A 42,387-nucleotide genomic window follows, 5' to 3' on the forward strand; every position below is an offset into this window, starting at 1 on the left:
TTTTCTAAATTCTATTATTTTATGTTGTTTTCATTCGCTAAAATCAAAAAAGATTCCAGAGTGTTAGGAACCCTAAAGGGTTTCCAAACACTCTGGAAAAAAGGATGGCTCATGCCATCCTTTTTTTATTGTTCTTTTTCTGCTTTTTTCTTCTCACGTTTCTTACATTCTGGACATTTGGATTTGCGAAATGGTTTGGCGAAAAATAGTAGAATGAAAAATAAACCAAATATAATACTAGCTGAGTTTTTTATGATCACAATGCTGCTATTTTTCATGTGAATGTTTGGTTGAATCTCTTTTTCTTCCATAAGGAACCTCCATATATTGGCTTTGTATTTTAATTATAGCAGAGGTAATTGTTGTAATGATGTAAAAAGAGGAAGCAATTGCTACTATTTGTAGATAGCAATTGCTTTTTTATCACTATAAATTCATTTATCTCTATATCGGTGTTTTAAAATTTATAAGTTGTTTAATAAATGATAAAAGATTGTAAAAAAGCGGAATCAGTAAGCCATTTCCTATTTGCAAGTGCTAAAATTATAAATGCAGCTGCTAATATAAATGATAAAAAGGAGATAATAGAGTATGGAAAATAAAGTAGAACGTTATGTTGAAAATTATGTTGTAAATAAAAATACGATGGCCTTACTTCCTGTTATCCTTAGTGAAAAGAAAATTGTTACGCGAGTTGTTGAAATAGAAGATTCTTTTTTCGTATTTCAAAAGCCTCTAGATATTATAGAAAGAAGTTGCCGCAAACATGGCTCTAGTTTCTTAGGCAGAAAAGAAGGAACGAAAGAGTTAACTCATATTACACATAAAGCACCGATCGCGATTAGTCCGACAGATCAACTTTATTTTTTCCCTACCTATTCTTATTCTAGAAAAGAGTGCGCGTGGTTGTCTCATTTTTATATTGAAAGTAATAAAGAATTAAAAGATGGAAATCTTATTATTAGATTTATAAATGGCTTTGCTGTGAAGTTAGAAATATCAAGAACTAGTTTTGAAAATCAACAAAATCGTACAGCGAAATTGCGTACAGAGTATGAAGATCGTAGGAAAAAACAAGGGAATCCTTGTTTTAAAGAGGTCGATCAAAGAGATGGATTAACATTAAAACCAGCTTATGAGAAAGTGTATGTTGTTAGAGAAGAGGATGTATGAGAGGAAAAGGGTGGGGAGACTCATCCTTTTTGATTTCATTATATATACCGTTTACGCTGTAAGATTCATAAATAAAACGAGAGAAATGTACAAACTTTTTGTTCTCGAAGGGCTCAAGATAATATAGAATTACAATATAATGGGAATTATTCTATATACTTACTATAGTGTGAACATACATTATATTTTTTTCATCCTGTATAAAAAGGAGATGGTATGTTGAAAAGGACCCTGTTATTTTGGGCGCAATATATTCTTGTTTTGCCTATATTTTTTCTTACATTTATGTTTACTAGTTTCACTGGTAGTCAGTTGATGATAGATGCTGATAAACGATATTTTGTTTTCACACCTCAAAATGCAACAGATTATAGTCAAATTAGTGAAATTGATAAATTGCTATTTGCTTTTTCAATTCAACCGTTTGTTACTATAGTATGTTTTCTGTCAATCGTGTATGTACTGGCACTTATTGTCTTTCAAATTATTGAATGTAAGAAGCAAAGAAAGATATTACATAGCCTGCAATATATGATTCTTATACCAATTTTTCTTTACTTGTGGTTAGGAACGATGGGATTTTCCGCAGTTAATTTAACTTGGATAGATAATTGGAAAGATTACCTTATCTTTACTCCTGCAACTATAACGAATGAAGAAGATATATATATGATTGATAAATTTCTATACAAATTTCGAATGTTACCTATTTCGAGTACAGTATTAATACTATCTTTCTTACATATATTAATACTTATCGTGATTGACAGTGTACGCTTGCTAAAAAAATTGCTTGTAAGAACTAGCCAATAGAAAAGGCTACTCATTTCCATATAGATAGAAATACCCTTACATGTAGTAAGGGTATTCTTATGAAAAAGACTAATTATTACTTTCTGTATTTTCTTCTTTCTCATAAAAATATAACCATTAAGCTATAATCCCGGCACGTTATCTAAATTAACTTCACGTTCTGTCGAATATTGATAGATTATCATAGCATAATAATGAAGGAATTCTAATGAAAGGTATGGAAAGTTTAATAAATACATCTCCATATGTCGTATCTACCAATTCCTCTTTCATTTAAGCAGTGATACAGTAGAGGTAGTAATAGAGTAAAGGGGTAAAGTGTAGAATGGATTTTCAGTCAATCAAAGAGTATTTTTCACCAGAAAATATGGATCATATTGTGGAAAGTTATAAAGCGTTCGGACCACTTCTTGGTATTGGTTTACCGATGATAGAAGCACTCATTCCAGCATTACCACTTATTGTGTTTGTGTTAGCGAATGCTGTTGCATTTGGATTTTGGTACGGTTTTCTATATTCATGGATTGGCTCGGTAATAGGTGCCATGCTTGTTTTTTTCATTATCCGTCATTTTGGACGCAGTCGTTTCTTTTCTTTTGTAAATAAGCATGAGAGAGTGCGAAAGGCAATGGGATGGATTGAAAGAAAAGGATTCGCACCGATTTTCGTCATATTTTGTTTTCCGTTTACACCGTCTGCGCTTATAAACGTTGTCGCTGGTTTATCTCGCATTAGCGTAAAGCAGTTTGGACTTGCATTAGTATTTGGAAAGCTTGTGATGATTTTTATTTTAACGTATATCGGTCATGATTTAATGTCATTTATTCATAACCCGGTGAAATCAGTAATTGTAGCAATTTGTATTTTTATTTTATGGTATGTCGGTAAAAAAATTGAAGTAAAGTTAGAACTACATTAAGAATAGTCTTCTTTGTAAAGGCAAGCTTCATTATTAAAGGGTAAGGGGAGAAGCGGATGAAGAAAACTTTGAAAAAAGAAGGCATAGAGTGGATACGAACAATTTTAATTGGTGTATTATTAGCTGTATTTTTTCGAACGTTTTTCTTTTCAACGTACGTTGTAGAGGGGAAGTCAATGATGCCGACATTGCAAGATGGCAATATGCTCGTTGTCAATAAGGTGAGTTATCAAGTAGGGGACTTGAACAGGTTCGATGTTGTTGTGTTTCATGCGAATCAAAAAGAGGACTATGTAAAACGAATTATCGGTTTACCTGGGGATCATATCGAATATAAGCATGATAAACTCTATATAAATGGACAATTCGTTGATGAGCCTTATTTAGAAACATTTAAGAAAGAGATAAGTGGACGGCAACTAACGGGCGATTTTAAACTAGAAGAGTTAACGAAAGAAAAGTCTGTACCTCCCGGTTATATTTTTGTAATTGGTGATAATCGACTCGGTAGTTGGGATAGTAGGCACTTCGGATTTGTGAAAGCTGATACAGTTGTCGGTAAAGTTGATTTACGATATTGGCCAATTAAAGAGGTACAAACGAATTTTTCAAAAGGTTGATATAATGAAGTAGAAGTATAGAAAAGACAAACAACTCCGTTTGTCTTTTTTCGTGTACTATAATACAATTATAGTAGCAAACTAACGTTCGTTATGTAAGTGAAAGGTGGGGTTACATGTCACTTCGATTTGTGATTGGTAGAGCGGGAAGTGGAAAAAGTACACTTTGTTTACACGAAGTACAGGAAGAGTTAAAACAGCGCCCGAGAGGGAAAACAATATTATATCTTGTGCCAGAACAGATGACATTCCAAACGCAGCAGGCGTTAATTGGAAGTGAGGATGTAAGAGGTTCTATTCGGGCACAAGTTTTTAGTTTTTCACGATTAGCGTGGAAAGTGCTGCAAGAAGTTGGCGGAGCGAGCCGTCTTCATATTGATGAAGCGGGCGTACATATGTTACTTCGTAAAATTGTAGAGTCTCGTAAAGATGGATTATCGGTGTTCCAAAAAGCAGCGGAGCAAAACGGTTTCTTTGAACATCTTGGCAGTATGATTGCAGAGTTTAAACGGTATAATGTGACGCCATCTAACGTATATGAAATGTGGCAACAATTAGATGCGCATAGTAGCAGTGCAGAACAAAAGCTATTAGCGAATAAAGTATATGATTTACAACTATTATACGATGATTTTGAACGTGCTTTAATTGGAAAGTATTTAGATTCAGAAGACTACTTGCAATTACTAGTGGAAAAGCTTCCGCAGTCTGAATATGTAAATGGAGCTGAAATTTATATAGATGGATTTCATTCATTCTCCCCGCAAGAGCTAGAAATTTTAAGAAAGCTCATGATGTGCGGAGCGAGAGTCACAATTACGTTAACGATAGATGAAAAAACGTTAGCGCAGCCAGTAAATGAACTGGACCTATTTTATGAGACGACGTTAACATATGAAAAAATAAAACAAGTAGCACGTGAAGAGAAAATAGAAATTGAAAAAACAATTCCACTCATGGAACAGCCTCGTTTTCATTCTCCGGCATTAGCTCATTTAGAAGCGCATTATGAAGCTCGTCCAAATGAAAAGTTTCATGGGGAAGCAAGTGTCACAATTAGTACAGCAGCGAATTTACGAGCGGAAGTAGAAGGGGTTGCTCGTGAAATTCGTAAACTTGTCGCGGATGAACAGTATCGTTACCGAGATATTGCAGTCCTTCTTCGTAACGGAGAAAGTTATTACGATGTGATGCGAACGTTATTTACGGATTATAATATTCCGCATTTCATCGATGAAAAACGCCCGATGTCACATCATCCATTAGTAGAATGCATTCGTTCTGCACTCGAGATTATTAGCGGGAATTGGCGCTATGATGCAGTGTTCCGTTGCGTGAAAACGGAGCTTTTATATCCGCTAGACGTAAGAAAAGAAGCGATGCGCGAAGAGATGGATGAGTTTGAAAATTACTGCCTAGCGTACGGTGTACAAGGAAAGAGATGGACTTCTGAGGATCCGTGGATGTATCGCCGCTATCGTTCTCTTGACGATACGAACGGGATGATTACAGACAGTGAGCGTGAAATGGAAGAGAAAATAAACAGGCTGCGTGACGTTGTAAGAACGCCTGTTATTCGCATGCAAAAAAGACTGAAGCGTGCGGGAACTGTTATGCAAATGTGCGAAGCCGTTTACTTATTTTTAGAAGAACTGGACGTTCCGAAGAAGCTAGAGGAATTACGTATACGTGCAGAAGAGAGCGGAGATTTCTTATTTGCGACAGACCATGAGCAAGTGTGGGAAGAAGTAATGAGCCTTCTTGATACGTTTGTAGAGATGCTTGGTGAAGAGAAAATGTCACTTTCTATGTTTACAGACGTTATGTCGACAGGTCTTGAGGCGCTTCAATTCGCCAACATTCCGCCGTCATTAGATCAAGTATTAGTTGCGAATATTGATCACTCTCGCTTATCAAATGTGAAAGCAACCTTCATTATCGGCGTAAATGAAGGTGTCATACCAGCAGCACCGATGGATGAAGGAATGCTTTCTGATGAGGAAAGAGAAGTTCTTGGCGCGGCAGGAATTGAATTAGCGCCAACGACGAGACAAACTTTATTAGAAGAACAGTTCGTTATGTACCAAATGGTAACGAGAGCGACTGAGAAATTATACATTTCATGCCCGCTTGCAGATGAAGAAGGAAAGACGTTACTAGCGTCTAGTTTCATTAAGAAAATAAAAAGAATGTTCCCAGATGTAAAAGACTCGTTTATTACGAATGACGTAAACGACTTATCGCGTTCTGAACAAATTTCATACGTAGCAACGCCAGAAGTGACGTTATCTTACGTTATGCAGCAATTACAAACGTGGAAGCGATACGGATTTGAAGGGAATTTAGACTTTTGGTGGGACGTATATAACTTCTACGTAACTTCCGATGAATGGAAACAAAAAAGTAGCCGCGTGCTATCAAGTTTATTTTACCGAAATCGTGCGCAAAAACTAAGTACAGCTGTAAGTAGGGATTTATACGGAGATACAATTAAGGGAAGCGTCTCTCGTATGGAATTATTTAACCGTTGTGCGTACGCTCATTTTGCGCAACACGGTTTATCGCTAAGAGAGCGTGATATTTTCAAGCTTGATGCACCAGATATTGGCGAGTTATTCCACGCAGCACTAAAGAAAATTGCGGACAAGTTGTTGCGTGAAAACCGCACTTGGGCGGATTTATCAATAAAAGAGTGTGAGCATCTTTCTGTTTTAGTAATAGAAGAAATCGCGCCGTTATTACAAAGGCAAATTTTATTAAGTTCAAACCGTCATTTCTATTTAAAACAAAAACTACAACAAATTATTTTCCGTACGTCAATCATTCTACGAGAACATGCGAAGTCAAGCGGATTTGTACCAGTTGATTTAGAAGTGCCGTTCGGTATGGGCGGTGCAGGATCGCTTCCGCCGATGGAATTCGCATTGCCAAATGGTGTGAAGATGGAAGTGGTCGGCCGTATTGACCGTGTCGATAAGGCGGAAGATGAGAGCGGTACGTTCCTTCGTATTATTGACTATAAATCAAGTGCAAAAGCGTTAGACTTAACGGAAGTGTATTACGGATTGGCGCTTCAAATGTTAACGTATTTAGATGTTGTTACTTCAAACGCACAGACGTGGATGAAAAAAGGCGACACAGCATCACCAGCTGGTGTACTGTACTTCCATATTCATAACCCGATTGTTGAAATGAAAGGTGACGCAACGGAAGCAGAAATTGAAAAAGAAATTTTGAAGAAATTTAAAATGAAAGGGCTCGTACTAGGAGATGCTGACGTTGTTCGTTTAATGGATAACAAGCTTTCAACAGGAAGTTCAGATATTATTTCTGCTGGTCTGAAAAAAGACGGTAGCTTTAGTGCGCGTTCAAGTATTGCAAGTGAGCAAGATTTTAACGTACTGCAAAAATACGTACACCATACGTTTGAAAATATCGGAAAAGACATTACAGAAGGTGTTATCGATATTGCACCTTATAAAATGGGGAATAAAGCGGCATGTACGTTCTGTAACTTCAAATCTGTTTGTCAGTTTGATGAGTCACTTGAAGATAATCAGTTCCGTGCATTAAAAGATATGAAAGATAGCGAAGCGATGGAGAAAATAAGAGAGGAGGTTGGCGGAGAATGATAGAAAATTGGCCTAAAAAACCAGAAGGTAGTCAATGGACAGATGACCAGTGGAAAGCCGTTGTAGCGAATGGACGTGATATTTTAGTCGCAGCGGCAGCTGGATCAGGAAAAACAGCAGTATTAGTCGAACGTATTATTAAAAAGATTATAAACGAAGAAAATCCAGTCGATGTCGACCGCCTGCTCGTTGTAACATTTACGAACGCAGCGGCGCAAGAGATGAAAAACCGAATTGGGGAAGCGTTAGAAAAAGTATTAATTGATGAGCCGAGTTCGCAGCACGTAAGAAAGCAGCTGAGCCTATTAAATAAAGCTTCTATCTCAACGATTCACTCATTTTGTTTACAAGTAATTAGAGGATACTACTACATGCTTGATGTGGATCCTCGTTTCCGCATTGCAAATCAAACAGAAAATGAATTATTAAAAGAAGAAGTATTAGATGACATATTAGAAGAAGAGTATGGAATTGAAGATAATACGATATTCTTTGAACTCGTTGATCGTTATACGAGTGATCGTAGTGATGATGATTTACAACGTATGATTTTAGCGCTTCATACAGAATCAAGAGCGCATCCAAATCCGGAGAAATGGCTTGATAAATTAGTAGAAGCATACGACGTAGAAGGAAAGACAATTGAAGATTTAGTGTACGCTTCTTACTTATTAGAAGATGTGAAATTCCAGCTTGAAACGGCGGAACAGCATATTCGAAAAGCGACGGAACTCGCGATGCTTCCAGATGGCCCAGCGCCTCGCGTTGAAACCCTGCAAGCAGATGTAGCTTTACTTGGAACGTTATCATCAGCAGCCCGCGAATCGTGGACAAGTTTGTATGAAGCGATGCAAAATGTATCGTGGCAAACGTTAAAGCGTATTAAGAAAAGTGATTACAACGAAGATGTTGTAAAACAAGTAGACTCTCTTCGCAACAAAGCGAAAGATGAAGTGAAGAAATTACAAGAAGAGCTATTTAGCCGCAGACCAGAAAGTTTCTTACGAGATTTTCAAGATATGCATCCTGTATTAGAGAAACTCGTTCAGCTCGTAAAAGTATTTACAGAGCGTTTCCAAGCGATGAAGCGCGATAAAGGAATGGTCGATTTCACAGATTTAGAGCATTTCTGTTTACAAATTTTAAGTGAGCAAAGTGAAGACGGTGAAATGAAACCGTCCGCAGTAGCACTTCAATATCGTAATAAATTTGCTGAAGTATTAGTCGATGAATATCAAGACACGAACTTCGTACAGGAATCGATTATTAAATTCGTAACGAAAGATTCTGAGAGTGAAGGAAACTTGTTCATGGTTGGCGACGTAAAGCAGTCGATTTATCGTTTCCGACTAGCAGAACCAGGCCTATTCTTAGGAAAGTATAAACGCTTCACACAAGAAGGATCGGGCGGCGGAATGAAGATTGACTTAGCAAAAAATTTCCGTAGTCGTCATGAAGTGCTAGCAGGTACGAACTTTATCTTCAAACAAATTATGGGCGAAGAAGTTGGGGAAATCGATTACGATGCTGACGCTGAATTAAAGCTAGGTGCTAGCTATCCAGAAGGTGAAGATGTAGCGGCTGAACTACTATGCATTCAGCAAACGGAAGAAGAAGTAATGGACGGAGAAGAAGGTGCAGAAGTAGAAAAAGCACAACTAGAAGCCCGTCTTATGGCGCAGCGCATTAAAGCGATGGTTGATTCAGGTTATGAAGTGTATGACCGTAAAAATGATAGTATGCGCCCGGTACAATACCGTGATTTCGTTATTTTACTTCGCTCGATGCCGTGGGCGCCGCAAATTATGGAAGAATTAAAATTGCAAGGAATACCGGTATATGCAGACCTGGCGACTGGTTACTTCGAGGCAACAGAAGTAAATATTATGATGAACGTATTCCGCGTTATCGATAATCCGATGCAAGATATCCCGCTCGCAGCAGTGCTTCGTTCACCGATTGTAGGATTAAATGATGAAGAACTTGCAATGCTTCGTGCTCACGGAAAGAAAGGGTCATTTTATGAAGTAATGAGCTCGTTCTTAAAAGGAGCGCCGCTTGAAGAAGAGCAAGAACTACATGATAAATTAGAGTGGTTTTATAATTTACTGCAAGGATGGCGTGAATTCGCGCGTCAACAATCTCTTTCTGATTTAATTTGGAAAGTATATGGTGAGACAGGGTATTACGACTTCGTTGGCGGTTTACCAGCTGGAAAGCAAAGGCAAGCGAACTTGCGTGTATTATACGACCGTGCAAGGCAATACGAAGCAACATCATTTAGAGGATTATTCCGTTTCTTACGCTTTATTGAACGTATTTTAGAACGCGGTGATGATATGGGTACGGCAAGAGCTTTAGGGGAACAAGAAGATGTCGTTCGCATTATGACGATTCATAAAAGTAAAGGACTTGAGTTCCCGGTCGTATTCGTAGCTGGACTAGGTCGCCGCTTTAATACACAAGACTTAATGAAACGTTTCTTACTGCATAAAGATTTCGGTTTCGGTTCGCAATTTATCGATCCTCGTAAACGTATTAAATATACGACATTATCACAACTTGCGATTAAGCGTAAAATGAAAATGGAATTAATTGCGGAAGAAATGCGCGTATTATACGTAGCGTTAACGCGTGCGAAAGAGAAGTTAATTTTAATCGGGACAGTTAAGGATGCAAATAAGGAAATGGAAAAATGGCTTGATGCGAGGGAGCATAGTGAATGGTTATTACCAGATCACATTCGTGCCGGAGCGTCTTGTTATTTAGACTGGATTGCCCCTTCACTATATAGACATCGTGATAGTGAAATGCTACTTGAATTAGGACAAGGAAATATTCCAGGTGAAATTTATGGGTATGACACTAGTTGGAAAGTAGAAGTTGTTGATGGTAACACGTTACTTGCACCAGAACCAGTTCAGGAAGAGAAACAAGAATTGTTAGAAGCGTTGCGTGAGAAAAAGGCTGTTCCGTTAGAAAGTGAACGGAAAGAAGAAGTGTACGATAGATTAATGTGGAAGTACGGATATGAGGAAGCAACATCTCACCGCGCGAAGCAATCTGTTACAGAAATAAAGAGAAACTATCAATCAGAAGATGGTAGTGATAACGCCTTTATTAAAAAACTACGTGCGCCAATTAAAACGCGTCCTCGTTTCATGGAGAAAAAAGGATTAACGTACGCAGAGCGCGGAACAGCAGTCCATGCTGTTATGCAGCATGTTGATTTGAAGAAACCGATTACGACCGAAACGCTACAAGAACAAATCGCAGCAATGGTAAATAAAGAATTATTAACATTCGAGCAGGCGGAAGAAATAGCGATTGAAAAAGTAATTTCATTCTTTGACAGTGATTTAGGTAAAAGAGTATTAGCGGCAAAAAGTGTAGAGCGTGAAGTACCATTTACGATGATGCTGGCAGCAGAAGAAGCATATCAAGATTGGCAAGGGAAGAGCGAAGAAGCAATTCTTGTCCAAGGGGTTATCGACTGCATGATTGAAGAGGAAGACGGCATTACGTTAATCGACTTTAAAACGGATACGATTGAAGGAAAGTTCCCAGGCGGATTCGATCAAGCGAAACCAATTTTAGAAGATCGATATAAAGTGCAGCTTTCGTTATATGCAAAAGCACTCGAAAAAAGCTTACAACATCCTGTGAAAGAGAAGTGTTTATACTTCTTTGATGGGAATCATGTTGTGCATATTGAGGAATAGAGAGCAGAAAGGGGCTATAAAAAATGGCAACGTTAAGAACTTGTGAACAGGGACACGAGTACTATAAAAGTAGCGATTGTCCAACTTGCCCAACCTGTGAGAAAGAGAGAAAGCCAAAAGAAGGTTTTCTCTCTCTTCTTTCAGCGCCAGCAAGAAGGGCACTAGAACATCATGGAATTCACACTGTAGAAGAACTCTCAATTTATAGCGAGAAAGAAATTTTAAAACTGCATGGAATGGGACCTGCGTCTATGCCGAAGCTTAGAAAAGCTTTGGAGGAGAGCGGGTTATCATTTAAATAAAAAGAGTATTATATAACTTCCTTAGTCCTTATAAAAAGCGTCCCGCTGCATTCTTTTTAAAACGGGAAGCAAAAGAGAAGAGTAGTGCAAAGACTACTCTTCTCTTTTCTCTTCTTTTGCAATTTCGGTTACAGATTTTGCTGGTTTTTTTATCATTTCATCTAATTCTCCAGAACATGTAAAATCATCTTCAAAATTTTCTGTAGTACTAATATAAGCTATAAAATCTAATTTTTCATCATTGTTTATATAACCTTTTAATCTAGGAACACCCATTGGACTTACACTGTGCTCCTTAAATGTAATCGTTTTTACATCCTTAATATTATAATGTATATACTTTTCGACTCTTGCTTCTTGCACTTTCCAAAATTTTTCTTCCTGTTCTTTTTGTTTTAAGTATTCCATAGTAAAATACCCTCCTGCTATAATACAAATAATAAATGTAAAAATTACCAATTTGTTTTTCATAGGATATCCCCTTGAAGTTGAATATAGTTAAAATATACCATGAAATGAGTTGAAACATATGAATGAATTTAAAAAGAATCCTATTGCGACAGATGAAGATTATTTTAAACTCTCGGATCATGTTTATGATGACGAAGTCTTAAAAAAGGGAGCAAAAATAACAGGATTTAATGGTCAAGAATGGAAAGTTATAGAAACAATAGATGCAGATAAAGAGAAAATAAAAAACGGATTGCAAGCAATCGCTGTAGTACCTGCAGAAGAATATAAACCAAATAAAAAACATTATGAAAATATCATCTATTCATTCCGTGGAACAGAGTTTGGGAAATTTGATGGAGACTTATCTACAGACACATTTCAGATTTCAGGTGGGATGAAAAAAAACTTAGGTATGGTAGATGGAAAGGTACAAAATCTACCTACATCATTTGATAGTGCGCTAGAGTTTGTAGATAAAGTGAATAAAAAATATGAACCAACTTCTGTTCACACTACTGGACACAGTAAAGGGGCCGCAGAAGCTCAATATGTAGCAGCAGAGAGAAATTTTTATACAACAACATTTGCTGCACCGAATATTTATCGCTTGCTTAGTGATAAAGCAAAAAAACGGGTAGATGAAGGTGTCATGGAAAATAAAGCTGTAGATTATACACATAAAAAAGATGCTGTAGGAAATTTTGAACAGTTCGGGGCACCTACGATTGGTAAACAATTTACAACAAAAAGTAATGGGGTAGATAGAGTCCTTGCGGTGTTATTTATGGGAGAACATCCTATGAAGACCTTTAAAGACATGTTCGGTAAAAATGGTAGTGTCCGATTAGAGTTAGAGCCTGATGAAATTATTAAACATGCAAGAGAATTTCAGCGGTTAAGCGATGTAGTATCTACTGTAATTAGAAATATAGAGGAGTTTCAACAAAAAGAAGCAGAGAGAATATCAGAATTAAAAAGAAAATTAAAATATGAAACACAACCAGGTGGAAAATATCATCTTTTAGCAGAATATGAAATAGACGATGCTATTCGAGAAGTCGCAAAAACAACTCAAAATGGTCAAGAATATTTTTATAATGTACAACTTGCAGAAGAATTAATACATAATTTAAAAAAGAAACAAAGAGAATTTCAACAGTTTGGGGAAGAAATTGTCTATGCAGCTAATTCATTAAGAGACAAAGATGGTCAATTAAATAAAAATTTCAAAGGGTTAGTAAAGTGAGGGGTGTAAAATGAATTTCATTGAAGAAATAAGAAAAATAGAAAATCAAATTGCTAATACAACAGGGGACTTAGCCAATCAAGTTATTGATGAATTACAAGCTGCTAAAAAACAAATCGAAAGACAAATGGAACGTGTAATGCTAAAAACAGAGGTAGACCTGAAAGCATTAGATATTATAAAGGAGGACAACCATACTTTACAAAAAAATATTAGGGAGTTTCACGTTCTGCAAACGAGTATCCGTAATATAGCATCAAAATTAGAGGGTAGTTTTGAAAGTAAAACAGGTACTGCAATACAAGAAGTATTAAAAAAACATGAAAAAGAAACCTCCCATAACCTTTTAGATAAATATATTCACCTATCAAATAGTTGTGGGAAAAGATGAAATATTTTTCGCAAGCATCTTGGTTCAGTGCTTAGCAGCTTCTTTTAAGATATTAGTAAGACTGGGAAGAAGCGTGGCGGTACCGAAAATTAGAGATCAACGGAGCAACTTCTAATGGCTCCATAAAATATGAATCAAGGGAATTTCTATTTGAGTATGCCAAAAATACAGCGGTTTATTCAAAGGTTGTAAAAAATGTCTCCGATACCTTGGGCATCGGAGACATTTTTTACTGTCTACCCGTACGAAGGGCACCTCTTTTTCTACGCTGTTCCAATCTGATCTTGATCCGCCACATCAGAATCAAACGTATTTGTTGCACTAACGCCGCTAAACGTATTCACGACAAATCCAACATTGGAAGCGCCAGATCCGTTATAAGCTTTCGTATTTTCTTTCGGAGATACGTTATAAAAATCTCCTAAATTAAAAGAGCCATTACTGTTTTGAACGACAAGATTTCCAACAACAGAGGGCATACCATTCACCTACTTTTCTAAGCTTTTTAATTACTATATGATTTATTTATTAGAAGGTTCATTTGTAATATATTGACGAATCTGTAGTGTACGAGAATTAGAGAAAACATAATCAACATTGCCGATTTGAAAGCAACCGGAATTTAAAAGTGTTCGTAATTCAACATCATTGACTTCAATAAAAGGGCATTCATTGACAATATTCATTTTTACATCAGTTGTGCGTTTTGGAATTGTAATGTGTTCATCTGTAAAAATTTCAAACGCATTAAAACGACCTTCGCCTTTTATATAACAAGGTATTTCTCGGTGAACAATAAGCGCTCTATTTTTTAAGTCCATTTGATTTGCATCCCCAACTTGGAAGACGGCCGCAACCCCCATAGAAATGATAGAAACATTTTGTACAACTGAAGTATGGCGGAGCATAATTTTTCCTCACCTCAACTTGGAGTCGGAGGGACATCTGTTACAAGCGGTACAAATGGTCCCTCTGTAACGGATTCGAATGGTGTATCAAGAATGGAAGACATAATGAGAAAATTTGCATCTCCAATTAAAAAAAGTGCGGATGAAGATACACCATTCATTTTTATGTTTCCAACTTTTATTTCTCGGTTTATAACATTTAAATTCATGCATATTTACTCCTTTCTATAATTGCCCGGTATGTGCTGAATAAAGGAGAGGAAGGCTTTGTCAATATCTTGTTTCATTGCTTGAATAATGAGGTCTCGTAAATAATCAGGATCTGTTGAAATCCCTTCATACGATTGAGCTTGTGATAAGTAATAAGGAAGTCTATGTTCCATCTGTTTTTTTATGTCATCCACCATCATTTGTCGATACATCTCATCAAGTGGCGTTCTCTCTTCTTGTTCAAAATGGAGAATTCGACTATATGCTTCTTCATCTAAGTATCGATGCATTTCCTGGAGGATACCTTGGTAAAAGTCTGGGTTTGTGTCAGTTTCAGGATTTACCTTCAATGTTTCTGTATCCACTTCAAAATTCTCAATTTGTTGTCCTTTTGCTGAAAATGGATTTAAACCAATATTTAAAGTGCCATTTAAGTTTTCTACTTTTAATTGATCGAATTTGTATTCCACTTTTCCTATAGAAGAGGAGGGACGACTTTTTAATTCAGTAAGCTCTTCTTGTAATAGGCGGACTTGTTCTTCTAGGTTAAGGATGGTTGCCTGTTGTATTTGGAGAGCTTGTTGAAGTTGGTGTAAGTAAGTATATATATCTTGATTCATTTTGTGAAACCTCCTTTTCAATAGGGAGGGTAAATATATTCCTGCTATATATTTATGACAAGGATGCCTTAAGAAGAACTAGTTGATGGTTTGATGGAAATAATTTGTCCTTTCGCCTGTAATGGGCGAAGAGGCTCTGTAAATCCACCAGTATTTGAAAATTTAGATAGAGCTTTAATACTTCCGGCAGTACCAATTTGGAATACAGAAGAGGTTGTAATGCTATCAATCTTAATACTGTTGATGATAATACTTTGGTTTACGTAAAGATTCAATGTAATCGCCTCCTTTAAGTTGCACCAATAATTGCTTGATCGATTACATCTGAATCGTTGACAGTCGTTGAACTTTGATAATTGTAGACAGAAACATTATCTCCAACATTAAAAGAGCCGGCCCCAGCGAAAGCGCGTGAATAACTAATGGGCCTAATCGCAAATACATCTCCAATATGAAAAATCCCACTTGATCCGATATTAACGATACGAATATGTCCAACCATAGCTGGCATACAAAACACCCTTCGTTTTTTAAATTTTCTTTTCTACTATTGTATGGGCGTTTTTAATAAAATGTGTACTTTTTTGAAATAAAAGAAACACATCCGATATTACGAATGTGTTTCGAACATTTGAGTGTGTGTGTAATCTGTGTGTATGTGCCAAATGACATTTAAGAGCCTGTCCAATTCTTGGCTACAATTTACTGTTTTTTGAGAAGTCATTCCGTAGCGTTCAGCAAAATAGATCATTTTTTCGCGTTTTTTTTCGATAGCTTGCTCAAACATTGAAATCGGCTCCATCTCTCAATAAATTTTATGTATATATGTAGTACATATTATACAAAAATCCCATAAAAAAGAAACACTTTCGCTAAAAAAAGTATAATTTCTACATTTTATGTCAAATAGTGCTGAGTAACGAATAGAGTACGAGAAGAATATTGTAAAAATTAGCGTGCATGAGAAGGTTTTTTTCTTACGGATGCGAATACAATTAAATGGTATGAGTTTTAGGATGGAGAGTGGAAATATTGCGTTTTGTAACGGCGAAGAAAGAAGAAAAGGTATTTGTAGGTATTGTGGATGAAGAAGAAGAAAAGGTATTGCATTTAAGGGAAGCGCAAAGGCAAAAAGGGGAAAAGGTTACAATTCCTATTACAATGTTAGAGTGTATTGAAAGAGGGACTGAATGCTTTGAGAAGGTATGTGAAATTGTAAATTGGGCAAAAGAGAACGGGGAAGCGGCGTATTATCCGTTAACAGAGGTGAAAATATTAGCACCGATTCCAAGGCCGAGAAAGAATATTCTGTGCGTTGGAAAAAACTATCGTGAGCATGCAGTAGAAATGGGCGGAGTAGAGTCTATTCCAGAAAATATCATGATCTTTACGAAAGCGCCAACAACAGTTATTGGCATAAATGAGCAAATTAATGGTCACCCTCATGCAACGGATGAACTAGACTATGAAGGAGAACTAGCTATCATTATTGGCAAGCGAGGGAAACAAATAAAAAAAGAAAAAGCGCTTGAGCATGTTTTTGGTTATACGGTTATAAATGATGTAACTGCTCGAGACATTCAAAGGAAGCATAAGCAGTTTTTCCTTGGGAAAAGCTTCGATACGTTTTGTCCGATGGGACCGTATTTAATTCATAAATCGATGGTTAGAACGCCAAACGCATTACACATTGAAACAGTAGTGAATGGAGAAGTAAGGCAATCTTCAAATACAAATAAAATGATTTTTTCAATAGAAGAAATTATTTCAACGATAAGTAAAGGGATGACGTTAGAACCGGGAGATATTATTGCAACTGGAACGCCAGCTGGTGTAGGAAAAGGTTTTACACCACCGAAATTTTTGCATGCAGGTGATGAAGTGGTTATTACAGTAGAAGGAATTGGTACTTTGCGAAATATAGTGAAATGAAGAAAGGAGCTATCTTATAAAAAGATAGCTCTTTTTTATGGCCTTGGATTATTGAAAAAATCTAAAATAGCGAAAATATAAAATCCGATAAGTGCTAACGTACAAATCCCGATTAGCATAACGGCAAGAGAACTTCTTTCACGATCAAATCCGATAACTGTAAGGAAAACGGAAGCCCAAAATGAGGCTTTAAGTAATGTAAATGTATGAGAAGTGGAATAGTGACTGAGTAACGTTGTGGATAATAGGAATCCGATGAATGTAATAGAAATAAGAATAGTAGCTAAATAGTTAATATGTTTCCCATATTTTAATAGCACGCAGTTCCTCCTCCTTTAAAAAACTGAATATTCAATCTTATTTTAAGGTAAATGATTAGAGAAAGGAAGAGGTTGTCCTGCGCATTAGGACAACCTCTCTATCATTACGATAATACAGCTTTAATTTTTTGGAATGCCCACTCTAAATCTTCTTCAGAGATTACTAGAGGTGGTGCGATACGAATTACATTTTCATGCGTTTCTTTACATAATAGACCAGCTGCTTTTAATTGTTCACAGTAAGGACGAGCTGGCTCGTTTAATTCGATACCGATGAATAAACCTTTACCGCGAACTTCAGTGATCATTGGGTTATCAATTTCTTTTAATTGCCCAACTAATTTTTCTCCTAATTGAAGAGAACGCTCTGTTAATTTTTCTTCTTCTAATACTTCAAGAGCTGCGATAGAAACAGCACATGCAAGTGGGTTACCACCGAATGTAGAACCGTGAGAACCTGGCTCAAATACGCCTAAAATGTCGCGGTTTGCTGCAACGCAAGAGATTGGGAATACGCCGCCACCAAGTGCTTTACCAAGTATGTACATGTCAGGAGTTACATTGTCCCAATCACAAGCAAATACTTTACCAGTACGGCCTAAGCCTGTTTGGATTTCATCTGCTACGAATAAAACGTTTTCTTTTTTACATACTTCAAGAGCTTCTTTTAAGTAACCAGCTGGTGGGATGTTAATTCCTGCTTCACCTTGAATTGGCTCTAAAATGAATGCTGCTGTGTTTGGCGTAATTGCAGCTTTTAATGCTTCTAAATCACCGTAAGGAATTACAACGATGCCTGGAAGCATTGGACCGAATCCACGCTTGTACTCTTCGTTTGAAGACATAGAAACAGAACCCATTGTACGTCCGTGGAAGTTATCTTCACAAACGATGATTTCAGCGCGGTTTGCTTCTACTTTCTTCACATCATAAGCCCAGCGGCGAACTGTTTTAATTGCAGTTTCAACAGCTTCAGCACCTGTGTTCATAGGAAGTACCATTTCTTTATTAGTTAGTTTCGCAACTTTTTCGTACCAAGGACCTAGTTGATCACTATGGAAAGCACGAGAAGTTAACGTAACACGATTAGCTTGTTCGATTAAAGCGTTAATAATTTTTGGATGGCGGTGACCTTGGTTTACTGCAGAATATGCACTTAGTAAGTCCATATAGCGGTTTCCTTCAGGGTCTTCTACCCAAACACCTTCTGCTTTAGAAATAACGATTGGAAGTGGATGGTAGTTATTTGCTCCGTATGTGTCTGTAAGTTCGATAATATCCTTAGTTTGAATCATGATTGTTCCCCCTTTTGTTATTACAAGAAGTTTGTAAATACTCTAAATATTATATCATTTAAATGTAAAAAAGCGAAACATTTCCTGAAAATAAATGAACATGTTATCATATAAAGTGAAAAAGTGTGAAAAGAGGAGGTAAGGGATACGATGGTACATATGCATATTACAGCATGGGCGTTAGGTTTAATTTTATTCTTTGTGGCGTATTCACTTTATTTGGCAGGAAGAAAAGGGAAAGGTGTACATATGGGGCTTCGCCTAATGTATATCTTCATTATTGTGACAGGCTTCATGTTGTACATGAGTATTGTAAAGACAGCAACAGGTAGCATGCACATGTGGTACGGCATGAAAATGTTAGCTGGTATTTTAGTCATTGGCGGCATGGAAATGGTTCTTGTAAAAATGAGCAAAAACAAACCAACAGGGGCGGTTTGGGGCTTATTTATTGTCGCACTAGTAGCGGTAATTTATCTTGGACTAAAATTACCGATTGGCTGGTACGTATTCAAATAAAAATAAAACCACCTTATGACCTCCAGGATTTGGGAGATAAGGTGGTTTTTATTTTATCCGGCTATTTGTGGGCAACAAAACTCCTATCTTAAAATTTGGCTGGAACAAAGGAATTAGGTGGAAGTCAGGCTGATAATGAGTGGTGATGAACAAAACCCCCCTCATTAAAGTTTCACTTTATGTCGCATCAATATGTAACTCTTCTCCATTTACTTTAGTAAAACGGAACATGTTTTTATTTGAAGTAGCGTGACGAACGAAATGGTGCTGCAATGTACAGATCATCTCTTCGTTATCGAATAAAAGAATGTTTACTCCTTCGCATGCTTCCTCTTTCGGTAAGAAGGATAAATAATTATGACAATACATGCAATCATATAAAGAGTAGTGAAGGGATTGCAATGACTCGGTTAATAATGTAAAGACAGAATCAGGTAATTCCTCAAGCCATTCATGATAGCTAAGAAGTAATTTTTTTCGAATACGTATCATTTCACCGTTTTGCAAATGGTGCTGCTCGTTGGCGATTTGTAATACATCTTGTTCGTAGAAACGGGCAGGAAGCCAATTGTTGTTATACAAAATTTCAAACCCGTCTTCGGCAATATCTTCTAATAAAAATGCTTCCTCATTTTCATCATCAAAGAACACCCATTCATTGTTTATATATTCTACATTACCGACTGTATGAGCGCGGGGTTGGTTATATAAAATATGTTTACGTTGTATCATACATGATTTCTCCTTTATTGAAAGTAGTTATTCTTGTTATAGACAGTTCGTGCGTTCTTTATAACTAGACACATCTAGACATAGGTGGGCATACAATAAAACACGTTTTACTGAGTGAAAATGCTATTCCATATGTGGATAGTAGGTTATCGTCAAGTTTGTCATTTTTTTGATCCGCACCTCTAGGGTGGGGATTACTGCTTGTTTAGGAAAAGAAATAAGATGGAAGGATGATTCATATGTGCGGGATTACAGGATGGGTGGATTATAAACGCTCATTAGAAGGAGAAAGAGACGTCGTTACGAAGATGGCTGAGACATTATCGAAGCGTGGTCCAGATGATAATAAAGTTTGGATTAAAGGAAATGTTGCATTTGGGCATAAGCGGTTAATTGTTGTGGACCCTGAGGGTGGTAAACAGCCAATGACCTGTTTAAAGGATGAAACGAATTATGCCATTTGCTACAACGGTGAACTATATAATACAGAAGATATTCGAAAAGAATTGTTAAGAAGAGGATATACGTTCAAAGGCCACTCAGATACGGAAGTGTTATTAGCTTCTTATATTGAATGGAAAGAAGAATGTGTCGATCATTTAAACGGTATATATGCGTTTGCAGTATGGGATGAACAGAAAGAGCAAGTGTTTATTGCCAGAGATCGATTAGGTGTAAAACCGCTTTTTTATAAATATGATAGCGGACGATTATTATTTGGATCCGAGTTAAAAGCAATATTGGCACATCCAGATGTGAAGGCGGAAGTAACGTTAGAAGGTTTATCAGAAGTATTCGGTCTCGGACCATCTAGAACGCCTGGCCATGGTATTTATGCTGGTATGAAAGAATTGCGTCCGGGCCATGCGATGACATTTTCAAAGAATGGTTTATGTATATGGAGATATTGGAATGTTGAAAGTAAAAAACATGAAGATTCTTTTGAAGAAACAGTAGAGAAGACGCGCTTTTTATTACAAGATGCCATTACAAGGCAGCTCGTTTCTGACGTACCGTTATGCACTTTTTTATCGGGCGGCGTAGATTCGAGTGCGATTACAGCAATTGCTGCGAAAGAGTATGAAAGGGCAGGGAAAGGGCGACTACACACGTATTCAATTGATTACGAAGATAATGAAAAATACTTTAAAGCAAATGCATTCCAGCCAAATTCAGATGCGCCGTTTATTAATTTAATGACGGAGACATTTGAAACAATTCATCATCGATGCGTCATTTCGAATGAACAGCTGGCAGAGTATTTAACAGAAGCAGTACTCGTTCGTGATTTGCCTGGTATGGCAGACATTGATTCGTCATTATTATGGTTTTGCCGTGAAATTAAACAAGATTTTGTTGTCGGTTTATCTGGAGAATGTGCAGATGAAATATTCGGTGGGTATCCGTGGTTTTATAGAGAAGACGATTTGCAATCAAGTGCATTTCCGTGGATGCGTTCTACAGAGGCGCGGGAGCAACTGCTAAAAAAAGAATGGAGAAGTAAACTAAATTTACAACAATATGTACAAAGGCGCTATGAAGAATCCATTCAAGAGGTTCCGATTTTAGAGGGGGAAAGCCCACTAGAAGCGAAAAGAAGACAATTATTTTATTTAAACATGGTATGGTTTATGACAACATTATTAGACAGAAAAGACCGTATGAGTATGGGAGCAAGCTTAGAAGTACGTGTTCCATTTGCTGACCACCGACTTGTCGAATATGCGTGGAATATTCCTTGGGAAATGAAAATGTATAAAAACCGCGAAAAAGGTCTATTGCGTAAAGCGCTAGAAGGATTACTTCCAAATGATATATTGTATAGAAAGAAAAGTCCGTATCCGAAAACGCATAATCCGCACTATACAAAAGCGGTAACAGTATGGCTTCAAGATTTATTAACTGATAAAGGCTCCATTTTGCATGAATTGTTTGATAAAAAGCAGCTGAGTGGATTAATCGAGTCTGGCGGAAGTGCATTCCAAACACCATGGTTCGGTCAATTAATGACTGGGCCTCAACTTTTAGCTCATTTAGCGCAAATTCATGTTTGGTTTAAAGAGTACGGGGTAAATATTAAAGAATAGAGAAAGAGCGGCTTGCATTTGTGTAAGTCGCTTTTTTGTTAAAAAAATTGTCAAATAAAATTCAAAATCATATTAGAAATAATACTTATTTATAATAATTATTTTGACGTACTTATTATTGTTTGTTACAATTGGAAACGAATGTTCTTGAAAAAGATTCTCATTTACAAAATTGAAGTGTTATATAGATGACCAAGAAAAAATAGGTTTACTCGTAATGGCATATGGAACACCGGAAACATTAGATCATTAGATAACGTAGAAGCGCTCCAAGATTTAATCGGACGCTATAAAGTGATTGGCGGCATTTCACCACTTGCGAAAATTACGAAAGAGTAAGCGCATAAATTAACAGATCCAATGAATAACATATTTAAAGGGTATGAAGGAAATAGTTGACAAAGATCTAGTTTTGAATGATAATTAATTTATAATAATTTTAAACAAATAATAATTACTACGAAAGAAAGAGGAGGATCCCCCTACATGAATCCAAATAATCGCTTAACAACAAACCAAGGTGCTCCAGTTGGAGACAACCAAAATTCTCGTACAGCTGGTCGCCGTGGACCGGTATTGTTAGAAGACTATCATTTAGTAGAAAAACTTGCACACTTTGATCGTGAACGTATTCCGGAGCGCGTTGTGCATGCACGTGGTGCAGGTGCTCACGGTGTATTCGTAACGAAAAACAGCATGAAACAATATACGAAAGCAGCATTTTTACAAAATGAAGGAACTGAAACGCCTGTATTTGTTCGTTTTTCAACGGTTATTCATGGTCAAGGTTCTCCAGAAACAGCGCGTGATCCACGTGGGTTCGCTGTTAAATTTTATACAGAAGAAGGAAATTATGATATCGTAGGTAACCATTTACCAGTTTTCTTCATTCGTGATGCAATTAAATTCCCGGACATGGTGCATTCTTTAAAACCAGCACCTGATACAAATGTTCAAACACCAGATCGTTACTGGGATTTCATGACGCTAACTCCAGAATCAACACATATGATGACATGGGTATTTTCTGATTATGGTACACCAGCAAATTATCGCGAAATGGAAGGTTTCGGCGTCCATTCATTCAAATGGATTAATGCAGAAGGTAAAATTGTTTACATTAAATATCACTGGAAACCACAGCAAGGCGTACGTAACTTAAATGCGAAAGAAGTGCAAGAGGTACAAGGAAAAGACTTCAATCATGCAACTCGTGACTTATTTGATGCAATCGAAAAAGGAAACTATCCGAAATGGGATTTACACGTACAAGTCATGCAGTTAGATGAAACGGATTCTTTAGACTTTGATCCGCTAGATCCAACGAAAGTATGGCCAGAAGATCGCTTCCCATTAATTGAAGTAGGGACAATGACGTTAAATCGTAACCCGAAAAACTTCTTCGCAGAAGTAGAGCAAGCGGCGTTTACGCCAAGTGCAACTGTAAATGGTATTGAACCATCTGAAGATAAATTATTACAAGGTCGTTTATTCTCTTACCCAGATACACAACGTTACCGCCTTGGTGCAAACTACTTACAAATTCCTGTAAACTGCCCGTATGCAACTGTTCGTAACCAACAACGTGATGGTGCAATGCAAGTTAATCAAAATCCATCTACAATAAACTACGAACCGAGTCGTCATACAGAAAATCCGGTTGAAGACAAAGCGTACCGTGATTCAACTATGAAAGTAGAAGGCTACGTATCTCGTGAAAAAATTGAGAAACCAAATGATTTCAAACAAGCAGGTGAGCGTTACCGTTCATTCTCTAAAGAAGAGCAAGATAACTTAATTGCGAACTTAAAAAATGACCTAAAAGACGTAAATGAACGTACGAAGTTATTAGCTGTTTGTAACTTCTTCCGTGCAGACCAAGAGTACGGTATGCGTTTAGCGCAGGCATTAAATGTTGATATTACGCAATATGTAGGAAATGCTCCGAAATAAATAGGGAAAGACGACCGGTCTTCGGTCGTCTTTTTTGTGTGAAATTTAACGGGGTATGTTACGTTTAAATCATGTCGAAATTTGTTAGTAAATCGATATGTTGTGTCGAAACGTCGATATATTGAAAGAATCGCTGATATATTTAAAAAATCGTCGATATATCCGAAGAATCGCTGATATATTTATGTCGATACTAGATGGGGTATATCACCAACAAGTACAATAAAAAGAGATGCAATCTACTACTAGTAGATTGCATCTCTTTTTTAATTCACTCGCTCAGTATATTCATAAGCTTTCTCTCCATGCATCGAAATATCAAGCCCCATTTGTTCTTCGTGCTCATCGACCCGAACAGGGAGGAAGAAGTTAATCGCTTTAATAATGGCGTACGTCATGATGATGGTAAATGCATATGTTGCGCCGATTGCTACAAGTTGTTTAAACAGTAAAGTGGCATTCCCGTAAAATAATCCGTTCGCACCATCCCCGTTTACGGTAGTAGTTGCGAATAGTCCGGTCGCAATCCCGCCCCAAGTTCCTCCAATGCCGTGGCATCCGAAAGCGTCGAGTGTATCGTCGTATCCGAATTTTGTTTTTAAGAAGAACACAGCGCCAAAACATAATATGCCACCAATTGCTCCGATAAGAAGAGCGGAGAAAGGTGTAACAAATCCGCAAGCTGGCGTAATAGCGACTAGACCAGAAACAACGCCGCAAGCAGCCCCCATCGCAGTCGGTTTTGATTGGAAGAACCATTCGGAAAGCATCCAAGTTAGAGCGGAAGCAGCAGCGGCTATATTGGTATTAATAAATGCGGTTAAAGCTACGTCGTTTAAGGATAATGCACTGCCGACGTTAAAACCGAACCAGCCGAACCAAAGTAGCCCAGCGCCTAACATCGTAAATGGTAAATGGTGAGGAGAAGTACCGTTTATATTTTTTCGTTTTCCGAGGAAAATTGCTAATACAAGGCCGGCAACACCAGAAGTAATATGAACGACGTTACCACCAGCAAAGTCTAGTGCCCCGAGTTCTCTTAGCCATCCGCCGACGCCCCATACCCAATGAGCGACAGGATTGTAAACGAGTGTTGTCCATAGAAGGATAAAAATAAGGAAGGCAGAAAATCGCATTCTTTCAGCGAATGCACCTGAAATTAAAGCTGGAGTTAAGATGGCGAACATAAGTTGAAACATCATAAATAAATTGTGAGGAATAGTAGATGAGTAGTCTGGGTTTGGTGCGTAGGTAACTCCGTTTAGACCGAGCCAATCGAGATTGCCGATAAGTCCGTGCCAATCTGGTCCGAATGATAAAGAATAACCGATCATAACCCATTGAATTGAAACAATTGCCATTGCACTATAGCTATGCATTGTTGTGCTAAGTACATTTTTACTACGAACCATGCCCCCGTAAAAAAGTGCTAATCCTGGTGTCATTAACATGACCATTACTGTCGTTACAAACATAAAAACAGTATCTCCTGTATTCATTCTGTTCCCTCCTCTGATGTTACAAAAAATAACATCAATTTGTTATGTTTCATATCATATTCGAAATAAAAAGAAAAATCAACTAAAAATTCAGAAAATTTTATAATTGATGTTAGAAAATCTGACATGAAGTATTTTGTGAGGAATGAAATCAGCGTATGCGCTTCGTTTGAATAATTGGTATAATATTCTTACAATTGAAAACGTGGGGGATGCATGTGGGAAAAATACGGACTAGGGAACTATTCATTTGTTTTTGTTTAGCTGTCATTTTGTTTGTGCCAATACATACTTTTGCAGAAGAAAAGAGAGAGTGGCGAGACGAAGTCATATATTCTATTATGATTGATCGCTTTAATAATGGAGAGCCGAAAAATGACAAACAGTTAGACGTCGTTAATTTAGAAGGGTATCATGGCGGAGATATAAGAGGAATTATAAAAAGATTAGATTACATAAAAGACATGGGATTTACCACTGTTATGCTTTCTCCGCTATTTGAAAGTGGAAAGTACGATGGATTAGACGTGCAAAATTTTCAAAAAGTAAATGAACATTACGGAACGGAAAATGATGTGAAAGAGCTTGTAAAAGAAGCTCACGAAAAAGGAATGAAAGTGGTATTTCAATTTCCGCTTGGAGAAAACGAACAACAAGTAATTGACTCAATGAAATGGTGGATAAAAGAAGTCGATCTAGATGGAAGTTATGTGATACATAGTGAGAAAAAGCCGCATTCCTTTTGGGATGAAGTGCAAAAAGATATGCAAGTGATAAAGAAAGATTTTTTTGTTATGACAGATGAAGGTAGTAAAGATGATGAGTATTATGAAAGTATTGTAGAAGCATTTTCGAAAACGAATACATCTTTGACACGATTGCATGTTGTTTCTAAGAAAAAGGAGTTAACGAATACGTTTTTAGATAATCAGGAGACAAAAAGATTTACCCGTATTGCAAAAGAAAATATGTATTATCCGCCGTCTCGTTTAAAATTAGCGCTCACTTACTTATTCACATCGCCAGGGATACCGAATTTTTATTACGGAACTGAAATCGCATTAGATGGAGGGGATATTCCGGATAATAGACGATTAATGGATTTTAAATCAGATGAAAAGTTTATGCAGCATATCACTAAACTCGGTGAGCTTAGGCAAACGAGACCATCTTTGCGACGCGGGACGTTTGAACTTCTATACGATAAAGATGGAATGAGTGTATTAAAACGAAAGTATAAAGATGAGGTAACGCTAGTAGCGATTAACAATACGAAAGAGACACAAAAAGTTCCTCTTCATGCGAATTTGATTGGAGAGAAAAAGGAATTACGTGGCTTATTGGAAGATGAAATTATAAGAGAAGAAAACGGCCGATTTTATCTCGTTTTAAAGCGAGAAGAATCAAATGTATATAAAGTTAGTGAAGAGACAGGTATGAATTGGTTATTTATTTCCTTAATCGTCGGTGTGAACGTATTATTTATTGCATTTTTAATTGCGGTTAAAAAGAAACGGAAATAAGTAACTCTTTTCTTTAGTAGTTCGCCTGCAGTTTAAGAAGAGGTGAGATATTTGCAGAAAAAGAAGTGGTTCGTTCTATGTTTTTGTTTTCTTATCGTATTCGTAAGTTTGCGTTTTTGGGACAACGGTGACGATGGGGAATTTGTTCAGTGGGGTGATAGTGTTCATTCTGTTGATACGGCAGTTCTTAAGAGGAATAATATTAAATACAAAATCGAAAACGATAAAGTGTATATTCCGGAAAAATCATTTGATAAAGCAATATATTGCTGCTCATAATAAAAAACTCCTCTCATGAGAGGAGTTTTCTTTTTAGCGGTAGTTAATGAACTGTACGTCGATTGGTAAATCAGCGCTGCGAACGGCTGCGATTACTGCTTGTAAGTCATCGCGGCTTTTCGCTGTAACACGTACTTGATCATCTTGTACTTGTGTTTTTACTTTTAATTTCATTTCTTTAATGATATTGTTAATTTTTTTCGCGTTATCTTTATCGATACCTTGTTGAAGTGTTGCGCGTTGGCGAACAGTGTTACCAGTCGCAGCTTCTACTTTACCGTAGTCCAAGTTTTTAATTGGAACGTTACGTTTTACAAGTTTAGAAATTAAAACATCTTTTACTTGCTCTAGTTTGAACTCATCGTCAGAAGTTAAAACAAGTACTTCTTTTTCAAGTTTAATATCACTTTTACTTCCTTTAAAGTCATATCGGTTTTGGATTTCCTTTAATGCGATGTTAATTGCGTTTGTTACTTCAGGTAATTCTACTTTCGAAACGATGTCAAAAGAACTATCTTTTGCCATAGTTAGCACCTCCAAATAAAATTCTAATCTTTTTATGTACTGTACATACTAAAGTATAGCTGAAAACGAGCTTAGACTTAAGTGTTTTCATACTTATATTCATGTAACCTCCTTTTATTATAGTGAATTTTGGACAGTTGGACAAATAAAGGAAAAATCGTGTTATAATTAACTTTTGTTTGGAATGATAAAAAAGATAATTTGATATATATAGAAGGGAATTAAAAAAATATGTATTTGCAATTAGGAGCGATTGAACAGGTAACTGTTTTACGTGAAACAGAAATTGGATATATGGTTGGAAACGAAGAGGAAGAAATCTTCCTACATAAAAACGAAGTAGCTGGAGAAATTGAAGAAGGCGATACGATTGATGTATTCCTATACCTGGATCACCAAAATCGTATTTCAGCAACAATGAAGGAACCAATTATTACAACATATGATTGGAATTGGGTAAAGGTTGTAGAGGTTATTCCTAGTTTAGGTGTATTTGTTGATATTGGTGTATCAAAAGATATACTAATCCCGGCTGATGAGTTCCCAATTTATATGCCGGTATGGCCAGAAGTAGGCGACGAATTATATTGTACGTTAAAATTAACGAATCGTGATCGTTTAATTGCGCTTCCGGCAAGAGATAGTGATATGCAAGAGATTATCGTAGATGCGACGCCATCTATGCGCAATAAAAACGTAAATGGACGTGTGTATCGTTCACTTCAAGTAGGTTCATTCATATTAACTGATGAGCATTTCCGTGCTTTCTTACACCATACAGAAAGAAAAGAACAAGTCCGCATTGGTGAGCGTGTAACAGGTCGTATTATTGATGTGAAAGATGACGGTACAATTAACATTTCGCTTCTTCCTCGTAAAGAAGAAGGAATGGAAGATGATGCTGCAGTAATTTATGAGTATATGGAAGAACGCGGCGGAGCAATGCCGTTTTGGGACAAGAGTTATCCAGAAGACATTAAAGAGCGTTTCAATATGAGTAAAGCTGCATTTAAGCGTGCGCTTGGTAAGTTGATGAAAGAAGAAAAAGTGTACCAAGAAGAAGGTTGGACGTACTTTAAGAAATAATTTGAATAAAAAGCACCGCCTTATTTTTTATAAAAATAAAGCGGTGCTTTTTTAGTTCACTGGCTCAGACACAAGTGTAAATGTATCTTTTAAGTCGCTATCGTTTATTTTAATATTTGCCTTTTTTAATTCATCTTGTAACAATTTTTGGCTGAATGTAGGGTCAGCGATACGTTCGTCTTCCAAATTTTTGCGGATGGAGTCTTTTACTTCATTGTAAGGTTTTAAATCTTTTTTATCAGTTAATTTTATAATGTGATAACCGTTCGATGATTTAACGGGATCGCTAATTTGTCCGACCTTTAGTTTATAGGCAGCTGTTTCGAATTCAGGTGTCATTGTACCTGATGCGAAGTATCCGATGTCTCCGCCCTTCTCTTTTGATAGTAGGTCTTGTGATTCTTGTTTCGCTAATTCTTCAAATGAAGCGCCAGCGTCTAGTTTTTTCTTTATTTCTTTCGCTTCATTTTCGTCACTTACTAAAATGTGGCTCGCTTTAATATCTGGTTTATAGTGGTCTTTCACATCTTTTTCTGTAACGCTTTTCTTAACCGCTTCATTCATAGCAAGTTTGAACCTAATTTGATTTTTGAAATCAGCTTCATCTTTTAAACGGTTGTTTTCTAGTACTGTTTTGAACTGGTCTCCATATTGGTTTTTTACTTTTTCTACTTCTTTATCTACAGCGTCGTCAGATACTTTATATTTTTTGGTGATAACATCTTGTGCCATCATTTCATATAGCATGTCTTTTCCGTAACGATCTTTTAATTGCTTTTCGAAGTCGCTCTTCGTAATGGTTGAGTCTGTTGCTGTAGCGACTGTATCTGAGCCGTTTTTTTGTCCACAAGCAGATAGCATTAATATACTTATTAGTGCAGTAATAATGAAAATATGTTTCCCTCTCATGCTAACACCTCATCCGAATATGTTATCGCTATTGTAGAATATAGAAGTGAACATGAAGTGAATTTTTAATGTTTTTCCCTGTAAAATGTAAAAAAGTACATCAACAATTATGTTGATGTACGATAGGATCAAAGGTGATCGGTCTTTTTAGAATACGTACGCTTACCTTGCTGAATATTTTTTTGTTCTTGCTCATTTTTTTGTGTGCGCTTTGCATTATTATCGCGTGCTTTTTTGTCGTTATCACTCGTATGTGGCATATGTATCAACTCCATTTCTAAACGTTGTACGTTTATCATTTCCTTTTTCGTAAAGACTATGTATAGCGGTGCATTTATGAATAATAAAGGTGGATTGGAAATGGATTTAAAGTTAAATTATACCGAACTTATAAAGAAGTTAATCGTTGTAATCGTCGCAGGTTTATTAAATGCGATTGGGATGAATTTATTTTTAACACCAGCGAAAGTATACGCGAGTGGCTTTGCTGGATTGTCTCAATTATTATCGCAAATATTAGGTGATTTTTTATCCATTCATATATCTACGGGAGTATTGTTTAGTTTATTTAATATTCCTGTCGTTATTTTAGCGTGGAAAAAGGTTGGGAAGGCTTTTACGTTTTTTAGTTTTCTATGCGTCATATTTATGACATTATTTCTAGAAATTATTCCAGTTCGAGCGGTCTCGAATGATATCATCTTGAATGCAATTTTTGGCGGGATTATTTCGGCAATTGGGGTAGGGATTGCTTTAAAGTGGGGTGCTTCTACAGGTGGTTTAGATATTATCGCCATGATTTTATCGAAAATAAAGGATAAGCCTGTCGGTACGTATTTTTTCTTCTTTAATGCAATTATCATTATCGCTGCTGGCTATGTGTATGGATGGGAAAAAGCATTATACACGTTAGTTACTTTATATGTGTCAACGAGAATTATCGATGCGATTCATACTCGCCATGTGAAGATTACAGCGTTAATTGTTACGAAGAATGGAGCGGATGTACGAAAGGCGATTCATTCGCGATTAGTAAGAGGGATTACAACGATACCAGCAACAGGTGCTTATACAAATGAAAATAAAGAAATGCTAATGATTGTTATTACTCGTTATGAGTTATATGAATTAGAGAGGGTTATTAAACAAGTGGACCCAGGTGCATTTACAAACATACTGCAAACGGTCGGGGTGTTTGGATTGTTTCGAAAAGATTAAAGAGGACCAAAGCTGGTCCTCTTTTTTAATGCAAGTTCGTAATATTTTGCAATTGCTCTTGCATTTCGCGTAGCTGAACTTTTTCAGCAGTTGAAGAGTTTGCATAAGCGGATTGCAAAGCGTTTTTTGCTCTATATACGAGATCTTGTTGCTCAGCGCCACTTGAACAAGAAACGGCACTTGCAACAGCGTCTCTAGCTTGTTGGAATAGTAAGTTCCCCATTTAAACCCCTCCAAAAGAAGAGTTACTTCTCGCTTTTTCTGCCTCAGCTAATGTACCTCTGTACGGGAATCTTGCATCGTGCTTCATAATAGAATCGGCTCCTTGTTGGATAAAACGTTTTGATTTGTTCTTTTTACCCATTCGAAAAACCCCCTTTATTTAGCTGAAAACAATCGACGCGATCATGCTGCGTCTAATTATAGTATGAACATTTGGCGAGAAACTATAAGCAGGGAATTTTTAGATTACAACCCAAGAACCTCTTCTAAATATAGAGCGATACCATCTTCTTCGTTCGTTAACGTCGTATGATTAGCGAGTGTTTTTAATTCAGGGATGGCATTTCCCATTGCAATGCCGTGACCAGCAAACTCAATCATTTCAAAGTCGTTATCTTCGTCACCGAAAGCAATAATTCGCTCTTTTGGGATGTTGTAATGAGTAGAAATTTTTTGTAATCCGACCGCTTTGTTTAATCCGCTTTTCACAATTTCGATAATTGGCCAAGGTGCGCCCCATTTTCTATGGTCGATTACTTCAGCGTGCATATCAGTTAAATGTTGACGAATGGCAGTGGAATGCTCGTCATGTGCGTCAATTAATAAGCAAGTTGGATGATCATTTAAAATATTTAATAAGTCTCCTGTGAAAATCTTTGGAGAACCGAATTCGAAAATATGTTTTTTATCTTCATCAATTTCACGAACGTACACATCATCCATTACTTCAGCGTATATATTTTTTACGCCGAAATCAAAGCAAGCTCGGACGATTTCTTGCGCTGTTGCTAGCTCAAGAGGAGAGTGATGTGTTCCCCAGTTTGCATCAAGAGGATGATGTACGTAAGCGCCGTTAAAGTTTACGATAGGTGTGTTCAGACCAAGTTCTTTATAATAATCATAACTAGCGCGGAATGGACGTCCTGTTGAAATAACGACAATATGTCCTTGTTCCTTTGCTTTTTCAATTGTATGCTTCGTTCGATTGGAAATTATTTTGTTGTCTGTTAATAAAGTGCCGTCTAAGTCTAATGCGATTAAATGTTGTTTGTTCATAATTTCACCTCTTATAATAATTTTTTTGTTTCTATCTGTATTTCCGTTTTTAATATGCAGAAATAAGAGGTTAGACTCGGTGAGACCACCGTAGATGGAAAGTTCACTATATATCCATCTTACGTCCCAAAGTGCTGTGGTGTCTACTATTTATCGTTGGAAATGAAGAAAAGTCAATATCTTTTTAGAAAGTTCAAACAATGTTTCTTTCATTATGTACAAATTGTGAAAAGGGTTACATTGCTCGTATGAGGGAGCTTATAATGAACATGTAATCTTCTCGTATATGTTTGACTCTCCTTTGAAACTAGCCTAGAGTAGGTTGGTTTCTTTTTTTACAAATAGGAAAGAAATCCTTTTCTACGCTTGTGTCATTCATATATATGTACAAGAACGAGATGTAGTACTTGTTTCCTAAACATGACAGAAAAGCTTTCTTCTAAAATGGATATACTAATGAGGCAAAGACGTCATGGAAGGAGAATGGAAATGGGACAAAATCGCAGGTTTCGTTCTGGACAAAAAGCGCCAAATGATGGAATTTACGTAGAAATTGGTGAAACAGGAAGCATGGTGAAAGATCCGCAAATGGTGAAATTAACTGCCGGGGAAAAGTTTCCAGATAACACGAATCATAACCGTCAGTGGACATATAAAAGAAAACCGTAAAAGAAGCCGCAATCGTTATTGCGGCTTTTTTTACGTTACGCATTATAATTTCATTTACCGTACCGTTTTGAACAGCATCAATGCATGTTCCTGTTTTCTTTTTCCAATAATAAGTTTGAAAATACATAAGCAAATTTATTGTATAAAAAAGTCAGTTGGCGTATAATCAAATCAAAGGTCAAAGAAAGTCAAACTTTTGGAGGGCTATAAAGATGGACTTAAATCAAATGACAACAAAAACACAAGAGGCGATTATGAGTGCCCAATCTTTAGCGGTATCTCATCATCACCAAGAAGTAGATACTGTTCATCTATTACTTGCATTATTAGAGGAGCAAGATGGATTAGCAGTACGTATATTTCAAAAAATGAATGTTGATATAGAAGCATTAAAGCAAGGCGTAGAAAGCTTAATTAAAAAGAAACCTTCTGTAACGGGAAGTGGAGCAGAAGCTGGAAAATTGTATATAACAAGCACTCTGCAACAACTGCTTGTAAGAGCAGGGAAGGAAGCCGAAAAACTGCAGGATGATTACATTTCAGTCGAACATGTACTGCTTGCTTTTGCTGAAGAAAAAGGCGATATCAATCAATTATTTATAAGACTTCATATTACGAAAGATAATTTATTACAGTCTTTAATGACAGTTCGGGGGAATCAAAGAGTGACTAGTCAAAATCCAGAAGCAACTTATGAAGCGTTAGAAAAATATGGCCGTGATTTAGTGGCGGAAGTGAGAGCGGGGAAAATTGATCCTGTAATCGGCCGCGATAGTGAAATTCGCCGTGTGATCCGCATTCTTTCACGTAAAACGAAAAACAATCCGGTTTTAATTGGTGAACCAGGTGTTGGTAAAACAGCGATCGTTGAAGGATTAGCACAGCGTATTGTGAAAAAGGACGTACCAGAAGGCTTAAAAGATAGAACAATCTTTGCGTTAGATATGAGTGCACTCGTAGCTGGTGCAAAATTCCGTGGTGAGTTCGAAGAGCGTTTGCAAGCTGTATTAAATGAAATTAAAAAGAGTGAAGGACGCATTTTATTATTCATCGATGAACTTCATACAATCGTCGGCGCTGGTAAAACAGAAGGGGCGATGGACGCAGGAAATATGTTAAAACCGATGCTTGCGCGTGGTGAACTGCATTGTATTGGGGCAACAACATTAGATGAATATCGTAAATATATTGAGAAAGATCCAGCGCTAGAGAGACGTTTCCAACAAGTATTAGCAGAAGAGCCAACTGTTGAAGACACCATTTCCATTTTACGTGGATTAAAAGAGCGTTTTGAAATTTATCACGGTGTAAATATTCATGACCGTGCAATTGTAGCAGCATCCGTTTTATCAGATCGATACATTTCTGATCGATTCTTACCAGATAAAGCGATTGACCTTGTTGATGAAGCGTGCGCAACAATTCGTACAGAAATTGATTCTATGCCAACAGAATTAGATGAAGTAACGCGCCGTATTATGCAGTTAGAAATTGAGGAAGCAGCTCTTGGAAAAGAAACAGACCGTGGTAGCCAAGAACGTCTAAAAACGTTGCAACGTGAATTGTCGGATTTAAAAGAAGTTGCAAGTAGTATGAGAGCGAAATGGGAGAAAGAAAAAGAAGATATTCACAAAGTTCGTGACTTACGCGAACATTTAGAGCGCCTGCGCCGAGAGTTAGAAGAAGCGGAAGGTAATTACGATTTAAATAAAGCAGCTGAACTTCGTCACGGGAAAATTCCAGCGATTGAAAAAGAGTTAAAAGAAGCAGAAGAAATGGGCGCGCATAATAAACAAGAAAATCGTTTATTACGTGAGGAAGTAAGTGAAGAAGAGATTGCAGATATTGTTTCACGCTGGACGGGTATTCCTGTCGCAAAACTCGTTGAAGGTGAACGCGAGAAATTATTACGCTTAGAGCAAATTTTATCAGAGCGTGTCATCGGACAAGAGGAAGCGGTAAGCTTAGTATCAGACGCAGTTCTTCGTGCTCGTGCTGGTATTAAAGATCCGAACCGTCCAATTGGTTCCTTCATCTTTTTAGGACCAACAGGTGTTGGTAAAACAGAACTTGCAAAAACGTTAGCACAGTCTTTATTTGATAGCGAAGAGCAAATGATTCGTATTGATATGTCTGAGTACATGGAGAAACATGCAGTGTCACGCTTAATTGGTGCACCTCCTGGATATGTTGGGTACGAAGAGGGTGGCCAATTAACAGAAGCAGTAAGACGTAAACCGTATTCTGTTATTTTGTTGGATGAAATTGAAAAAGCACATCCAGAAGTGTTCAACATTTTATTACAAATGTTAGACGATGGCCGCATTACAGATTCACAAGGGCGTACGGTAGACTTTAAAAACACGGTTATTATTATGACTTCAAATATTGGATCTGCTCACTTATTAGAAGGGCTAGAAGAAGATGGCTCTATTAAAGAAGAGTCAAGAGAACTTGTAATGGGGCAATTAAGAGGGCATTTCCGACCAGAATTTTTAAACCGTGTTGATGAAATTATTTTATTCAAACCTCTTACAACGAATGAAATTAAAGGTATTGTTGATAAAATTGTAAAAGAATTACAAGACCGTTTAGCTGACCGTCACATTACAGTGGAATTAACAAATGCAGCAAAAGAATTCGTTGTAGAAGCAGGCTTTGACCCAATGTACGGAGCTCGTCCGTTAAAACGATATGTACAGCGTCAAGTCGAAACGAAGTTAGCACGAGAGTTAATTGCAGGAACGATTACTGACAATAGTCACGTAGTGGTTGATGTTGAAAATAACGAGTTAGTCGTTCATGTGAAATAAAAAAAGAGTTCGGATAAAATCCGGACTCTTTTTTTAATGTTGTTCTACTGGCTCGTTTGGAATCGTAGCTGAAATCGCTAGTACTAATACCGCAAGAACAACTGAGAAAATAGACGCTTGGTTAAAATCGTATGTACCGCCAGTCATAGAGCCGATTACGTAGCTCATCATATGTACAAGCGCGAACGACCAAATTAATGCCCAAATGAAACGCATATTTTACACCTCTATTCGTTCAATCTGTCCTTATTGTAACACAATTGAAAAAAGAATATAGAAAAATATTTGTAGATTTTTCAACGCAAATTTGCATTCCGTTCATACATTATAAAAGAGTGGTTTTATACGTTTAGAAAATAAGGCGGGGGAAAAATGAGTATTACGGAACGTTTTTTTTACTTAGAAAAAGAACCATGTGTCATTTATTTACCGGAGAAGCCAAATGGGTTTTCGGTTATGCTCCTCGGTGATTACAACTACTTTATTGAGAATGGTACAAGTTTATGGACACAGCATGCGGGAAGATCTTATTTTTTACATGGTCTTATTGAGGAAGGCTACACGGTCTTTTCTTCTAATTTATATGGGAGACACTGGGGGAACGATCAATCTGTTCGTCTAGCGAAACGTTTATATGATGTTGTTTTGAGAAAAGAGACATTAAATACGAAAATGCACATTATGGCAGATGGTATGGGTGCGCTTGTAGCGCTTGAAATGATGAACAAATACCCTGAAAGTATACGTTCTGTCATTATGTTAAATCCGTGTTTAGATTTGCCAGAATATGTGGAGTTCGAAAAAGAGCATAAGTTTTTTTACAAAAGATTAGTGAAGGAATTAAGTTTGGCGTACGATTCAAAAGAAGAAGAATTAGAATCAAAAATAAATAAGAAATCATTTACGCTTCTTCCGTCTTGTGTACCTGTTAAAATTTTCGTATCAACACAAGAAAAAAGAGGAAGAAAACAATTGTTACGTAAATACGAGAAAATGAGGCAATTTAATCAATGTGATACTTCTGTCTTATTCCATCTCCAAGATGTGAAATATAAAATGGTTAGACAAACGACTGATTTCTTTAAAAAATATGAAGAAGAATTGTGAAGCTCCCATATACATAAATGAGGAGCTATTTGTTTCAAGGGGAAAGGGTTGGTGGTATGGAACGCGTGCTGATTATAGGTGCACTTACGTTTGTAGGTTATCACCTTGTGAATAAAATGATCGCAGAAGAAGTAGAAGTGTATGGACTTGATTTTGATGAATTCGATAGTATGACAAAAATTAATGAAGAGAAGATATTGTTAATTGGGCGAAATGCTTTATTTACGTACTATTCCATAAGGGATGAGGATGGATGGAGATCAGTAGAGGGAGAGAATTTTGACACCGTTTACTTTTGCTTGTATGAACCGAATCAGCAAAGCGGATTTCGTAATGAAAGAGTCATATTACAATATTTAAAGCGGATGATAAAAATGTGTGAAGAGCAAAAAATAAAGTTAAATTTAATCTCTTCTATTGAAGTAGGAAGCCAAAAGGAATCCGAAAATAAACGTCTATTTTTGAAAGTGGAAGAAGGATTAAAAAAAGGGAAATTACAATATAGTGTATTTCGAGTTCCTACATTATATGGACCGTGGCAACCATCTTTTATGATGTATCATCAGCTCATTTTATCAGAACTGGATGAGAAAGAGTGCCGTTGTACGAGTGAGGAAAAAGGGGGCGATTTACTTTACGTTGAAGATGTATGTGAATACTTATGGGAAAATGGAACGAACGGGGACCATGTTGGTATATACAATTTACTCAGTGGTAAACCGTCGTTATGGGAAAAAGGTATGAGCCTTTTACGTGCAGATGATAAAGTGAGTAAAAATAGTAAAGAAGAAAGAGATGAGGCAGCCGAGGATATTTCAATTAAAAGAAATACCCCGTTAGAATACGGTTTAAATAAGCAATTGGCCCACATGAAAAAATATAAAGAGTTATACGAAGGGTAGCGCGCATGTTACACTATTGTATGTGAAAGTTTTATTGGAGAGGAAGAATAGAATATGAACGAAAAAAGCATGCAATTTTTACAAATCGCAATGAAGCATTTACCAGAAGCAAAGGCAATTTTAGATTCTAATGGAATTGCACTTGATATGGAGAAAGCACAACCAGTGTTAGAGCTATTGATGAAAGTAATGAACGAAGCATATGAGCTTGGGAAAGCAGATAAAGAATAAAACCCTTCTTTTTGATGGGAGAGAGGCTCGAACCGTGGTTAGAAGCGGTCAGGGCCTTTTTATTTGGAATGAAACAAGAAAAGGTATGTTTCTGTTTCTTTTAATGAAAAATAAAGTGAATAATGCGTTAGCCTTATGTTTTAGGTGAAATATATTATAGACAAAAATACATTTATGTTTTAAAATTAGTACCAAGTCATAATAATTGATATAAAACGGAGGGCTGCGATGTGAGCGTGGGCATTTTAGGGATCGGAAGATATGTGCCAGAAAAAGTAGTCACAAATCACGATTTAGAGAAAATAATGGATACATCCGATGAATGGATTCGTACGAGAACGGGAATTGCAGAAAGACGCATTGCCGATGATACAATAGATACTTCATATATGGCGGTAGAGGCTTCTAAGAAAGCACTTGAAGACGCTGGGATTAGCGGAGAGGACATCGATCTTATTTTAGTAGCGACAGTAACGCCAGATCGTGCTTTTCCAGCAGTGGCTTGTGTGATTCAAGAAGCAATTGGGGCGAAACATGCAGCTGCAATGGATTTAGGTGCAGCGTGTGCTGGTTTTATGTACGGAATGATTACAGCGCAGCAATTTATTCAAACGGGAACTTATAAAAATGTATTAGTAGTTGGTAGTGATAAACTTTCTAAAATTGTAGACTGGAATGATCGCAATACAGCAGTATTATTTGGAGACGGAGCCGGTGCTATCGTAATGGGAGCTGTTTCAGAAGGAAGAGGCGTTCTATCTTTCGAATTAGGAGCAGACGGAAGTGGCGGTAAGCATCTTTATCAAGATGAGTATGTTATGATGAATGGCAGAGAAGTCTTTAAATTTGCCGTTCGTCAACTTGGTGATTCATGTCTTCGCGTTTTAGATAAGGCTGGTCTTACGAAAGAGGATGTGGATTTCTTAGTGCCGCATCAAGCGAACATTCGTATTATGGAATCGGCAAGAGAGAGGTTGAATTTACCACAAGAAAAAATGAGTATGACAATTGAAAAGTTTGGTAATACATCAGCTTCGTCAATTCCAATTGCAATGGTAGAGGAATTGCAAAATGGACGTATTCAAGACGGTGATTTAATTATACTTGTTGGTTTCGGTGGCGGATTAACATGGGGAGCAGTCGCTCTTCGTTGGGGTAAATAAGGACTGAGAGAAAAAAAGGAGTGTATTTTGTATGGAAAAAAAGAGGGTCGTAATTACAGGACTAGGAGCTGTTACACCGGTCGGAACAGATGTTGAAACAGCATGGGAAAACATTAAAAAGGGTGTATCTGGAATCGGACGACTTACAAGAATTGATCCAGAAATGTTTCCAGCAAAAGTAGCAGCAGAAATTAACGACTTTGAAGTCGAGAAATATATTGATAAAAAAGAAGCGCGTCGTATGGATCGCTTTACGCAATATGCAGTAGCAGCAGCGAAAATGGCAGTTGCAGATGCAAAGCTTGAGATTACAGAAGAAAACGGACCTCGAATTGGTGTGTGGATTGGTTCTGGTATTGGTGGTATGGAGACATACGAAGAACAATTTAAAGTTTTTACTGAGAAAGGCCCGCGCCGCGTGAGCCCATTCTTCGTACCGATGATGATTCCAGATATGGCAGCAGGTCAAGTATCAATCGCAACAGGAGCGAAGGGAATCAATACTTGTTCTGTAACAGCTTGTGCATCTGGTGCAAACTCAATTGGTGATGCATTTAAAGCAATTCAGCGCGGTGATGCTGACGCAATGATAACAGGTGGAGCAGAAGCGCCGTTAACAAGTATGGCATTCGCAGGATTCAGTTCAGCGAAAGCTTTAACATTTAATGAAGATCCAGCAACAGCTTGCCGCCCGTTCGATAAAAACCGTAGTGGTTTCGTAATGGGTGAAGGTTCAGGTATTCTCGTTCTTGAAGAATTAGAGCACGCATTAGCTCGTGGCGCTCGTATTTACGCGGAAATCGCTGGCTATGGTGCAACTGGTGATGCATTCCATATTACAATGCCTGCTCCTGGCGGTGAAGGCGGCGTGCGTGCAATGCGTCAAGCTTTAGCAGATGCAGGTCTACAGCCAGAGGACATCGATTACATTAATGCGCACGGTACAAGTACAGATGCGAATGAAAAGTATGAAACGATGGCAATTAAAGAAACGTTCGGTGAGCATGCGTATAAAGTAGCAATTAGCTCAACGAAATCAATGACAGGTCACTTATTAGGAGCGGCTGGTGCTGTTGAAGCGATCTTCTCGATTAAATCAATTACAGACGGAGTAATTCCTCCAACAATTAACTATGAAACACCAGATCCAGAATGTGACTTAGATTACGTACCGAATAATGCGAGACAACAAGAAGTAAACGCAGTATTAAGTAACTCACTAGGATTCGGCGGTCATAATGCAGTATTAGTATTTAAATCGTATAAATAATAGATGAAATAAGGTGTTTTTTCGTAACAAACTACGAAAAAACACCTTATTTATTTTTACGTCTTTTTTCCTTTTTGCATATACATAAGAAAAAGGAGGGATAAAGATGGGGATTGTTGAAACAGCTGAGTGGCTACATCTATATTACGGACGGCCAGAAAAACTGTGTGAAAAATTTACGAAGTATATCCCATTGCCGAAAGAAAGATTGTATCGATTTTTAATTTCTAAAGGTATGTATCGCCCAGTCATGCGAGGAGAAAAAGAAATTAAAGAGTTAGAGAAGAAGGAAATTTGGAAAGAGTTAAGTATAGAGTATGATAAATTGAAAAATTGGTTAAAAGGTCCGGATGTCCCTATCTTTATTTTATTATCAGATTCCTATAATCGAACTGTACAAGAAGAATATAACGGGAAAGCAGGGCTTTCGATGCGCCACGTTATTTTCTTGTTCGTATGTGGGCGGAATTCTTTAGAAGAGTTAAAAGCGTTATTGGCACATGAATATCATCATATATGCAGGTTACATCAAATTGAAACGAAAGAAACAGAGTATACATTACTTGATACGATGATCATGGAAGGGTTAGCTGAGCAAGCAGTAGCGGAAAGGTATACAGAAAAAAACAATGCACCGTGGACGACGTACCTTTCAAAAGAAGAAGCACTTTATTATTGGAGGAACGTTGTACACGAAAGAATAACGATAAAACGGGGAACAAGGGAGCATGACATCTTATTAAATGGCCTTCATTCCTATCCGAAAATGCTTGGTTATGCACTTGGCTTTCATATTGTAAAAGATTGTGTAGCATTGGAAGAAGATACACTATCTTTATTATCTATAGATGCGAAAGAAATATTGAGTAAAGCAAATACATTTCATGTGCCATGAAAAACAGGAGATATGGCTCCTGTTTTTTTAAATAGTATAGAAGAAAAAATAATAATTAGAATATATTTCCTTAAGTGGAATAAAGTTAAGCAAAAATGAACATAATGATTGGTACAAACAGTAGTGAAGTGAGGGGTAGAGAATGTTATATCTACATGATGTATGGGTAAATTGGTTTGAAGGTGAAGAAAATGGGTATAACGTTTGTCATTTTTACGAATGGCGGAAAGATGATACGATTGAACTATTAGATCAAGTGCCATTATTAAAAGTAGATTCCACATTATATCATTACATCGAGAACGAATTGTTAGAGCTTCCGCAAAAGTTATTGGAAGACGTACATCATAAGGCTTATATTCGTAAAAATCACGAACGTTTGCAACAAGAATATTGTTTTGTAGTTACAGATGGTAAAGGAATTATTGCGATTGATTCAATTGGTTACAATGTACCAATTCGAAAAAGCAGACTTATACCTCGCCAAGAGCAGATGGTATATGAGATGGTGGAAAACGTACAAGCAGAAAAGTATGAGTTCCAAGTGGAAGAAACAGAAAAAGAGCATCATATTTTATCGCCATCTCCTTTTATTATGAATGGTTTGACTCGTAAAGAAAGACAGTTAAAACAATTATTATTTATGGCGTTAGATCAATTACATACAACGAAAAATACAGCTGAGATTCGCTATTGGTACACAGAGTGGGATCCATCAGCATATGGAACGGTTCAACATATGGAGTTTGAAGATATTTGGGCTAGATTATATGATGAAGCGAAATCAGGCTGGTCTGAGAAGCACCAACAATTATGCGAGCGCCTTGTAAAAGGACAGCCATTTTTTGAAAAGTTATGGGAAATGGAAAATGAGCAGAAGGTAAATTAAAAAAACCGCCAATTGGCGGTTTTTTTTTATGGATTCGGCAAGAATGCTCGGCCTTCCTGCGAGGCAAAAAGCGCCTCGCAGGAAGGAGCTCCATCCCCCTCACATTCTAAGCGAGCCGCTTCCGCTTTTTATGAAATCCAGCTCCAGCGGCAAGCTCTTCGTGTCTAAGAACCTTCCGCATAAGAAGGCAAAAAGCGCCTTTTATGCGAAAGAACCTTAGCCAGTCAGAGCTGAACGAGCCGCTTCCGCTTTATATGAAATCCAGCTCCGGCTCCTAGCCCTTC

The 42,387-nt window shown here is 37.1% G+C and carries 46 protein-coding genes and 1 pseudogene; 27 read left to right on the forward strand and 20 right to left on the reverse strand.

Features of this window, described 5'->3' with window-relative positions:
* Nucleotides 1–125: 125 nt before the first annotated feature.
* Nucleotides 126–311, reverse strand: coding sequence for a hypothetical protein (locus tag ACQKNI_RS04535; RefSeq protein WP_088231478.1), 186 nt, complete (start codon nt 309–311; stop codon nt 126–128).
* 280 nt (nt 312–591) lie between these two features.
* On the opposite strand from ACQKNI_RS04535, the gene ACQKNI_RS04540 reads away from it, so the two are divergent.
* From ACQKNI_RS04540 to ACQKNI_RS04570, 7 genes are all read left to right on the forward strand, one after another.
* Complete coding sequence (locus ACQKNI_RS04540; RefSeq protein WP_088231477.1) at nt 592–1,173, forward strand: competence protein ComK; 582 nt, start codon at nt 592–594, stop codon at nt 1,171–1,173.
* A 216-nt stretch (nt 1,174–1,389) separates the two neighbouring features.
* On the forward strand, nt 1,390–1,986 hold the full coding sequence (locus tag ACQKNI_RS04545) for a DUF4306 domain-containing protein (RefSeq protein WP_088231476.1): 597 nt from the start codon (nt 1,390–1,392) through the stop codon (nt 1,984–1,986).
* 325 nt (nt 1,987–2,311) lie between these two features.
* A complete protein-coding gene (locus ACQKNI_RS04550) occupies nt 2,312–2,905 on the forward strand; it encodes a TVP38/TMEM64 family protein (protein WP_088231475.1) in 594 nt (197 codons plus the stop codon).
* Between the two features lie 56 nt (nt 2,906–2,961).
* Nucleotides 2,962–3,525: a signal peptidase I gene (gene lepB / locus ACQKNI_RS04555; RefSeq protein ID WP_088231474.1), complete on the forward strand. Its 564-nt coding sequence runs from the start codon at nt 2,962–2,964 to the stop codon at nt 3,523–3,525.
* Nucleotides 3,526–3,641: 116 nt separating this feature from the next.
* Complete coding sequence (gene addB, locus ACQKNI_RS04560; RefSeq protein ID WP_427282227.1) at nt 3,642–7,157, forward strand: helicase-exonuclease AddAB subunit AddB; 3,516 nt, start codon at nt 3,642–3,644, stop codon at nt 7,155–7,157.
* Entirely contained in the window at nt 7,154–10,879 is a 3,726-nt protein-coding gene (addA, locus tag ACQKNI_RS04565) for a helicase-exonuclease AddAB subunit AddA (RefSeq protein WP_088231472.1), read from the forward strand. The genes addB and addA overlap by 4 nt, the downstream gene beginning before the upstream one ends.
* 23 nt (nt 10,880–10,902) lie before the next feature.
* The gene (locus tag ACQKNI_RS04570) at nt 10,903–11,181 is read left to right on the forward strand and encodes an RNA polymerase alpha subunit C-terminal domain-containing protein (protein WP_088231471.1); all 279 of its coding nucleotides are present in this window, start codon (nt 10,903–10,905) and stop codon (nt 11,179–11,181) included.
* Between the two features lie 93 nt (nt 11,182–11,274).
* On the opposite strand, the gene ACQKNI_RS04575 is transcribed toward ACQKNI_RS04570, so the two are convergent.
* Nucleotides 11,275–11,652: a DUF1433 domain-containing protein gene (locus tag ACQKNI_RS04575; protein ID WP_098252446.1), complete on the reverse strand. Its 378-nt coding sequence runs from the start codon at nt 11,650–11,652 to the stop codon at nt 11,275–11,277.
* 58 nt (nt 11,653–11,710) lie between these two features.
* Here ACQKNI_RS04575 and ACQKNI_RS04580 point away from each other — a divergent pair, with 58 nt between their 5' ends.
* Nucleotides 11,711–12,880 (forward strand): hypothetical protein, encoded by a 1,170-nt coding sequence (locus ACQKNI_RS04580; protein ID WP_088231468.1) that lies wholly within the window; start codon nt 11,711–11,713, stop codon nt 12,878–12,880.
* Nucleotides 12,881–12,890: 10 nt separating this feature from the next.
* Nucleotides 12,891–13,271, forward strand: a complete 381-nt coding sequence (locus tag ACQKNI_RS04585; protein WP_071711096.1) for a hypothetical protein — start codon at nt 12,891–12,893, stop codon at nt 13,269–13,271.
* Nucleotides 13,272–13,534: 263 nt separating this feature from the next.
* Here the strand turns inward: ACQKNI_RS04585 and gerPF are convergent, their stop codons facing one another.
* The 7 genes from gerPF to ACQKNI_RS04620 all read right to left on the reverse strand — a co-directional run bounded on the left by gerPF (nt 13,535) and on the right by ACQKNI_RS04620 (nt 15,796).
* Nucleotides 13,535–13,750, reverse strand: a complete 216-nt coding sequence (gene gerPF / locus ACQKNI_RS04590; protein ID WP_001141570.1) for a spore germination protein GerPF — start codon at nt 13,748–13,750, stop codon at nt 13,535–13,537.
* Nucleotides 13,751–13,792: 42 nt separating this feature from the next.
* The gene (locus ACQKNI_RS04595; RefSeq protein WP_088231467.1) at nt 13,793–14,179 is read right to left on the reverse strand and encodes a spore germination protein GerPE; all 387 of its coding nucleotides are present in this window, start codon (nt 14,177–14,179) and stop codon (nt 13,793–13,795) included.
* Between the two features lie 14 nt (nt 14,180–14,193).
* Nucleotides 14,194–14,388 (reverse strand): spore gernimation protein GerPD, encoded by a 195-nt coding sequence (locus ACQKNI_RS04600; RefSeq protein ID WP_088231466.1) that lies wholly within the window; start codon nt 14,386–14,388, stop codon nt 14,194–14,196.
* A 6-nt stretch (nt 14,389–14,394) separates the two neighbouring features.
* Nucleotides 14,395–15,009 (reverse strand): spore germination protein GerPC, encoded by a 615-nt coding sequence (locus tag ACQKNI_RS04605; RefSeq protein ID WP_088231465.1) that lies wholly within the window; start codon nt 15,007–15,009, stop codon nt 14,395–14,397.
* 68 nt (nt 15,010–15,077) lie between these two features.
* Nucleotides 15,078–15,284 (reverse strand): spore germination protein GerPB, encoded by a 207-nt coding sequence (gene gerPB / locus ACQKNI_RS04610; protein ID WP_001055456.1) that lies wholly within the window; start codon nt 15,282–15,284, stop codon nt 15,078–15,080.
* A 14-nt stretch (nt 15,285–15,298) separates the two neighbouring features.
* Nucleotides 15,299–15,520, reverse strand: a complete 222-nt coding sequence (gerPA, locus tag ACQKNI_RS04615) for a spore germination protein GerPA (RefSeq protein WP_088231464.1) — start codon at nt 15,518–15,520, stop codon at nt 15,299–15,301.
* Nucleotides 15,521–15,619: 99 nt separating this feature from the next.
* Complete coding sequence (locus ACQKNI_RS04620) at nt 15,620–15,796, reverse strand: aspartyl-phosphate phosphatase Spo0E family protein (protein WP_088231463.1); 177 nt, start codon at nt 15,794–15,796, stop codon at nt 15,620–15,622.
* 245 nt (nt 15,797–16,041) lie between these two features.
* Here ACQKNI_RS04620 and ACQKNI_RS04625 point away from each other — a divergent pair, with 245 nt between their 5' ends.
* Nucleotides 16,042–16,941: a fumarylacetoacetate hydrolase family protein gene (locus ACQKNI_RS04625; RefSeq protein WP_170933773.1), complete on the forward strand. Its 900-nt coding sequence runs from the start codon at nt 16,042–16,044 to the stop codon at nt 16,939–16,941.
* A 35-nt stretch (nt 16,942–16,976) separates the two neighbouring features.
* Here the strand turns inward: ACQKNI_RS04625 and ACQKNI_RS04630 are convergent, their stop codons facing one another.
* Together ACQKNI_RS04630 and rocD are read right to left on the reverse strand one after the other, a co-directional pair.
* Nucleotides 16,977–17,261, reverse strand: a complete 285-nt coding sequence (locus ACQKNI_RS04630) for a hypothetical protein (RefSeq protein WP_088231461.1) — start codon at nt 17,259–17,261, stop codon at nt 16,977–16,979.
* A 104-nt stretch (nt 17,262–17,365) separates the two neighbouring features.
* Entirely contained in the window at nt 17,366–18,556 is a 1,191-nt protein-coding gene (gene rocD, locus ACQKNI_RS04635; protein ID WP_088231460.1) for an ornithine aminotransferase, read from the reverse strand.
* A 150-nt stretch (nt 18,557–18,706) separates the two neighbouring features.
* Here rocD and ACQKNI_RS04640 point away from each other — a divergent pair, with 150 nt between their 5' ends.
* Nucleotides 18,707–19,075, forward strand: coding sequence for a YisL family protein (locus tag ACQKNI_RS04640; protein ID WP_427282229.1), 369 nt, complete (start codon nt 18,707–18,709; stop codon nt 19,073–19,075).
* A gap of 177 nt (nt 19,076–19,252) precedes the next feature.
* Here the strand turns inward: ACQKNI_RS04640 and ACQKNI_RS04645 are convergent, their stop codons facing one another.
* Nucleotides 19,253–19,807, reverse strand: a complete 555-nt coding sequence (locus ACQKNI_RS04645; RefSeq protein WP_088231458.1) for a DUF2777 domain-containing protein — start codon at nt 19,805–19,807, stop codon at nt 19,253–19,255.
* A 239-nt stretch (nt 19,808–20,046) separates the two neighbouring features.
* Between ACQKNI_RS04645 and asnB the strand changes: the two genes are divergently transcribed.
* The 3 genes and pseudogenes from asnB (at nt 20,047) to katB (ending at nt 23,847) form a co-directional block, all read left to right on the forward strand.
* Complete coding sequence (gene asnB, locus ACQKNI_RS04650) at nt 20,047–21,894, forward strand: asparagine synthase (glutamine-hydrolyzing) (protein ID WP_088231457.1); 1,848 nt, start codon at nt 20,047–20,049, stop codon at nt 21,892–21,894.
* Between the two features lie 217 nt (nt 21,895–22,111).
* Nucleotides 22,112–22,230, forward strand: a pseudogene (locus tag ACQKNI_RS04655) (ferrochelatase); the annotation flags it as partial.
* 150 nt (nt 22,231–22,380) lie between these two features.
* Nucleotides 22,381–23,847 carry a catalase KatB gene (gene katB / locus ACQKNI_RS04660; protein ID WP_088231456.1) on the forward strand — a complete coding sequence of 489 codons (1,467 nt, stop codon included), beginning with the start codon at nt 22,381–22,383 and terminating at the stop codon, nt 23,845–23,847.
* Nucleotides 23,848–24,113: 266 nt separating this feature from the next.
* Here katB and ACQKNI_RS04665 read toward each other — a convergent pair whose 3' ends face one another.
* Entirely contained in the window at nt 24,114–25,346 is a 1,233-nt protein-coding gene (locus ACQKNI_RS04665; protein WP_088231455.1) for an ammonium transporter, read from the reverse strand.
* A gap of 212 nt (nt 25,347–25,558) precedes the next feature.
* On the opposite strand from ACQKNI_RS04665, the gene ACQKNI_RS04670 reads away from it, so the two are divergent.
* Nucleotides 25,559–26,869 (forward strand): alpha-amylase family glycosyl hydrolase, encoded by a 1,311-nt coding sequence (locus tag ACQKNI_RS04670; protein WP_088231454.1) that lies wholly within the window; start codon nt 25,559–25,561, stop codon nt 26,867–26,869.
* A gap of 51 nt (nt 26,870–26,920) precedes the next feature.
* Nucleotides 26,921–27,148, forward strand: coding sequence for a hypothetical protein (locus ACQKNI_RS04675; protein WP_088231453.1), 228 nt, complete (start codon nt 26,921–26,923; stop codon nt 27,146–27,148).
* A 33-nt stretch (nt 27,149–27,181) separates the two neighbouring features.
* Here the strand turns inward: ACQKNI_RS04675 and ACQKNI_RS04680 are convergent, their stop codons facing one another.
* On the reverse strand, nt 27,182–27,673 hold the full coding sequence (locus ACQKNI_RS04680; protein WP_001040149.1) for a YajQ family cyclic di-GMP-binding protein: 492 nt from the start codon (nt 27,671–27,673) through the stop codon (nt 27,182–27,184).
* 231 nt (nt 27,674–27,904) lie between these two features.
* Here ACQKNI_RS04680 and ACQKNI_RS04685 point away from each other — a divergent pair, with 231 nt between their 5' ends.
* Nucleotides 27,905–28,759 (forward strand): CvfB family protein, encoded by an 855-nt coding sequence (locus tag ACQKNI_RS04685; protein WP_088231452.1) that lies wholly within the window; start codon nt 27,905–27,907, stop codon nt 28,757–28,759.
* Nucleotides 28,760–28,810: 51 nt separating this feature from the next.
* On the opposite strand, the gene prsA is transcribed toward ACQKNI_RS04685, so the two are convergent.
* A complete protein-coding gene (gene prsA / locus ACQKNI_RS04690; protein ID WP_088231451.1) occupies nt 28,811–29,668 on the reverse strand; it encodes a peptidylprolyl isomerase PrsA in 858 nt (285 codons plus the stop codon).
* A 128-nt stretch (nt 29,669–29,796) separates the two neighbouring features.
* Nucleotides 29,797–29,928: a DUF3941 domain-containing protein gene (locus ACQKNI_RS04695; protein ID WP_080743523.1), complete on the reverse strand. Its 132-nt coding sequence runs from the start codon at nt 29,926–29,928 to the stop codon at nt 29,797–29,799.
* A 100-nt stretch (nt 29,929–30,028) separates the two neighbouring features.
* Here ACQKNI_RS04695 and ACQKNI_RS04700 point away from each other — a divergent pair, with 100 nt between their 5' ends.
* On the forward strand, nt 30,029–30,886 hold the full coding sequence (locus tag ACQKNI_RS04700) for a YitT family protein (protein WP_088231450.1): 858 nt from the start codon (nt 30,029–30,031) through the stop codon (nt 30,884–30,886).
* 25 nt (nt 30,887–30,911) lie between these two features.
* On the opposite strand, the gene ACQKNI_RS04705 is transcribed toward ACQKNI_RS04700, so the two are convergent.
* From ACQKNI_RS04705 to ACQKNI_RS04715, 3 genes are all read right to left on the reverse strand, one after another.
* Nucleotides 30,912–31,109, reverse strand: coding sequence for a DUF3813 domain-containing protein (locus ACQKNI_RS04705; RefSeq protein WP_088231449.1), 198 nt, complete (start codon nt 31,107–31,109; stop codon nt 30,912–30,914).
* Nucleotides 31,110–31,250, reverse strand: a complete 141-nt coding sequence (locus ACQKNI_RS04710; RefSeq protein ID WP_000516818.1) for a hypothetical protein — start codon at nt 31,248–31,250, stop codon at nt 31,110–31,112.
* Between the two features lie 104 nt (nt 31,251–31,354).
* Nucleotides 31,355–32,164 carry a Cof-type HAD-IIB family hydrolase gene (locus ACQKNI_RS04715; RefSeq protein ID WP_088231448.1) on the reverse strand — a complete coding sequence of 270 codons (810 nt, stop codon included), beginning with the start codon at nt 32,162–32,164 and terminating at the stop codon, nt 31,355–31,357.
* A 489-nt stretch (nt 32,165–32,653) separates the two neighbouring features.
* Between ACQKNI_RS04715 and ACQKNI_RS04720 the strand changes: the two genes are divergently transcribed.
* Both ACQKNI_RS04720 and clpB read left to right on the forward strand, forming a co-directional pair.
* Complete coding sequence (locus tag ACQKNI_RS04720) at nt 32,654–32,833, forward strand: YjzC family protein (protein ID WP_000531421.1); 180 nt, start codon at nt 32,654–32,656, stop codon at nt 32,831–32,833.
* Between the two features lie 212 nt (nt 32,834–33,045).
* Nucleotides 33,046–35,646 carry an ATP-dependent chaperone ClpB gene (gene clpB / locus ACQKNI_RS04725; RefSeq protein WP_088231447.1) on the forward strand — a complete coding sequence of 867 codons (2,601 nt, stop codon included), beginning with the start codon at nt 33,046–33,048 and terminating at the stop codon, nt 35,644–35,646.
* 33 nt (nt 35,647–35,679) lie between these two features.
* Here the strand turns inward: clpB and ACQKNI_RS04730 are convergent, their stop codons facing one another.
* On the reverse strand, nt 35,680–35,862 hold the full coding sequence (locus ACQKNI_RS04730; RefSeq protein WP_001211113.1) for a YjzD family protein: 183 nt from the start codon (nt 35,860–35,862) through the stop codon (nt 35,680–35,682).
* Between the two features lie 156 nt (nt 35,863–36,018).
* On the opposite strand from ACQKNI_RS04730, the gene ACQKNI_RS04735 reads away from it, so the two are divergent.
* The 7 genes from ACQKNI_RS04735 (at nt 36,019) to ACQKNI_RS04765 (ending at nt 42,103) form a co-directional block, all read left to right on the forward strand.
* Complete coding sequence (locus ACQKNI_RS04735) at nt 36,019–36,753, forward strand: hypothetical protein (RefSeq protein ID WP_000028709.1); 735 nt, start codon at nt 36,019–36,021, stop codon at nt 36,751–36,753.
* Between the two features lie 29 nt (nt 36,754–36,782).
* Entirely contained in the window at nt 36,783–37,655 is an 873-nt protein-coding gene (locus tag ACQKNI_RS04740) for an NAD-dependent epimerase/dehydratase family protein (protein ID WP_098252441.1), read from the forward strand.
* Between the two features lie 54 nt (nt 37,656–37,709).
* Nucleotides 37,710–37,886 (forward strand): ComZ family protein, encoded by a 177-nt coding sequence (locus ACQKNI_RS04745; protein WP_001003337.1) that lies wholly within the window; start codon nt 37,710–37,712, stop codon nt 37,884–37,886.
* Nucleotides 37,887–38,116: 230 nt separating this feature from the next.
* Nucleotides 38,117–39,049, forward strand: coding sequence for a beta-ketoacyl-ACP synthase III (gene fabH / locus ACQKNI_RS04750; RefSeq protein WP_088231446.1), 933 nt, complete (start codon nt 38,117–38,119; stop codon nt 39,047–39,049).
* A gap of 31 nt (nt 39,050–39,080) precedes the next feature.
* The gene (gene fabF / locus ACQKNI_RS04755; RefSeq protein WP_088231445.1) at nt 39,081–40,319 is read left to right on the forward strand and encodes a beta-ketoacyl-ACP synthase II; all 1,239 of its coding nucleotides are present in this window, start codon (nt 39,081–39,083) and stop codon (nt 40,317–40,319) included.
* Nucleotides 40,320–40,425: 106 nt separating this feature from the next.
* Nucleotides 40,426–41,214 carry a DUF2268 domain-containing protein gene (locus tag ACQKNI_RS04760; protein WP_280147171.1) on the forward strand — a complete coding sequence of 263 codons (789 nt, stop codon included), beginning with the start codon at nt 40,426–40,428 and terminating at the stop codon, nt 41,212–41,214.
* A 142-nt stretch (nt 41,215–41,356) separates the two neighbouring features.
* A complete protein-coding gene (locus ACQKNI_RS04765; protein ID WP_088231443.1) occupies nt 41,357–42,103 on the forward strand; it encodes a YjbA family protein in 747 nt (248 codons plus the stop codon).
* Nucleotides 42,104–42,387 lie beyond the last annotated feature (284 nt).

The sequence above is a fragment of the Bacillus sp. NPDC094064 genome, assembly GCF_050279585.1.
Classification (GTDB): Bacteria; Bacillota; Bacilli; order Bacillales; family Bacillaceae_G; genus Bacillus_A.

Coding starts and splice junctions, on each gene's coding strand:
- ACQKNI_RS04535 (WP_088231478.1), bottom strand. CDS start 311: ATGGAAGAAAAAGAGATTCAACCAAACATTCACATGAAAAATAGCAGC.
- ACQKNI_RS04540 (WP_088231477.1), top strand. CDS start 592: ATGGAAAATAAAGTAGAACGTTATGTTGAAAATTATGTTGTAAATAAA.
- ACQKNI_RS04545 (WP_088231476.1), top strand. CDS start 1,390: ATGTTGAAAAGGACCCTGTTATTTTGGGCGCAATATATTCTTGTTTTG.
- ACQKNI_RS04550 (WP_088231475.1), top strand. CDS start 2,312: ATGGATTTTCAGTCAATCAAAGAGTATTTTTCACCAGAAAATATGGAT.
- lepB (WP_088231474.1), top strand. CDS start 2,962: ATGAAGAAAACTTTGAAAAAAGAAGGCATAGAGTGGATACGAACAATT.
- addB (WP_427282227.1), top strand. CDS start 3,642: ATGTCACTTCGATTTGTGATTGGTAGAGCGGGAAGTGGAAAAAGTACA.
- addA (WP_088231472.1), top strand. CDS start 7,154: ATGATAGAAAATTGGCCTAAAAAACCAGAAGGTAGTCAATGGACAGAT.
- ACQKNI_RS04570 (WP_088231471.1), top strand. CDS start 10,903: ATGGCAACGTTAAGAACTTGTGAACAGGGACACGAGTACTATAAAAGT.
- ACQKNI_RS04575 (WP_098252446.1), bottom strand. CDS start 11,652: ATGAAAAACAAATTGGTAATTTTTACATTTATTATTTGTATTATAGCA.
- ACQKNI_RS04580 (WP_088231468.1), top strand. CDS start 11,711: ATGAATGAATTTAAAAAGAATCCTATTGCGACAGATGAAGATTATTTT.
- ACQKNI_RS04585 (WP_071711096.1), top strand. CDS start 12,891: ATGAATTTCATTGAAGAAATAAGAAAAATAGAAAATCAAATTGCTAAT.
- gerPF (WP_001141570.1), bottom strand. CDS start 13,750: ATGCCCTCTGTTGTTGGAAATCTTGTCGTTCAAAACAGTAATGGCTCT.
- ACQKNI_RS04595 (WP_088231467.1), bottom strand. CDS start 14,179: ATGCTCCGCCATACTTCAGTTGTACAAAATGTTTCTATCATTTCTATG.
- ACQKNI_RS04600 (WP_088231466.1), bottom strand. CDS start 14,388: ATGAATTTAAATGTTATAAACCGAGAAATAAAAGTTGGAAACATAAAA.
- ACQKNI_RS04605 (WP_088231465.1), bottom strand. CDS start 15,009: ATGAATCAAGATATATATACTTACTTACACCAACTTCAACAAGCTCTC.
- gerPA (WP_088231464.1), bottom strand. CDS start 15,520: ATGCCAGCTATGGTTGGACATATTCGTATCGTTAATATCGGATCAAGT.
- ACQKNI_RS04620 (WP_088231463.1), bottom strand. CDS start 15,796: ATGTTTGAGCAAGCTATCGAAAAAAAACGCGAAAAAATGATCTATTTT.
- rocD (WP_088231460.1), bottom strand. CDS start 18,556: ATGATTCAAACTAAGGATATTATCGAACTTACAGACACATACGGAGCA.
- ACQKNI_RS04640 (WP_427282229.1), top strand. CDS start 18,707: ATGGTACATATGCATATTACAGCATGGGCGTTAGGTTTAATTTTATTC.
- ACQKNI_RS04645 (WP_088231458.1), bottom strand. CDS start 19,807: ATGATACAACGTAAACATATTTTATATAACCAACCCCGCGCTCATACA.
- asnB (WP_088231457.1), top strand. CDS start 20,047: ATGTGCGGGATTACAGGATGGGTGGATTATAAACGCTCATTAGAAGGA.
- katB (WP_088231456.1), top strand. CDS start 22,381: ATGAATCCAAATAATCGCTTAACAACAAACCAAGGTGCTCCAGTTGGA.
- ACQKNI_RS04665 (WP_088231455.1), bottom strand. CDS start 25,346: ATGAATACAGGAGATACTGTTTTTATGTTTGTAACGACAGTAATGGTC.
- ACQKNI_RS04670 (WP_088231454.1), top strand. CDS start 25,559: ATGCATGTGGGAAAAATACGGACTAGGGAACTATTCATTTGTTTTTGT.
- ACQKNI_RS04680 (WP_001040149.1), bottom strand. CDS start 27,673: ATGGCAAAAGATAGTTCTTTTGACATCGTTTCGAAAGTAGAATTACCT.
- ACQKNI_RS04685 (WP_088231452.1), top strand. CDS start 27,905: ATGTATTTGCAATTAGGAGCGATTGAACAGGTAACTGTTTTACGTGAA.
- prsA (WP_088231451.1), bottom strand. CDS start 29,668: ATGAGAGGGAAACATATTTTCATTATTACTGCACTAATAAGTATATTA.
- ACQKNI_RS04695 (WP_080743523.1), bottom strand. CDS start 29,928: ATGCCACATACGAGTGATAACGACAAAAAAGCACGCGATAATAATGCA.
- ACQKNI_RS04700 (WP_088231450.1), top strand. CDS start 30,029: ATGGATTTAAAGTTAAATTATACCGAACTTATAAAGAAGTTAATCGTT.
- ACQKNI_RS04705 (WP_088231449.1), bottom strand. CDS start 31,109: ATGGGGAACTTACTATTCCAACAAGCTAGAGACGCTGTTGCAAGTGCC.
- ACQKNI_RS04710 (WP_000516818.1), bottom strand. CDS start 31,250: ATGGGTAAAAAGAACAAATCAAAACGTTTTATCCAACAAGGAGCCGAT.
- ACQKNI_RS04715 (WP_088231448.1), bottom strand. CDS start 32,164: ATGAACAAACAACATTTAATCGCATTAGACTTAGACGGCACTTTATTA.
- ACQKNI_RS04720 (WP_000531421.1), top strand. CDS start 32,654: ATGGGACAAAATCGCAGGTTTCGTTCTGGACAAAAAGCGCCAAATGAT.
- clpB (WP_088231447.1), top strand. CDS start 33,046: ATGGACTTAAATCAAATGACAACAAAAACACAAGAGGCGATTATGAGT.
- ACQKNI_RS04730 (WP_001211113.1), bottom strand. CDS start 35,862: ATGCGTTTCATTTGGGCATTAATTTGGTCGTTCGCGCTTGTACATATG.
- ACQKNI_RS04735 (WP_000028709.1), top strand. CDS start 36,019: ATGAGTATTACGGAACGTTTTTTTTACTTAGAAAAAGAACCATGTGTC.
- ACQKNI_RS04745 (WP_001003337.1), top strand. CDS start 37,710: ATGAACGAAAAAAGCATGCAATTTTTACAAATCGCAATGAAGCATTTA.
- fabF (WP_088231445.1), top strand. CDS start 39,081: ATGGAAAAAAAGAGGGTCGTAATTACAGGACTAGGAGCTGTTACACCG.
- ACQKNI_RS04760 (WP_280147171.1), top strand. CDS start 40,426: ATGGGGATTGTTGAAACAGCTGAGTGGCTACATCTATATTACGGACGG.
- ACQKNI_RS04765 (WP_088231443.1), top strand. CDS start 41,357: ATGTTATATCTACATGATGTATGGGTAAATTGGTTTGAAGGTGAAGAA.